Origin of the sequence: Heyndrickxia sp. FSL W8-0423 (assembly GCF_038009395.1) — a bacterium.
GTDB lineage: Bacteria > Bacillota > Bacilli > Bacillales > Bacillaceae_C > Heyndrickxia > Heyndrickxia sporothermodurans.
In genome coordinates this window covers 1,007,843-1,065,513 of sequence record NZ_JBBPBE010000001.1, presented here as the reverse complement: position 1 = coordinate 1,065,513, position 57,671 = coordinate 1,007,843, and the positions used below count along the sequence as shown (strand labels likewise).

The 57,671-nt window shown below is 36.7% G+C and carries 55 protein-coding genes (2 of these 55 running past the window's edge); 26 read left to right on the top strand and 29 right to left on the bottom strand.

Going from position 1 to position 57,671, the window contains the following annotated elements; genetic code table 11:
- A protein-coding gene (locus MKY81_RS05380) for a shikimate kinase (RefSeq protein WP_066230597.1) crosses the window boundary here: on the top strand, positions 1-387 show its 3' portion. The gene continues 150 nt to the left of window position 1, outside the view; only the last 387 of its 537 coding nucleotides appear in the window; its start codon lies off the left edge, out of view; its stop codon occupies positions 385-387.
- A gap of 253 nt (positions 388-640) precedes the next feature.
- Here MKY81_RS05380 and MKY81_RS05375 read toward each other — a convergent pair whose 3' ends face one another.
- The 7 genes from MKY81_RS05375 to MKY81_RS05345 all read right to left on the bottom strand — a co-directional run bounded on the left by MKY81_RS05375 (position 641) and on the right by MKY81_RS05345 (position 8,084).
- Positions 641-970 carry a potassium channel family protein gene (locus tag MKY81_RS05375; RefSeq protein WP_066230601.1) on the bottom strand — a complete coding sequence of 110 codons (330 nt, stop codon included), beginning with the start codon at positions 968-970 and terminating at the stop codon, positions 641-643.
- Between the two features lie 467 nt (positions 971-1,437).
- Positions 1,438-2,160 carry an amino acid ABC transporter ATP-binding protein gene (locus tag MKY81_RS05370; RefSeq protein ID WP_066230604.1) on the bottom strand — a complete coding sequence of 241 codons (723 nt, stop codon included), beginning with the start codon at positions 2,158-2,160 and terminating at the stop codon, positions 1,438-1,440.
- The gene (locus MKY81_RS05365) at positions 2,157-2,810 is read right to left on the bottom strand and encodes an amino acid ABC transporter permease (RefSeq protein WP_108072068.1); all 654 of its coding nucleotides are present in this window, start codon (positions 2,808-2,810) and stop codon (positions 2,157-2,159) included. Before MKY81_RS05365 ends, MKY81_RS05370 begins: the two co-directional genes overlap by 4 nt.
- Before the next feature lie 240 nt (positions 2,811-3,050).
- Positions 3,051-3,860, bottom strand: coding sequence for a basic amino acid ABC transporter substrate-binding protein (locus tag MKY81_RS05360; protein WP_341117023.1), 810 nt, complete (start codon positions 3,858-3,860; stop codon positions 3,051-3,053).
- Between the two features lie 242 nt (positions 3,861-4,102).
- Positions 4,103-4,456, bottom strand: coding sequence for a hypothetical protein (locus MKY81_RS05355; RefSeq protein ID WP_341117021.1), 354 nt, complete (start codon positions 4,454-4,456; stop codon positions 4,103-4,105).
- A 38-nt stretch (positions 4,457-4,494) separates the two neighbouring features.
- A complete protein-coding gene (abc-f, locus tag MKY81_RS05350) occupies positions 4,495-6,291 on the bottom strand; it encodes a ribosomal protection-like ABC-F family protein (protein ID WP_066230615.1) in 1,797 nt (598 codons plus the stop codon).
- A gap of 359 nt (positions 6,292-6,650) precedes the next feature.
- Entirely contained in the window at positions 6,651-8,084 is a 1,434-nt protein-coding gene (locus MKY81_RS05345; RefSeq protein WP_107919848.1) for an amino acid permease, read from the bottom strand.
- A gap of 178 nt (positions 8,085-8,262) precedes the next feature.
- Between MKY81_RS05345 and MKY81_RS05340 the strand changes: the two genes are divergently transcribed.
- On the top strand, positions 8,263-9,096 hold the full coding sequence (locus MKY81_RS05340) for an HAD family hydrolase (protein WP_108072062.1): 834 nt from the start codon (positions 8,263-8,265) through the stop codon (positions 9,094-9,096).
- Positions 9,097-9,125: 29 nt separating this feature from the next.
- Here the strand turns inward: MKY81_RS05340 and MKY81_RS05335 are convergent, their stop codons facing one another.
- On the bottom strand, positions 9,126-10,016 hold the full coding sequence (locus MKY81_RS05335; RefSeq protein WP_066230624.1) for an NAD(P)/FAD-dependent oxidoreductase: 891 nt from the start codon (positions 10,014-10,016) through the stop codon (positions 9,126-9,128).
- 148 nt (positions 10,017-10,164) lie between these two features.
- Between MKY81_RS05335 and MKY81_RS05330 the strand changes: the two genes are divergently transcribed.
- Positions 10,165-11,070: a nuclease-related domain-containing protein gene (locus MKY81_RS05330; protein WP_328018704.1), complete on the top strand. Its 906-nt coding sequence runs from the start codon at positions 10,165-10,167 to the stop codon at positions 11,068-11,070.
- A 484-nt stretch (positions 11,071-11,554) separates the two neighbouring features.
- On the opposite strand, the gene MKY81_RS05325 is transcribed toward MKY81_RS05330, so the two are convergent.
- On the bottom strand, positions 11,555-11,701 hold the full coding sequence (locus MKY81_RS05325; protein WP_181294654.1) for a hypothetical protein: 147 nt from the start codon (positions 11,699-11,701) through the stop codon (positions 11,555-11,557).
- Positions 11,702-11,926: 225 nt separating this feature from the next.
- Here MKY81_RS05325 and MKY81_RS05320 point away from each other — a divergent pair, with 225 nt between their 5' ends.
- From MKY81_RS05320 to MKY81_RS05310, 3 genes are all read left to right on the top strand, one after another.
- Entirely contained in the window at positions 11,927-13,195 is a 1,269-nt protein-coding gene (locus MKY81_RS05320; RefSeq protein WP_376063737.1) for a dicarboxylate/amino acid:cation symporter, read from the top strand.
- Positions 13,196-13,282: 87 nt separating this feature from the next.
- Complete coding sequence (locus tag MKY81_RS05315) at positions 13,283-13,753, top strand: hypothetical protein (RefSeq protein ID WP_341117011.1); 471 nt, start codon at positions 13,283-13,285, stop codon at positions 13,751-13,753.
- A gap of 173 nt (positions 13,754-13,926) precedes the next feature.
- Positions 13,927-14,427, top strand: a complete 501-nt coding sequence (locus MKY81_RS05310) for a hypothetical protein (protein WP_341117009.1) — start codon at positions 13,927-13,929, stop codon at positions 14,425-14,427.
- Positions 14,428-14,679: 252 nt separating this feature from the next.
- Here the strand turns inward: MKY81_RS05310 and MKY81_RS05305 are convergent, their stop codons facing one another.
- Positions 14,680-17,763, bottom strand: a complete 3,084-nt coding sequence (locus tag MKY81_RS05305) for an efflux RND transporter permease subunit (RefSeq protein ID WP_108072052.1) — start codon at positions 17,761-17,763, stop codon at positions 14,680-14,682.
- Positions 17,764-17,861: 98 nt separating this feature from the next.
- Between MKY81_RS05305 and MKY81_RS05300 the strand changes: the two genes are divergently transcribed.
- Positions 17,862-18,695: a TetR/AcrR family transcriptional regulator gene (locus MKY81_RS05300; RefSeq protein ID WP_108072050.1), complete on the top strand. Its 834-nt coding sequence runs from the start codon at positions 17,862-17,864 to the stop codon at positions 18,693-18,695.
- A gap of 40 nt (positions 18,696-18,735) precedes the next feature.
- On the opposite strand, the gene MKY81_RS05295 is transcribed toward MKY81_RS05300, so the two are convergent.
- From MKY81_RS05295 to MKY81_RS05265, 7 genes are all read right to left on the bottom strand, one after another.
- A complete protein-coding gene (locus MKY81_RS05295; protein WP_108072048.1) occupies positions 18,736-20,460 on the bottom strand; it encodes an ABC transporter ATP-binding protein in 1,725 nt (574 codons plus the stop codon).
- Between the two features lie 189 nt (positions 20,461-20,649).
- Positions 20,650-21,120 carry a (2Fe-2S)-binding protein gene (locus tag MKY81_RS05290; protein ID WP_341117007.1) on the bottom strand — a complete coding sequence of 157 codons (471 nt, stop codon included), beginning with the start codon at positions 21,118-21,120 and terminating at the stop codon, positions 20,650-20,652.
- A gap of 9 nt (positions 21,121-21,129) precedes the next feature.
- Entirely contained in the window at positions 21,130-21,963 is an 834-nt protein-coding gene (locus MKY81_RS05285; RefSeq protein ID WP_341117006.1) for an FAD binding domain-containing protein, read from the bottom strand.
- Positions 21,950-24,280: a xanthine dehydrogenase family protein molybdopterin-binding subunit gene (locus MKY81_RS05280; RefSeq protein WP_108072046.1), complete on the bottom strand. Its 2,331-nt coding sequence runs from the start codon at positions 24,278-24,280 to the stop codon at positions 21,950-21,952. Before MKY81_RS05280 ends, MKY81_RS05285 begins: the two co-directional genes overlap by 14 nt.
- Positions 24,277-24,909 (bottom strand): nucleotidyltransferase family protein, encoded by a 633-nt coding sequence (locus tag MKY81_RS05275; protein WP_107919856.1) that lies wholly within the window; start codon positions 24,907-24,909, stop codon positions 24,277-24,279. The genes MKY81_RS05280 and MKY81_RS05275 overlap by 4 nt, the downstream gene beginning before the upstream one ends.
- The gene (locus tag MKY81_RS05270; RefSeq protein ID WP_066230662.1) at positions 24,906-25,916 is read right to left on the bottom strand and encodes an XdhC family protein; all 1,011 of its coding nucleotides are present in this window, start codon (positions 25,914-25,916) and stop codon (positions 24,906-24,908) included. The genes MKY81_RS05275 and MKY81_RS05270 overlap by 4 nt, the downstream gene beginning before the upstream one ends.
- Before the next feature lie 79 nt (positions 25,917-25,995).
- On the bottom strand, positions 25,996-26,985 hold the full coding sequence (locus MKY81_RS05265; protein WP_107919858.1) for an FUSC family protein: 990 nt from the start codon (positions 26,983-26,985) through the stop codon (positions 25,996-25,998).
- Between the two features lie 328 nt (positions 26,986-27,313).
- On the opposite strand from MKY81_RS05265, the gene MKY81_RS05260 reads away from it, so the two are divergent.
- The 4 genes from MKY81_RS05260 to pepT all read left to right on the top strand — a co-directional run bounded on the left by MKY81_RS05260 (position 27,314) and on the right by pepT (position 31,649).
- Positions 27,314-27,712 (top strand): DoxX family protein, encoded by a 399-nt coding sequence (locus MKY81_RS05260; protein WP_107919859.1) that lies wholly within the window; start codon positions 27,314-27,316, stop codon positions 27,710-27,712.
- Positions 27,713-27,877: 165 nt separating this feature from the next.
- The gene (locus MKY81_RS05255) at positions 27,878-28,810 is read left to right on the top strand and encodes an aldo/keto reductase (protein WP_066230670.1); all 933 of its coding nucleotides are present in this window, start codon (positions 27,878-27,880) and stop codon (positions 28,808-28,810) included.
- Positions 28,811-28,944: 134 nt separating this feature from the next.
- Complete coding sequence (locus tag MKY81_RS05250) at positions 28,945-30,318, top strand: MATE family efflux transporter (RefSeq protein WP_108072036.1); 1,374 nt, start codon at positions 28,945-28,947, stop codon at positions 30,316-30,318.
- 98 nt (positions 30,319-30,416) lie between these two features.
- Positions 30,417-31,649 (top strand): peptidase T, encoded by a 1,233-nt coding sequence (gene pepT, locus MKY81_RS05245; protein ID WP_108072034.1) that lies wholly within the window; start codon positions 30,417-30,419, stop codon positions 31,647-31,649.
- A gap of 72 nt (positions 31,650-31,721) precedes the next feature.
- Here pepT and MKY81_RS05240 read toward each other — a convergent pair whose 3' ends face one another.
- Positions 31,722-32,315, bottom strand: a complete 594-nt coding sequence (locus tag MKY81_RS05240; protein WP_108072032.1) for a hypothetical protein — start codon at positions 32,313-32,315, stop codon at positions 31,722-31,724.
- A gap of 9 nt (positions 32,316-32,324) precedes the next feature.
- Positions 32,325-33,506 carry a ParM/StbA family protein gene (locus tag MKY81_RS05235; RefSeq protein WP_108072030.1) on the bottom strand — a complete coding sequence of 394 codons (1,182 nt, stop codon included), beginning with the start codon at positions 33,504-33,506 and terminating at the stop codon, positions 32,325-32,327.
- 391 nt (positions 33,507-33,897) lie between these two features.
- Here MKY81_RS05235 and MKY81_RS05230 point away from each other — a divergent pair, with 391 nt between their 5' ends.
- From MKY81_RS05230 to MKY81_RS05210, 5 genes are all read left to right on the top strand, one after another.
- Entirely contained in the window at positions 33,898-34,023 is a 126-nt protein-coding gene (locus tag MKY81_RS05230; RefSeq protein ID WP_108072028.1) for a DUF4023 family protein, read from the top strand.
- Between the two features lie 148 nt (positions 34,024-34,171).
- Positions 34,172-34,558, top strand: coding sequence for a GntR family transcriptional regulator (locus tag MKY81_RS05225; protein ID WP_108072026.1), 387 nt, complete (start codon positions 34,172-34,174; stop codon positions 34,556-34,558).
- Positions 34,555-35,451 (top strand): ABC transporter ATP-binding protein, encoded by an 897-nt coding sequence (locus MKY81_RS05220; protein WP_341116999.1) that lies wholly within the window; start codon positions 34,555-34,557, stop codon positions 35,449-35,451. The genes MKY81_RS05225 and MKY81_RS05220 overlap by 4 nt, the downstream gene beginning before the upstream one ends.
- Complete coding sequence (locus MKY81_RS05215) at positions 35,438-36,181, top strand: hypothetical protein (protein ID WP_341116996.1); 744 nt, start codon at positions 35,438-35,440, stop codon at positions 36,179-36,181. Before MKY81_RS05220 ends, MKY81_RS05215 begins: the two co-directional genes overlap by 14 nt.
- Complete coding sequence (locus tag MKY81_RS05210) at positions 36,178-36,927, top strand: hypothetical protein (protein ID WP_341116994.1); 750 nt, start codon at positions 36,178-36,180, stop codon at positions 36,925-36,927. The genes MKY81_RS05215 and MKY81_RS05210 overlap by 4 nt, the downstream gene beginning before the upstream one ends.
- Positions 36,928-36,979: 52 nt before the next feature.
- On the opposite strand, the gene kynU is transcribed toward MKY81_RS05210, so the two are convergent.
- Positions 36,980-38,266 (bottom strand): kynureninase, encoded by a 1,287-nt coding sequence (gene kynU / locus MKY81_RS05205; RefSeq protein WP_108072018.1) that lies wholly within the window; start codon positions 38,264-38,266, stop codon positions 36,980-36,982.
- Positions 38,267-38,292: 26 nt separating this feature from the next.
- The gene (locus tag MKY81_RS05200) at positions 38,293-38,778 is read right to left on the bottom strand and encodes a PaaI family thioesterase (protein ID WP_108072230.1); all 486 of its coding nucleotides are present in this window, start codon (positions 38,776-38,778) and stop codon (positions 38,293-38,295) included.
- A 177-nt stretch (positions 38,779-38,955) separates the two neighbouring features.
- On the opposite strand from MKY81_RS05200, the gene MKY81_RS05195 reads away from it, so the two are divergent.
- Positions 38,956-40,206 (top strand): GGDEF domain-containing protein, encoded by a 1,251-nt coding sequence (locus tag MKY81_RS05195; RefSeq protein ID WP_341116991.1) that lies wholly within the window; start codon positions 38,956-38,958, stop codon positions 40,204-40,206.
- A 166-nt stretch (positions 40,207-40,372) separates the two neighbouring features.
- Positions 40,373-41,866, top strand: coding sequence for a peptide MFS transporter (locus tag MKY81_RS05190; RefSeq protein WP_108072601.1), 1,494 nt, complete (start codon positions 40,373-40,375; stop codon positions 41,864-41,866).
- Between the two features lie 150 nt (positions 41,867-42,016).
- On the opposite strand, the gene MKY81_RS05185 is transcribed toward MKY81_RS05190, so the two are convergent.
- From MKY81_RS05185 to tatC, 4 genes are all read right to left on the bottom strand, one after another.
- Complete coding sequence (locus tag MKY81_RS05185) at positions 42,017-43,732, bottom strand: GMC family oxidoreductase (protein ID WP_108072599.1); 1,716 nt, start codon at positions 43,730-43,732, stop codon at positions 42,017-42,019.
- 28 nt (positions 43,733-43,760) lie between these two features.
- Positions 43,761-44,531 (bottom strand): gluconate 2-dehydrogenase subunit 3 family protein, encoded by a 771-nt coding sequence (locus MKY81_RS05180; protein ID WP_108072597.1) that lies wholly within the window; start codon positions 44,529-44,531, stop codon positions 43,761-43,763.
- Positions 44,532-44,684: 153 nt separating this feature from the next.
- Positions 44,685-44,882 (bottom strand): twin-arginine translocase TatA/TatE family subunit, encoded by a 198-nt coding sequence (tatA, locus tag MKY81_RS05175; protein WP_108072596.1) that lies wholly within the window; start codon positions 44,880-44,882, stop codon positions 44,685-44,687.
- A 45-nt stretch (positions 44,883-44,927) separates the two neighbouring features.
- Complete coding sequence (tatC, locus tag MKY81_RS05170) at positions 44,928-45,662, bottom strand: twin-arginine translocase subunit TatC (protein ID WP_108072594.1); 735 nt, start codon at positions 45,660-45,662, stop codon at positions 44,928-44,930.
- A gap of 176 nt (positions 45,663-45,838) precedes the next feature.
- On the opposite strand from tatC, the gene MKY81_RS05165 reads away from it, so the two are divergent.
- Positions 45,839-46,099, top strand: a complete 261-nt coding sequence (locus tag MKY81_RS05165; RefSeq protein ID WP_108072593.1) for a hypothetical protein — start codon at positions 45,839-45,841, stop codon at positions 46,097-46,099.
- Positions 46,100-46,190: 91 nt separating this feature from the next.
- Here MKY81_RS05165 and MKY81_RS05160 read toward each other — a convergent pair whose 3' ends face one another.
- Positions 46,191-46,544 (bottom strand): c-type cytochrome, encoded by a 354-nt coding sequence (locus MKY81_RS05160; protein WP_108072591.1) that lies wholly within the window; start codon positions 46,542-46,544, stop codon positions 46,191-46,193.
- A gap of 231 nt (positions 46,545-46,775) precedes the next feature.
- Here MKY81_RS05160 and MKY81_RS05155 point away from each other — a divergent pair, with 231 nt between their 5' ends.
- A complete protein-coding gene (locus MKY81_RS05155; protein ID WP_108072590.1) occupies positions 46,776-47,708 on the top strand; it encodes a S66 peptidase family protein in 933 nt (310 codons plus the stop codon).
- Between the two features lie 44 nt (positions 47,709-47,752).
- Here MKY81_RS05155 and MKY81_RS05150 read toward each other — a convergent pair whose 3' ends face one another.
- Entirely contained in the window at positions 47,753-48,718 is a 966-nt protein-coding gene (locus MKY81_RS05150; RefSeq protein WP_108072588.1) for a TRM11 family SAM-dependent methyltransferase, read from the bottom strand.
- A 188-nt stretch (positions 48,719-48,906) separates the two neighbouring features.
- Here MKY81_RS05150 and MKY81_RS05145 point away from each other — a divergent pair, with 188 nt between their 5' ends.
- Positions 48,907-51,273 carry a penicillin acylase family protein gene (locus MKY81_RS05145; RefSeq protein ID WP_341116988.1) on the top strand — a complete coding sequence of 789 codons (2,367 nt, stop codon included), beginning with the start codon at positions 48,907-48,909 and terminating at the stop codon, positions 51,271-51,273.
- Positions 51,274-51,314: 41 nt separating this feature from the next.
- Here the strand turns inward: MKY81_RS05145 and MKY81_RS05140 are convergent, their stop codons facing one another.
- On the bottom strand, positions 51,315-52,352 hold the full coding sequence (locus MKY81_RS05140) for an LLM class flavin-dependent oxidoreductase (RefSeq protein WP_107957853.1): 1,038 nt from the start codon (positions 52,350-52,352) through the stop codon (positions 51,315-51,317).
- Between the two features lie 241 nt (positions 52,353-52,593).
- Here MKY81_RS05140 and MKY81_RS05135 point away from each other — a divergent pair, with 241 nt between their 5' ends.
- From MKY81_RS05135 to MKY81_RS05115, 5 genes are all read left to right on the top strand, one after another.
- Complete coding sequence (locus MKY81_RS05135) at positions 52,594-53,280, top strand: response regulator transcription factor (RefSeq protein WP_108072585.1); 687 nt, start codon at positions 52,594-52,596, stop codon at positions 53,278-53,280.
- A gap of 1 nt (position 53,281) precedes the next feature.
- Complete coding sequence (locus MKY81_RS05130) at positions 53,282-54,286, top strand: sensor histidine kinase (protein WP_107958222.1); 1,005 nt, start codon at positions 53,282-53,284, stop codon at positions 54,284-54,286.
- Positions 54,287-54,386: 100 nt separating this feature from the next.
- Entirely contained in the window at positions 54,387-55,148 is a 762-nt protein-coding gene (locus tag MKY81_RS05125; protein WP_107958220.1) for an ABC transporter ATP-binding protein, read from the top strand.
- Positions 55,138-57,084 carry an ABC transporter permease gene (locus MKY81_RS05120; protein WP_341116984.1) on the top strand — a complete coding sequence of 649 codons (1,947 nt, stop codon included), beginning with the start codon at positions 55,138-55,140 and terminating at the stop codon, positions 57,082-57,084. Before MKY81_RS05125 ends, MKY81_RS05120 begins: the two co-directional genes overlap by 11 nt.
- Positions 57,085-57,193: 109 nt before the next feature.
- Entirely contained in the window at positions 57,194-57,574 is a 381-nt protein-coding gene (locus MKY81_RS05115; protein ID WP_341116982.1) for a VOC family protein, read from the top strand.
- Positions 57,575-57,642: 68 nt separating this feature from the next.
- On the opposite strand, the gene MKY81_RS05110 is transcribed toward MKY81_RS05115, so the two are convergent.
- A protein-coding gene (locus tag MKY81_RS05110; RefSeq protein WP_107958216.1) for a YcnI family copper-binding membrane protein crosses the window boundary here: on the bottom strand, positions 57,643-57,671 show its final stretch. The gene runs 628 nt beyond the window's last position; only the last 29 of its 657 coding nucleotides appear in the window; the start codon falls outside the window, past its right edge; the stop codon is at positions 57,643-57,645.

Genomic DNA, 57,671 nt, shown 5'->3' with positions numbered 1-57,671 from the left:
ATATCTACTACTGAAATTTTCAACATATATGGAGAAAAGGTATTTCGGGAAAAGGAAAAGGCATTGATCTCTGAATATTGTAAGTGTCCAGAAAAAATTATTTCCGTTGGAGGTGGGGCGTTCCTCCAGGATGAGATTAAAAACTTATGTTTATCCGAATGTATTGTCATCTATCTTCATTTATCTTGGGAAGCTTGGAAGGAAAGGCTCGATTTAATTATAGATAGCAGACCCGTTTTAAAAGGTCGAACATTGGAAGAAACAGAACAACTTTTCTATACTAGGCAGAACATCTATGCCTCACACCATCTAAAAGTGGAAACAGATCAACTGACTGTTGATGAAATTACTGATCGTATTGTCGATCTCATTCAAAAGACTCAATAAGACGGAACTTACTTGAGTCTTTATCTTTTACTATGGCTCTTTTCTGAAAAAATGTTGTTTTTTCACATATTAAGCACGCAGAGTGGATTGGAGCGGAAGGCACTTGACTCCTTCGGGATCAGCTGGACAGAGATGAGACCCCGCAGGAGCGGAGCGACGAGGAGGTTCATCGCAGAACCGCAAAAAAGCAAGTGCCTGTAGCGGAAAGAAACGGTTCATTCCCCAAAAACAACAAACATTACGAAAACAGCTTTTACTTTTTATTTTTGCTGCTAAGAATTCCACGACCAATTCGAACAATCAATCCGAAGAAAAGACCAATTCCTGCTAATATATAAACCATAGTAAAAATCTTTCCAAAATCCGTTTGCGGTACAAAGTCCGGGTGCCCAATCGTACTCAATGTAACAAAGCAAAAATACAATGCATCAAGTACCGATAGCCCTTCTACCTTTGTATAAAATATCGTACCTGATAAAAGCATCACAACAATTAATACAAAGATAACTTGGAATTCTTTCTCTTTAAAGGAATGGAATAATCCATGAAAAAGTCGTTTTAACGTAAGGATAAATGATACCAAGAAACTGCCTCCTAGTTAGTTTAGTTTGATTACTAATTATTTTAGAGAATTGTGGTTAGGGAGTTAAATGATAGTATCTACTTTTATGGCTAAATTATTGGATGATGTACCTAATTGAGTAACTAGTAATATTCAAAATAAACGGAGGTTTTCCGGTTATACTGCGGAATAGAGCTCGGTTTTGGGGATTTAGGCGGAGATTTTCCGATTAAGCAAAGCAAAATTACTAATTTTTGCGTTTTTCGAGTCATTAGTCGGAAACCTTCCGGCTATTTTAGCTAAATTTCAGTGCTATTTCCTCAATAAGGGAAATTTCTCCGCTTATCAAACTCGTTTCAGCATCTATTACACTTGTGGTTCCTGAGAAAAGAAGGCATAGAGAAATTACATCTCTATGTCTTTTTGACTGTGAAGTATGCTTTGAAGTTTATGTGGATTGATCCGTCATTTGATTGCAGAACCCTTTCTTACAAAACCTTCCCCAAAAACGCCTTCGTCCGTTCATTTTGTGGATGTTCAAAAAGTTCTTGAGGGGTGTTTTCTTCGACGATGTATCCCCCGTCCATAAAGATGACACGGTCGCCAACTTCTTTGGCAAATCCCATTTCATGGGTGACGACTACCATCGTCATCCCTTCTTGCGCGAGCTGCTTCATGACCTCTAGCACTTCACCGACCATTTCAGGATCAAGGGCGGATGTCGGTTCATCAAATAGCATGATTTTTGGTTCCATTGCTAATGCTCTTGAAATCGCCACACGCTGCTTCTGACCTCCTGATAGTGAATCAGGATAAACATTGGCTTTATCAGCTAATCCAACCTTCTTCAAAAGCTCCATCGCTTTTGTTTTCGCTTTTTCTTTTCCCCATTTTCTCACCATCATTGGTGCCAACATAATATTTTCTAAAACTGTTTTATGCGGGAATAGATTAAATTGCTGGAATACCATACCGACTTCTGTTCGGATATCATTAATATTTACCTTTTTATCCGTAATATCCGTTCCTTCTATATAGACATGTCCATCTGTAATTGACTCCAATAAATTTAAACAACGGAGAAAAGTTGATTTCCCAGATCCCGATGGACCAATCACAACGACTACCTCTTGAGGTTTGATTTCTATATTTATATCTTTCAATACTTCCGTTTGACCGAAGGATTTTTTTAAGCCTTTCACAGAGATCATTCTTTTGCAAACCTTCTCTCTAAATATTGGATTAAATAGGTTAATGATAGAGTGAGAATAAGATAAATGATAGCAATTGTAATATATGGCTCCCAAACCCTCATATAGGCACCTTGTGCTGATCTTCCCCAGTACAGCAGCTCCGGAGCAGCAATGATAGCAGCTAAAGATGATTCCTTTAATAGTACGATAAATTCATTGCCAAGCGGGGGAATCATTCGTTTAAATGCCTGTGGCAGAATGACCTTTTTCATTGCTTGAGCATGACTCATTCCTAGCGAACGCGCCGCTTCCATTTGACCTTTATCAATTGATTGGATACCAGCACGGAAGATTTCCGCAATATAAGCTGCGGAGTTGAGCGATAAGGCAACAATTGCTGAAAGAATTGGGTTTACCGGCTTCATAAACATCGGCATGACACCAAAATGAATAATTAAGATTTGTACAAATAAAGGTGTACCGCGAAAAATATTAATATACCATATAAACGGAAAACGTATTAGCTTCTTTGACATTTTTCCCATACCGATAAACAACCCAAGAATTAACCCTAAAATTGTTCCAGCAAGTGAGAGACCAATCGTAAGTAGCGTTCCTTGTAAGAAGAAGGGTAAATACTCTTTTACTATACCAAATTGAAAGTCCATCGTCTTTCTCCTTTAGGCTAAAAGAGGCAGACTAAATTAAGTCCAGCCTCTTTTGTTTTTAGTTAAAATACACTGTTGATTTCCGCTCCAGGTACTCGCTTTCCGCGGGCGGTTCGGGAGCCTCCTCGGCGCTTATCGCGCCTGCGGGTTCTCCAGTATACCGTTTTTCCCGCAGGAGTCTCACACCTTCCGCTCCAATCAACATAGCGTCAAAATCAACACTTAATTTTAATAAAGCCTTTATTTTTCAGCTGACTTTAAAGTATCGATATCCGGTTCTACTCCAAACCACTTTTTATAGATTTCCGTGTATGTTCCATTGTCTAGCACTTTATTTAATGCTTTATCGAACTTGGACTTCAATTCGCTTCCTTTTGGAAGGAGAATTCCATAATACTCAGAAGAAAAATTTGTCTTATCGTCAATTGTCTTCACTTTTTTATCGGGATTCTTTTTCACATATTCATTTGCTACAGCATTATCTGTCACAACCGCATCAACATCGCCATTTTCCAATGCCATAAAAGCCATTGCAGAAGTTTCGTATTTTAAAATATTTTTGTTATTTTCACCGAATAATTTTTCACTTGAGATTTGACCGGTCGTTCCATTTTGAACACCAATTTTTTTACCTTTTAAATCCTTGGCATTTGTTACAGTTGAATCTTTTCCTACAACGATCATATTAATAGATTCAAAATATGGAAGAGAGAAATCATATGATTTTTTTCTTTTATCATTGATTGTTACACCGGCCATTCCTACATCAATACTCTCATCTTTAACTCCTGCTAACATCGCATCCCAGCCTGTATTTTTAATATCAACCTTATATCCAGCTTCTTTGGCAACTGCATTTAATAAATCCACATCAAAGCCCTCCACTTTACCTTTCTTCATAAACTCAAACGGAGCAAACGTTGCTTCGGTACCGACACTTAAGGTTTTATCACCAGAGCTTGTACCATTTGAACTCTTTCCACAGGCAGATAGAATTAATATACAACTTACTAGTAAAGCCAATGCTAATTTACCGTTCCACTTTTTCATATTTATTCACTCATTTCTATTTTTATTTATATGTTACTAAAGATATTAAACTGAAAATCTACATTTTTCAATACTATATTTTTATTTTTATTAACTTCTATTTCCGTGCCGTGTATAAATCGCGCATAATTATTAGCACAGCCAATGGACCCTTTGCTCCTCCTAAAGACACAAAAAGAGCCACAGTCAATATGACCATGGCTTGCCTCTAACTATCTTTAAAAGCTTGTTAACCTATTATGTTATTCCTTATATTTCCTATTACTATTGATTTTTACGTATCCATTATCAGTCTTAACTGCTAAAGAATCATGTTGGTCCACTTCTTTAATTGAATATAGTAATGTTCCTTTTTTGAATTTATTAGAAAATGTTTCGTTTTTATTAACATTTGTTTCATTATCTAAGTAAATCTGAATTTCTCCAACCTTCTTATCAATTTCAGCTTCTTTCACTTTTTCATCTGAAACAATATAATTGTACCCTTCCCAAACTACAAATGAATTCTTCCAATCTTTATTTGAGGTTTCTTTATCACCACAGGAGGCAATAATCATTATCAAAAATGGGAAAAATATATAGAATGGTTTTTTCATCAGATAATTCCTCCTCAAAGTGGGAAAGTGTACTAGTCTTACATTTCAAGCTCCGTAATCTTCTGCTTTAGTTCTTTTAATTTCCTTTCATACAATTCCTTTTGCTGTTCATCATCCGGAACTTCTTCAGCAATGAGATTAGCAAGCTGGAGTTCGAGTATGCTTCGCTCATTTTTTATTTTTTGAAGTTCACTCGACATATGTGTATTCTCTATCCACTCATCGTATGTGCCGGGATAATCGAAAACATCCCCATCCTCAAGTGAAATGATTCGGTTCGCCACTTTTCTTAGCAAAAAGGAGTCATGGGAAACCATAATGACAGCTCCCGGATACATCACTAATGCATCTTCGATTCGTTCTCTCGTTTCAATATCTAAATAATTGGTTGGTTCATCAAATACGAGTAAATTTGCGTGGGAAAAATATAATTTCACAAAGGCCACTCGGCATTTCTCACCCATGCTTAAATCTTTCACCTTTTTGAATACGTCCTCACGACGGAAAAGGAAACAGGCTAAAATTGTCCTTGCTTCTGTCTGTGTCATATTCGGTAAGGAAAGAACTTGTTCTAAAATCGTTTCTTCATAATCCAAGCTTTCTAACTCCTGCATGAAATAACCGATACTTAATTGCGGATTCTTTGTAATTTTTCCGTAGCTAGGCTCTAGTTTCCCTGTTAATAGCTTTAGTAAGGTGGTTTTTCCGATACCATTTTTCCCAACGACAGCTATTCGATCTCCCCGATTTATCTCTAATGATAACTGATTAAAAAGAGACTTTTCTGAGGAGTAAGAGAAAGAAACATCTGATAATGCCAGCATCGTTCTACTTGAAAATTCCTCCGTATCGATACGATAATTGATATTTTTCGTTTCAGCTGGTTTTTCAATTCGATTATTTTCCAAACGTTCCAGTGCCTTTTCTTTTGCCTTTAGTCTTGTCATATTTTTATTAGCCTTTTTCTTGGCAAACGGATCGCGTTCACTTGCCGCCGCATGGGCTTTATCAAACCATTGTCTGTACTGGTTCACCGCTTCAGCAAGCTTCTTTCTCTCTGTCTCTTGCTTTTGATATTGCAACTCTAAAGTTTTTTGTTCAAGTTGTTTTTGTTCATGATAGAAAGAATAGCCACCTTGATATTTTCTAGTACCTTTACTTGTCAACTCATAGGTAATCGTTGCTACCTTATCGATAAAATCCCGTTCATGAGAGGTAAAGAGAACGGCACCTTTAAATTGTGATAGCCATTGAACAAGCCAATCAATTGAATCTGAATCCAAGTGATTCGTCGGCTCATCCAATATCAACAGCTTTGGTTCATTTATCATCACTTTCGCAAGTTTCGCCCTCGTCTTTTGTCCACCGCTTAAGTTTTTAAACGGCTGTGACCAAAGTCCTTCTTCTAAGCCCACTTTTGAAAGTTGCCGTTCAATAGCCGCTTCCCAATCATACCCATTCCCATCGATATATTGCTGAAATACTTCCATATAGTCATCGGTATAATTATTTTGGTCTTCTGCCCGCTTTAACTTCTTTTTTAAATCAAGTAGATGTTGATTTTCCATCTCGACAAATTCTCTCGTCGTTCGTTCATCTGTTTCAGTGGATTCTTGGTCCATCCATCCAACTTCATTTTCCTTTACTTTCAATTGAACCGTACCTTTTTTAATTGGTAACTTTCCTAACATACTTTTAATAAAAGTTGTTTTTCCGACTCCGTTATTTCCGATTAATGCAATTCGATCACCGTCACCAATTTCAATTGATGCATTTTCAAATAAAATGTTTCCATTTATTTCAATCGTTATATCTTCAGCTCTTAATAAAAACATACACAGTCACCACCGTTCTATTTTTTTGGATAAAAAAAGCACAGGCATCTGCCTGTGCTAAGTTCGTGACGGTGTGGAAAAATTGGAGAACACAAAAAAAAGCTGATTTCCCCTTTTAAATCCGTACAATATTAAAGCTAGTATCAAAAATAGACATAATTATCCCATCACTCTGACAGCAGGCAGAGCCACTTTTTCGTATAAAATTTATTAGCGAAAAAAGTGTAAGGAAATCATAATGTCTAAATTCGATACCTCCTTTAAGTAGTTACTATTACTATACTCAATTTTGCGGAAAGTTACAACCGTTTCTCTAAGTTTGACCCTTATTTTAGGTTCATTTACTAAAAATAACGGAATCATTGTCCACTTAAGATCGTTTCCGTATCTATCTTTGTTTCTTTTTGATGTGGCTTCCTCATAATCAATGGATATAAGATTAACCCTACTACAAATAATCCAATTCCCAATAAAAATGTCATCATATCGGCTGTTCCTGTTTTGATCACCCAAAGGGAGTAAATAAGAGCCAAGGCAGTGATCATTCCATCCTTTATTCGCGACCCTTTAATCACATCATATGTTTCTCCAGTTAGTACGAGCTTTAATTGATAAATGGCTGAGACTAAATATGGGATAAGATAGGCTAATGTTGCTACAACCATTGCGAAATTATACGCTTGGGTAACTGTCCCCGAAATTGTTGAGAATAAAAAAATTTGGGTCATAACATTTGTTAGTGTTAATGAATTTCTTGGGCTTCCTGCTTTGTTTGTTTTAGCAAAAAAGGCTGGAAATAATCCTACTTTGGCAGCTTGATAAGGCACTTCCGAACTAACGACAATCCAACCGACTGTTGATCCAAATAATGAAACAAGGGCTAAAATGGCAAGAATAAACGGTCCTTTATTACCAACAACTACTCCTAAAGCATCTACTAAAGGTTTGGAAGAATCCTTTAAAACATCCTGTGGCAATGCTCCCATTGTTAATAAGGTAATTCCAATATAGATCACTAATGAAATTAATAATCCAATGATCGTTGCTTTTTTCACATCTCCTTGTGATTTAGCACGATTGGAAAGCATCACGGCAGATTCTATTCCAATAAACGCCCAAAGAGTAGCAATTGCAGCAGAATTCACTTGTCCGCCTAACGAAAAGGACTTACCTGTTGCATCAACAAATTCCTTCGCATTTCCTAAGTTTACTTTATCAAAAATAAAAATTGTAGCAACAATAAATAACCCGAAACCAATAACTTTAGCAACCGTAGCCATTAAATTCATTTTCCCCGCACTATTAAAGCTTTTGGAAAGAATAAGTTGGATTCCCCAAAGCATGATGGAACAAATAATAAATGTGATTGTTTTACCCATCTCTAATTGAAATGAGCCAATTGAAACTAACACTTTCGTACTTTGCATGATCGGAAAAAATGTTGTTAAATACCCCGCGAATGAAATGATTACTGAAGCGGTTGCTGCCCAATTGGCAGCCCAATATCCCCATGCCATGCTATATCCGGCAACTTTCCCGGTCTTCGGAGATGAAAATAAGTTTTGTGCATAGCTTTGTGGGCCGGCCTTTAAATTCGGTTTGCGAATCGCTAAATTTCCGAATACGAGGGCAATCATAAACACTCCTAACCCTGTTGCAACCCATGCCAGCGTTGAACCTAAAGGGCTGGACACTTGTGCTAAATTGGCAGGTAGCATAAAGATCCCGCCGCCAACCATATTTCCGACTACGAAAGTAATTAAAATCAAAAGCCCCCATTTATTATTCATGATGCCTCACCTTTCTATCTGAAAGTCTATTAAACTCGTTCTTTTTAATATGATTTTATTCTATACCAATCCTTTATTTTAGTAAAGTGGTAAATAGATGAAGTAATAAAGTCTAGAAAATAAAAAGATTAAAATTTTTCAATAGGTAAGATTGTTATAATGAACAGGAGGAGTTGATCGAATGGAAAAGATTAAGGTAATTGTATTCGATTTGGATGGAACACTTTACGAGGATACCCATCATTTTGATTATTATGCGAATAAATTATGTGAAAAGCTAGATATAGAGAAACAGGAGCTATTTAGAAAAGATTACGAAGCAATATTAGCAGGAGAACATTCATTAAAAATGGGCGCTGTATTCGATGTTGAACATGATTTGATTTTAACTCATGTAAATGGTCACGTTATCCAGGCACACACATGGGATGGTGAACCTCTTTCGGAGCATGAAGTAGGTGAGCTTTATCCCAAAGAGCTACAATTCAATTTCCACTCCATGTTAAACATCGGAGATTTATGGTGGGTTCCCGCAGCTATTGCTAGGCATTACGGCATTGATAATGAGTCTGCCGGTAAAGCTTTTCTGGAAACCAGACAATATATGATGACTCCTGAGTTTCAAATGAAAGTAGTTCCTGGTTTCAAGGAAGTACTCCAGCAATTATCAGACAATAGAAAACTTGTTCTTCTTACAAACTCGCCAAAACAAGATAGTGAGGTACTTTTGAACAAACTAGGATTCAATCATCTTTTTGATACACTCATTTTTGATGGAAAAAAACCAATTCAAACGAAGGATCATTTAACGAAGATTAAGGAGAAGTATCAAGTTGAGTATCATCAAATTCTATGTATAGGAGATAACGCAATCAATGAAATTTTTCCAGCGAAACGGCTAGGCTGTCAGACGATTTTGATTGACCCGCACGCGATTAGTAAATCGGAAAATGCTGATTATATTGTTTCTCATTTATCAATGCTAGTAAATATATTAAAAACCTTTGAAAGGTAAGACCCTCTCAATGAGGGGTCTCACCTTTTCTAAAGCAAACTTTTATGTATCCAAATCGCTGCCTGTGCTCCTTCACCCATAGCAATCGTTACTTGTTCAGAATGTGCAACGACATCACCTGCCGCCCAAACATTTTTAATATTGGTCATTTTTGTACGTGGATCTGTCAGGATATGTTGATTTTCATGTAGCTGAATACCAATGCTAGCAGCCAGTCCTGAGCGAACATCATTTCCACCTAGTGCAACAAAAGCATGTTCACTTTCAAAATGAAGGTTATTCTCCAGAACAACTCCTTTAAATTGCGATTCCTTTGTTATGACATTTTTGATCGCCTCATTATAGTAGGTAATATTTTTTAATTGTAATTGATTCTGTAGCTGTGCATCTATTTCAGTTTGTTCATGGTTAATATAAATGATGTTGTCTGTCCAATAGGTTAATGTAAGGGCCATATTAGCACCTACATTTCCAGCTCCAATAACAATTGTCCGTTTGTTTTTCACTTCATACCCATCACAATCAGGACACACATAGACACTTACACCAAGACAAGGGTAAATTTCTGGGAAGTTCGGAAGGCGATCCATAATTCCCGTCGCAAATAGAATACGATTTCCAGTATATTTTTTTTCATCTTTAACTGTACATACGAATGCATGATTTTCTTGCTCAATTGTCACAACCGTTTGATTAATAAATTCAACCCCTAAATCTTCGGCCTGACTTCTACCAGTTGTCCTTAAGTACTCTCCACTTACCCCATTTGCCCAACCAAGAATATTATGATAAGCCCGACACAGATTCGATCGTCCATTATGTGAATCAATGACAAGAATTTTGTGCTGATATCTCCCTAGTTGAATAGCCGCCTGTAACCCAGCGATTCCTCCACCGATGATGATACAATCATAAATCAATAGCGTTCACTCCAGCTTTAATTAGTATCGACATAGTTTTTCCAACTTTGCAGCATTTTATTTTTATCTCTTTTATAAATCACTTGAAAGATTAGTCAGAAACATCTTACTATTAATAAAAGATATCTTTTAAGAAGGAAGTGTTGTGATGAATTTTAAACCTCGCTGCATACCCGCAGAGTTGCAAGTTACCCAGTATTTAAATTGGAGAATGAGTTTATCTCCCAAAGAACATTCATACTATTTAAACCTAGAAAAGGGGTTTATTGGCGAACAAAGAGTCGACGAATGGCTAAAGAATTTGTCAGAGGATTGGCTTATACTTGATGATTTACTATTAGAATGCAATGGTACTGTCTTTCAAATCGATAAGGTATTGATTTCTAATCAGAAGATATACATTTTTGAGGTAAAAAATTACGAAGGGGATTTTTATATCGAAGCAGATAATTGGTATACACTTTCTGGAACTGAAATAAAGAATCCATTACTACAGTTGCAACGCAGTGAATCCTTATTTCGAAAATTACTCCAAGAGTTAGGATATCATTATCAAATCGAATCCTATATTATCTTCATCAACCCCGATTTCCAACTGTATCAAGCTCCACGAGATCTTCCTATTATTTTCCCAACTCAACTTAATCGATTTCTAAACAAACTAGTTACAATATCACCAAAAATAAAAGATAAACATATAAAACTAGCAAAACATTTAGTATCCCTTCATATTCATACATCTCCTTACAAACGGACAATTAATTACAACTTTGATAATTTAAAAAAGGGGATCATTTGTACACAGTGCCACTCATTTATTGCTGAATTCCATAAAAATGTATTAATTTGCGATTCATGTGGTTATAAAGAAAAAGTAACATCTGCAGTTTTACGAAGCATAGAAGAATATCTTTTTCTTTTCCCTGAGAAAAAACTTACAGCAAATGCCATGTATGAATGGTGTGAAATAATACCGAAAAAGACCATTTACAAAATTCTCTCAAAAAATTTCAAAATCATTGGACATGGTAAATATTCGCATTATTTACGCTAAGACTGAGATAAACAATCATATTGAATCACTTATTGGACAAATGGTAAATTTTTGTGATATTAATAGGTACTTTTAATGCATTCTAGAGGATACTGAAAGTTCCTGAAGGTGTCTAGCACTTCCTTTTCTTCATTAGAGATACTTATTTTTGTTTTCTTGATCATGATGTGACTCATGAACCTCTTTGGAGGTACTTCCTTTCGTCCATTTGCTCATGATGTACCTCATACCCTCTTTTGAAGGTACTTTCTTCTGCTTTCTCTAGCATGATGTGACTCATGGCACTCTTTGGAGGTACTTCCTTTTATCCATTTGCTCACGATGTACCTCATACTCTCTTTTTGAGGTACTTACTTCTGCTTTCTCTAGCATGATGTGACTCATGGCACTCTTTGGAGGTACTTCCTTTTATCCATTTGACCAGGATGTGACTCATACTCTCTCTTAGAGGTACTTACTTCCGCTTTCTCTAGCATGATGTGACTCATGGCACTCTTTGGAGGTATTTCTTTTTATTCATTTGCTCATGATGTACCTCATACTCTCTTTTTGAGGTACTTACTTCTGCTTTCTCTAGCATGATGTGACTCATGGCACTCTTTGGAGGTACTTCCTTTATCCATTTGCTCATGATGTACCTCATACTCTCTTTTTGAGGTACTTACTTCTACTTTCTCTAGCATGATGTGACTCATGGCCCTCTTTGGAGATACTTCTTTTCATCCATTTGACCAGGATGTGACTCATATCGCCAAAAAAAGGAATCACATACTTATTAAAATGAACCATTGTCAAATCATGCATTTCCGTTGATAATATTTTAGGATAGTATAGAAAATACAGAAAGGTGTTGAACATCTTGGGAAAGCTTCTGGCAAATTATAAATCGACCATTCTACTGCTCCTTTCTATTATTATAGGCGGAATAGCAGGGGTTATCTTCGGTTCAAAGGCAACAATAGTGAAGCCTTTTGGAGATTTATTTCTTAATTTAATGTTCACTATTATTGTTCCGTTAGTCTTTTTTAGCATTGCTTCGGCGATTGCAAACATGAATGGAATGAAAAGACTTGGAAAGATAATGGGAAGTATTTTTTTAGTTTTTATTATAACTGCCCTTGTTTCAGCTATTTTAGGATATATTGGTGCAATTATCGTTGATCCGTTAAAAAATACAGATATTTCTTCTATTAAAAGCATTATGTCATCTTCAGGGGAACAAAAGGCGGATGATGTAACTTTTCTTGGACAACTTGTAAAAACATTCACAGTAGGAGATTTTTCGGAGTTATTTTCGAAAAGTAATATGCTTCAATTGATTGTGTTTTCGATCTTGTTCGGACTAGCAACAGCGATGGTTGGTGAAAAAGGTAAACCCATTGCGAATCTATTGTCATCAGGTTCAGCCATTATGATGAAATTTGTAAAGTTTATTATGTACTATGCACCAATTGGTCTTGGATGTTATTTTGCCACGGTTATTGGTGAGCTTGGTCCACAAATTTTAGAAGGTTATGTTCGTGCGTTTGTATTATATCTTGTTCTTTCCATTATTTATTATTTTGGTTTTTTTACAATATATGCTTTTTTCGCGGGTGGCAAAGAGGGTGTAAAAGTATTTTGGAAAAACGCTATACCCCCCTCCGTTACAGCAATTGCTACTTGTTCAAGTGCTGCTTGTATACCTGTTAATCTGGAATCTGTTAAAAAAATGGGGGTTCCAAATGATATCGCAGAAACGATTGTTCCTCTTGGAGCAAACACCCATAAGGATGGATCCGTTTTCGGCGGGGTTTTAAAAATTGTCTTTCTTTTTAGTTTGTTCGGCAAAGATATGACAAGTGTAACTGGAATTCTAAGTATTATTGCTGTTTCATTTTTAGTTGGTGCCGTTATGGGCGCGATTCCGGGTGGCGGGATGATCGGGGAAATGCTTATTCTTAGCGTGTTTGGATTTCCACCAGAAGTGCTGCCGATTATTGCAGTAATTAGCACAATTATTGATGTACCGGCTACTTTATTAAATTCTACTGGTAACACAGTTTGCGCCATGATGGTTAGCAGACTTGTCGAAGGAAAGAATTGGCTGAAAAAAGCGTTCAGTAAAGAAAATGCGTTATCTTAATCTAGAGGTGTTTCACCCTCTAGATTTTTTGTTAACAACTAAGTATGATATAATCATGCAATTAAATGATGATTTTATGGAGGCAATATGCTTACTTTTGAAGAAAAATTAGCGATTATTGAATCGTTTCCAGAACTACAAAGAAAAGACGTTTCTTTAGGGCGAATTAATTTCCATTATGAGGAAAGTGCGTCAGATAAAAAGAATGTTGTCTATCATTTGCACCCGAACGGAAATGGTTTTGTCTATGCTGAGCTTTTGAATGGCTATGAAGTGAATGATAAAGGAATGACTAATATCCGTGACTTTACGGAGGAAGAACTGCGTACAATCATTCAAAAATCAATCCTTTCACTTGCTCCAAAAACAACGGTGGAATCGTCCATTGTAGGAGATCAATTTGAAGAAAAATGGATCAACCAAGACAATTTTACATTAGTCCTTGTGAATGAAGATGATATGTGGAATGTGTATGCAGGGCTCAATCTAGATGGAACATTTAACTCTTACGCAGAAGCTACGGAATATTTAGACGAAGAAGGGTTCTCGAGATTATAGGAACATAAGTGTAAATTTAAAGTCCCCATTAGTAGTGCTGGTCTTTTCCAACCTATTGATGGGGAATTTTTATTTTTTCAATCACCATTCTTTTCTCATAGCTTATCTGCACAATATTGTGTGTTACCGGACTTGCAGAACGACATAGTATAGAGATTATGGAGGTGAAATTGTTGAAAAAACTCTTTTTTGTCCCTTTATTTCTTTTTGCTATCTTACTCACAGGCTGTTCTAATGACCCCGTACAAGATGATCTACTAAATTATATTAATAAAGAGATTGAAGTAGTAGCTGATTTGGAAAACAAGGCGGTTTCAAAATATGAAAGTGTAACAGGTGTCAATTATACAAATGATCAAACATTATATGATGCCTTATTGGATGAAATAATTCCTACTTACCAAGACTTCTTAAAGAAGTTGGAGGACATTAGCATTGAAACCGATGAAGTAAAAAAAATACATGAAAAGTATATTGATGCAGCCAATCTTCAATATGATGCATTTGTAAAAATACTAAATGCACTCCAAAAACAGGACATCACAATCATCGAGGAAGCGAACGGAATGCTTGCTGACGCCCGAAAAATGTTCCGCGACTATCAAGACGACATAAAAAAGTTAGCTAAAGAACATGACGTCGAACTGAAAAAGAACAAAAAAAATGCAGCATAAACACATTACTCCCGCCACAACTTCCTAGAAAAACCCAAATTGTCCACCACCTGTGGAAACTGTCCATATTCGGTGCCTGACACCAGTGTAAAGACACTTTGTAAAAACACCTTGTAAAGGTACTTTGTAGAGACACCAATGGTACACAAAGAGAGGCTAACCCCTTGTTCAAGATGGTTAGCCTCTCTTAAAGTTTGTTATTAAAAAACGGTTGATTACTGCTAGGACAATGGATTTGTCTCTTTGTTCTGATTAGTTTTCTTCGATTTCTTTGCGGTTTTTCTTGAATAGTTTGGATAGTACTTCGTAGACGATTGGGACGACTACTAGTGTTAATAGTGTTGAGCTTATTAATCCACCAATAACGGTAATTGCAAGTCCTTTGGAGATTAATCCGCCGCCGCCTTCACCAAGTGCTAATGGAATCAATGCACCAACTGTTGCAATGGCTGTCATCAGGATTGGACGGAGACGTGTTGCTCCTGCCTCTAATACGGCTTTACGCATTGTCATTCCGTCACGTTCCATACGAATAATTCGATCGACAAGAACGATCGCATTCGTGACAACGATACCGATGAGCATTAGTAGTCCCATCATAACCGGAACAGAAATCGTTTCGCCAGCAAGAAATAATCCGACAAACGAACCGATTACAGCAAATGGTAACGAGAATAGAACCGCAAACGGTGCAACTCCTTCACGGAATGTAACAACAAGGATAAAATACACAATGGCAATAGCCGCTGCCATCGCTACACCAAGTTGTGTAAAGGCATCTGCCATATCAGCCTGAACACCACCAACTTCAGAGCTGACACCTTTAGGTAAATCTAATTTATTGATATCTTTATCTACCGCAGCGGTAACTTTTGATACGTCTTTGCTTTTAATTTCGCCCGAAACCGTTGCATAATATTCACCTTTACTTCTTGAAAGTGTATTTAACGTCGTGCCTTTCTTCACTTTTACAAGGTCAGAAAGTGGCATTGCTTTCCCTAATGCCGTCGGTATTTTCTTGTCCAAAATATCATCGATTGATTCAGGTTGGGCTGATTGTTCTTGTTGAACGATTACATCCAATGAATCTCCGTCTTTCTCTACTGTCGTTAAAACATCTTTTGTTTTTTGCGGATTTAACATTCCAACAATCTGACCTGTCGTTAATCCATATTTCATCAAGTTGTCTTGTTCTACACGGAATTTATACTCCACATAGGCTTCTTCAGCACTTGAAGAAACATCTTTAAGATCGTCATTTTTATTTAATAAGTTTTCTACTTTTGTGATCGTTTGGTTTAGTTTATTTAAATCTTCACTGTAGAAAGTATAGCTAACTTCATTCGATGACATTGAAGATGCAGAGAAGTTTTGGCTTTTCCACGTACCTGGTTGATCAATATTCTTGACATAGTCCTCAATTTTTTCTTTCACTTTCGGGAAGTCTTTCATGTCCGGATCGAAAATCAAGTACATTAGACCACCACCTGAGCCACCGCCCATCATCGCTGCTTGTGTGTCGCCAGGCTCTGTAACAGATACTTGAACGATATCAATATCGTCACGTTTTAACATTTTCTCTTCTACTTCTTTAATATGTTTTAATGTTTCGTCATGAAGCTCTCCTGCTTTCGGTGTGTATGTTAAATACATGACTTTTTCTTCTTCACTACCTAGAAAACTAAAGCCGATCAGTGGCGTCAATGCCAAGCTGCCAGCTAATAACACAATGGCAATGATGGAAGAAATCCATTTATGGTTGAGTGTTTTTTCCAAGAAACCTTTATACCAATTAGCAAGCTTGCCGGCTTCTTTATGACTCTTTTCCGTTCGTTCCCCATATAACTTTTTCTTAAATAAGAAATGAGATAGAGCGGGAACAATGGTAATCGCCACAAGTAATGAAGCACCTAGAGCAAAGGCCATTGTTAAGGCAAATGGCATAAACAACTCGCCAACCATGCCGCTAACAAAAACTAATGGGGCAAATACAGCAACCGTTACTAATGTAGATGACATAATTGGTTTAAACATTTCAATCGTCGATTCCCGTACAAGAGCACGGCCAGTTAATTTTTCGTCCTTCAAGTGCAGACGACGATAGATGTTTTCTACCACAACAATCGAGTCATCGATAACCCTACCGATAGCAACCGTAACTGCCCCGAGGGTCATAATATTTAAGGTGATTTCCATCCAGTTCAATAGCAAAAATGCCATAAAGATAGAAACTGGGATCGAAATGATCGAAATAAGCGTCGATTTGAAATCACGTAGGAAAAGAAGAATGATCAATACAGCAATTAAACCGCCAAAAATCGCCTTTTCAACCATCGTTGAGACTGAATCTTCAATCGGTTTACCTTGGTCAAGAGTAATATCGATTGCAAGGCCATCGTATTTTTTCTTCTCATCTTTTATAAGCTCTTTCACCTTGTTGACTACATCGACTGTATTAGCTTGCTGATCTTTTACAATTTGAATCGTAATTGCGTCTTTACCATTTGTGCGGGAAACAGATTCAACTTTTCCAACCTTTTTAATGGTCGCAATATCCTTAAGCTTCACAAATGGGGATGGATTCGTTGCAGATGGTGTAACAGGAATCAACATATTTTGTAATTCCTTCACAGTCATGAACTTACCATCTATCGCAACAGCCTGTTCACCTTCTTTAAATTCATAAAGCCCTAATGAAACAGACATGTTGCTTGCTTGAATAATTTCTTTCACCTTATCAGGCGTTAAACCTAATTTATCCATTTTATCTTTTTTGTAAGTAAGATCGACTTCCTCAATGTGTTGCCCGGTAGTCGTTGCGGATGCTACGCCATCAAGCTTTTGAATCTTTGGAAGAAGGGCATCTTCAACGGTTGACGTTAATTCAACAATATCTTCTTTTGAACTACTTACACTAAGAGCCACGACCGGCATCATATTCATACTAATTGCGGATGTTTTTGGTTTTTCCGCGCCTTCCGGTAATTCAAGTGAATCTAAGACAGATTTTAACTCTCGTTTTGCTTCATCCATATCAATACCATATTCATATTCCACTTGAATGCTTGCCATATTTGAATACGAATTGGAGTAAACGGATTTGACATGGTCAAGTCCCTCAACTGCTTGTTCAATCGGCATGGAAACATCATTCATTACCTTTTCAGGAGTTGCGCCAGGGTAGACATCTGATACCATCAAGTATGGAATTGAAATATCCGGAATTGTTTCCATTTTCATTCTTGTGCCTGAGTAAATTCCCGAAACGGTAATAATGATGGTTAATAACCAAACCGCAAGTTTATTCCCCAAAACAAAATTAACTAATCCTTTCACCTTTACACCTACCTTATTTGACATGTTGAACTCAATTACTTATACTAATGACCGATTAGTCAATTGTCAATAAAAGACCCTAGGAGTGAGCAAATAAAATGCAAAAAAAACAACTAATTATGGAAAAAGCGTTAGAATTATTTGCTGAGCAAGGATTCGAGGCAACTTCTGTACAACAAATCACCGATCATTGCGGGATCTCGAAGGGTGCTTTCTACTTGTCCTTTAAATCAAAGGATGAATTGATTTTGGCCATTATCGACTACTTTATGATGCAAATAACCGCTGAGGTTGACCGAATAGTCAAAAGCTCAATAAATAATGATAAACTTTTATATGAATTTTATTATGCTATTTTTCACGCATTTCATCAGAAATCAGATTTTGCACAAGTCATGATGAAGGAACAGTCCCATTCACTCAATCAGGAGTTATTCTCTAAATTGCAGTACTATAATCAACTGTTCGATCAATCGATTCTATATATGATTGACCGTCTATATGGAAAAAAAGCAGCTGCCATAAAATATGATCTTATGTACTGTATTCGAGGCTTTATGGGGACCTTTTCCCATTTGTTGTTCTTTTATAACTTTCCAATTGACTTAGAAAGCCTGTCCAAGTCTCTAGAGGAGAAAACCAATTTCCTTGCCCAACATACAACCATTCCCTTTATTTCTGAGGAATTGGCAGAGTTATGTAAAATAGCAATTCCAGAAGAATTAACAAAAGAAAAAATGATTAAGAGTATTAACCAAAAGATAATGGAACTAGAGGAATCTATAGAAAAGGAGTCCCTAGTCCTCTTAAAAGAGCATCTAATAAAACCCGTTTATAGCCCTGCCATCGTCAAAGGATTATTAGAAAATATTCGAAATCATCCTCAATGCAAATGGCTTTCCTATTTATTTAGTCAATATTTCGGGACTTAAGACCAGACCCTTTGTCAGATCCACCAAAAACAGCAGGAAGTTACACTCCCTGCTGTTCGTATTGGACTTGGTGTAGTTTCGCGAAGATGCCGCCTTTTTGGATGAGTTCGTTGTGTGTTCCTTCTTCGGCAATGCCATCCTCGGTAACAACGATGATTCTGTCGGCGCTTTGAATAGTTGCTAGACGATGGGCAATGATTAAGGTAGTTCGGTTCATTGCTAATTCATTTAACGCTTGTTGGATGATCCGTTCCGTTTCAGTATCAAGTGCCGATGTTGCTTCATCCAAAATTAAAATGGGCGGGTTTTTCAAAAACATGCGCGCAATCGCAATTCGTTGCTTTTGTCCACCGGAAAGCTTCAGTCCTCGCTCGCCAATTTGCGTTTCATATCCAAATGGCAGAGAATGAATAAACTCCTCTAAATGCGCACGTCTTGCGGCTTCTACGATTTCTTCTTCTGTCGCATCTAATTTTCCATAGGCAATGTTTTCACGCAACGTTCCAGTAAAGAGAAAAACATCTTGTTGAACAATCCCAATTTGTGATCTCAATGATTGTTTTGTCATCTCACGTATATCGATTCCGTCAATTAAAATTCTTCCTTCGTTCACATCATAAAATCTCGGAATTAGCGAGCAAATGGTCGTTTTCCCTGCACCAGATGGGCCAACAAAAGCAATCGTCTCCCCTGCTTGAATTGATAAATCAATACTTTCCAGCACAGGCTTATGTTCATCATAACTAAAGGAAACATTCTCAAACTCAATATCCCCGTGAAGATAAGAAATTTCAGTTGCACCCTTTTGATCCACGACTTCCGGTTCTTGATCAATCATCTCAATAAACCGTTTAAAACCAGCCATTCCTTTCGGATAGAGCTCCATAATTGCACTAATTTTATCCACAGGTTTAAAAAGCACGTTTACATATAGGATAAAAGAAACGAGCTCCCCATATGATAAATGATTATTGAAGCTTAACCATGCGCCATAGATCAATACTGCTAAAATAATGAATCGAGTCATCATATAGATCCCCGAATTACTAAACGACATCACTTTGTAACCGCTAAGCTTTGCCTTTCTAAAACGACGATTATTTTTTGTGAATCTAGTAATTTCATAGTTTTCATTTGTAAAAGATTGAACAACACGTACCCCGGAAACACTATCTTCCACACGGGCATTGACGTCTGCTATATCACTATACATTTGCTTCCATGCTTTATTCATTTTTATATTACAAACCGCAATTAACCAAATTAAAAAAGGAACAATAATAATTGTTACTAAGGCTAATTGAACATTAATCGTTAACATTATCCAAAATGCGCCAACAAAGGTCATAACAGCAATAAACATATCTTCCGGCCCGTGGTGGGCAAGTTCACCTATATCAAACAAATCATTCGTAATCCGGCTCATAATATGCCCTGTTTTCGTATTATCAAAAAAGCGAAACGATTGCTTTTGGACATGCTGAAATAACTGCTGCCTCATATCTGTTTCAATATTGATTCCGAGCTTATGCCCCCAATAATTGACTATATATTGCAAAAACGTACTCATAACATAAAGTGCAAGCAACCCGCAGCCCACTGACACAATCGTAGACCAATTTCCATCCGGTAAAAGGCTATCGATAAACCATTGCACAGCAAGCGGAAATCCTAATTCTAATATCGCAACAACGACCGCACTGAAAAAATCAATCATGAATAATTTCTTATGCGGCTTATAATATGAAAAAAACCTGCGTATCATGATGCATCCCCCATCAATTTCTATTCATCTTTAGCGATTATAAATTTTATCATGAATGGAAGCAATCAATTGTACATAATTATTATAATTTTTATTCTAATCGATGATTCGGATATGTAATACTCCCTATTGAACAACTGAATATTTATTATAAGTACAATAAATACAAATAGCGGGTACGTGCACCCGCTATTCCGAGGATTTCTTCATTCCCAACACCGACTTGACCGCCTGTTCAATTTCCTGATACCCTGTGCATCGGCAAATATTCGATTCAAGCCATTCTTGAATAACTTCATTTGATGCATCTGGGTGTTTCTGAATGAGAGAATGGCAATTCATAATAAATCCCGGTGTACAGTAACCACACTGAAACGCAAACGTTTCGACGAATGCTTGTTGAATAGGCGCTCCTCCTAATCCTTCTATCGTAGTAATCTGTTTATCGACTGCTTCAACCCCTAACATAAGGCAGGATTTCATCGGCCATCCATCGATATTTACAGTACAGGCACCGCAATCCCCATTTAAACACCCAGGCTTTGCCCCAGTTAACCCAAGCGTATTTCGTAGTACATTAAGCAAGGTTTCTGCTGGCCTTATATTTACCGTCCTTTGCTCCCCATTTACATGTAATATAACGGAAACTAAAGTAGACATAACTAAACCTCACTCCTTCTCCAATTCTACTAAAATATCAATCAATGTATTTTTTAAAACGAAGAGTCGATACTCTGAAGAACCCTCTACATCATTTAAGACCGAAGAAGGAAGCTTAACTATTGCTTGATTGACCCTTTCCTCCAAAGAAAGTTGATCGTTATTTAGATCCTCCTCCATTTCAAAAGCACGAAAAGGGAAAGAGCATAGGCCACTTATAGCTACTCTTATCTTATTTTCCACCTTTAATGCCGCAACAGTAATAAGAGGGTAACCGGTATTCCATTGTTTCCGTTTTTTCACCGTCATGTATGGTGCACTAATCAACTTTTGATCGGTACTAACTTGGAGGAGAAATGACCCTTCATTCAAACAGAGACACTCCTTAAAAACTTCATGAATCGGATAAAATTTAATGCCATTATACTCAGCAACTACTATTAGACTATCAGCTAATAAAAAGGGCAGTACCGCTTCTCGATAAAAGATTTGGGCACAAATATTTCCGCCTACTGTAATTTTCGTACGAGCCGTATGATCGGCAATTTCACTTATTGTTTTAGCTAATAGTGGAAAGGGATTCGTTTCTTCGATTTGTACAAGCGAAAGACCTCCACCAATGATTAGGCGATCTTCACTAGCATATACGACGTTATATTCGGGGATTTTTTTCAAATCAATGACGGCATCTGTATACACTTTGTTTAATCTTCCAAGAGTGATGATTTCCGTTCCGCCTGAAAAAAACTTCGGCTTTCTCCCATCGAGCCTCAGTGATTGATACAAAGATGTTGCTTGTTCAATGGTTGACGGTTGATAATAGTCAAAATCATAGGGAATCACGTATGGTGCCCTCCTTTGTCCTCCATATCAGCTCCGGAATAAGGGGGAGGTGATGCAGCGATACTCCTGCCGCCTTCGATAAACTGTTCCCTAATGCAGCAGGCATTCCTAATATTCCGTGTTCCCCAACACCTCGTAAACCGTACGGAGCATCTAACATAGGGGTTTCGATAAAATCTACTAAATACTCGGGATTCTCCCCATAATGAATTGGACGATAGGTTCGTAGTTGAGGATTTAGCATTCTCCCTAACTCGTCAAAAATAAAAGTTTCTCTCCCTCCATAAGCAAGCCCCATACTCATCGCCCCCATCACTTGCCCTCTTGCTGTCTTTTCATTTAAAACCCTTCCAATATCCACAACTGTGCTTGCCCGAATAATTTTATAAGTATAATCCCTTCGATCAAATTCTACCTCCACGACCGAAGCACATACCGTCCATTCAGGACCGGGCTTCCCGGCACCTGTCTCGCGGTCAATATTTGTTAATCTTCGCAAAATATAATTTCCCCTACCGATAATTTGCCCCCCAATTGAGTTGCCATTTGGGTACATGTAGCCATAAACGATTTCAGGAAAATCAAGTCCAACGTTCGGATCATCTCTTAAAAATACACGCGAATTTGCCACTACTAAATCCTCTTGCGATACGCGTAAAACACATGAGGCAACCTCTTTTAACTGTCGTTCCACATCATCTGCAGCTTCCAGCAGTGCTCTTCCTGCCAGAAAAGTTCCTCGGCTTGCTACCGTTTTCCAATGTTCAGGCGTTGTTTGTGTATTCACTTCCATTCGAACATGAATCTTATTCACATCCATTTGTAAACGCTCGGCAAGCATTTGTGCAAGAACGGTTTTTGTTCCTGTACCAATTTCAATGACTCCCGACATTAAATTAATGCTTCCATCAGTATTAAACGTCAATATCACACCCGAGCTTGAATTAAGGTCAATGGTTGACGTTTTCCACCCACAGCTAGCCCCTTTTACACGGACAATTCGATCATTTACTTCTGTTATTTGACCTTCATCCCAATTCGCCAATTCCTTTACTCGATCAATGCATTTTCGTAAATCACCGACCATACTTTGATTAAGTACGACTTGCGTTGGAGTTGTTTGTCCGGGGAGAATTGCATTTTGGTAACGTAGATCGAATGGATCCATTTGCAATTTTTCTGCTAAAAGATCCATCGTTCGTTCGAATGCAAATAAAAGCTCAGAGTGACTGAACCCGCGAAACGGTGCTGCATAAGGATGATTCGTATACATACAGTACGAATTACACCATATATTTTCAATGTAATAAGGCCCTGTGCAGTCAACAGCTGCTGCTCTACTAAGATCAATAGATTTATCTGAGTAGGCACCTCCATCAAATAAAAAAGTGATTTCGGCTGCCTTTAATATTCCCTCCTTTGTACATCCTAATTTAATCGTTGCATCAAGTCCGATATGACATGGTGCGGAAAGCATATCCTCTTCTCTTGAATAGGCGAGTTTAACAGGACGCCCGCCAACGGCTTTTGAGGCAAGATAAGCAAGAATCTCCGTTTGTACAGACGCCTTGCCACCATATGCCCCACCTACAAGTGGTGTGTTAACAATAATCTTCCCGACATCTTCCCCAAAATAGTGGCTAATTAGCCTCTTTACCATAAAAGGTGCTTGGGAGGTCGTTGAAATGAGGATGGTTCCATCAGGTTTTATTTCTGCAGTCGAGCATCGCGTTTCCATTGCAGCATGATCCGAAGGTTTAAAGGAAAAACTTGCCTCGACTGTTACATCGCTCTCATTCCATCCTTGTTCGATTCTGCCTTTGCGAATTTTTTGTAAACTGGCTATATTCGTTCCTGGAACCGGATAAACTGAAGGGATCTTTTCGTATTTACCTAGGTTTTCGTGTATGATTGGAGCGTTTTCACTGAATGCTTCAGATGGTGAATTGACAACTGGTAGGGGTTCATATTGAATTTTAATTAGGTTCGCGGCCTTTTTAGCGAGGAATAGAGTATCTGCGACAACTAATGCGACAACTTCTCCATGGTAGCGAACCTTATCAACTGCTATCGGTGGACGGTCGCGCATTTCCTCTCCGGTTAAAGGAAATCTTTCACCAGCAATGACGGCCCTCACACCAGTCATCTTCTGAGCTTCTTCCGTATCTATTGATTTAATGATCGCATGACCTAATGGACTAATTACAGTAGCCGCATGTAACATGCCCTGTGTTGTGAAATCATTTATATATTTTGCATTACCTGTCACTTTATCAAATGCATCCTTACGTATGATACTTTTTCCTATTATATTCAATGTCTTCCCCTCCCCGACTTGTTTTTGTTTACTAGATTTCTAATCAATAGGTACTCTTTTTCTCGATCAACATCTACAAATTGCAACCGATCGGTACATTCCAAAGTCTTCCGTTTGCCAATTTCTTTTCCTCTTACTAGTTCTCTTGCACCTTGGTCTCCTTGTAACCGCATAATTTCCGAAAAAACGTTTTTTGCAAAAAGAACGGGAGGTCTTTGGATATGATTAAAAGATGCTGAAACAATGTCTAATTCCATATTTGATTTAAATATAGAAATCAATTGATTCACTATTTTTCTAGAAATGAAAGGTTGATCAGCAAGAAAAACCATTGCCGCATCTGCCCCTAGTTCTTTTGCTTTTTTCACTCCACATTTTAAAGAATACGATTGCCCATTATTCGCCTCAAGACATGGATACGAACGCCACATAGTTGTGTTCACTAAAGTGGAGGGAATCCACGTAAGTTTGTCTGCAGGATTAGTGATAACTATTGTATAATCAAGATCTGTCTGTAAAATTGTTTTCAATGCAATTGTTCCTAGGCTTTCACCACCTAAAGGTAGCTCAAGCTTATTCCTGCCCATTCTTTTACTCTGTCCAGCTGCAAGATAAATACCAACAATCATGGCGACCCCACTGTTGTTCGTTTTCTTAATACCTTTATCATCTCGGCAACAATGCTAATAGCAATTTCTTCTGCCCCTTTCGAACCAATATCCATACCTACCGGAGAGGAAATCCACTGGGGAATATCGCCACCACCAAGTAACCGTACTGTTCTTTTCTTAGGTCCTAATATACCGAGAAATGATAGTTTGTCATTTTTAATTAAGGATAGGAACTCTTTATCTCTTTGAAAATGATGACTCATAATCACGACGAAATCATGTTGTGTTAATTTTATTTTTTCATAAATCTCCTGTGGAAATCCTTGAATAATCGTATGTGCATTAGGAAAGTTGGCTTTATTGCAATGTGAGGGACGCCAATCACAGAGTATGACATGAAACCCAATATAGTCTGCAATATGTACTAAAGGTTTTGCGTCCTCACCAGCTCCAAATAAAATTAATCGCGGCTTCGGTTTAAATAGATGTATAAATGCTGGGGATAAGTTTTCAATAGTCATTAAACCACTTTGGATAAAATCATTCACTTCTATACTGTGAGGACATTTATCACCAAAGGCTTTGCCCTTTTCTGAAAAAAAACTTGTTGATACGAGATTAAAATCATTATCAAATTGCTTTATTTGTAATACTGAATCACCCTCATCCAAGCAGGTCTTCAACATGAATAAATTCTCCATTAATAGTTGATTTATCGGTTCTAACAATATATGCAAAATGCCGTTACAGCCCGCTCCCTGACCCCAAGCAAGATCTGTTTCATCTTTCATATCATAGGTAAAAATCCTCGCTGTTCCATCAAGAAAGACTTGTTCTGCTTTCCACCTCAAATCTTCCTCTAGACATCCTGCACTTAACAAACCGATTTGACTTCCATCATCTGCTATTAGCATGCAGGACCCTTCCTTTTTGTAGGCAGATCCTTCAACATGAATAATGGTTGCCAATACACTTTTTCCTTTTATCAAAGAAAGCTTTGATAAAATTTGAAAAATATCGTCCATATCTCACACCACTTTCAGGCTTACTATGTATAAATATATTCAGTTAGTGTGAAGAAATAGAATAGTTTCTTAAAATCCCTTAGGCGTTCTCTTGATTAATAAACTGTTTGGTCACTTGAACTAATGATATATGATACTGCTGCGCAAGTTGTTCTGCCGGCAAAAGGGATGGAAAATTACTGCCTTTTGAGAAAGATTGCTCTTTTTTCAGATTACCAATATCCCGATTAAATCGTTTCATCTGATTTGACCATACCCCTTTATCAGCTTCAGTCATCGTTTCTGACGATCCCCATTCTTTAAATGTTTCTGTTACATTGAGCAAATAACTATAACCATCGCTTATTTGTTTTGTTTTTTGATAAATCTCTTTTAAAATTGTTTTTTTCTTCATACAGAATGGGAAGTATCCAAACGTTTTGGCCGTCTTTTTTACATCCTTTTTCATTTGTTGAAGTTCCTGTACAGTCTTCTTTAATTGTTCTTTATATTCGTTCCCTTTGACAGGATCACAGCCACCCAAAATCCATAATGAATATTCTGAAAACATGGTTGACAATTCGGAACTATACTCGTTAAATGCCGTAGCAGCCCTTTTTACAAAAGTTGATGGGAAGATATATACATTTACTATTATCGCTACCGCTGCACCGATTAACATATCTTTGATCCGATCAAAAGCATAGTGTTCAGACTTTTGCTCGAATACAAATACAAGCAAAATCGTTAATGCCACTTGCTCGATAGCGTTCATATCTAACTTAAACCATTTCGCAATAAAACCCCCACTTAAAATTAATATTCCTAAAGTTAATCCATTTAATTGAAGGGATTTGGCAACCATAATAACGAGGATAATTCCAAACACTGTTCCAATAAAACGATAAAAAGCAAAAAGGATCGTTTGATTAAGTAATGGTTTCATACATAAAATAACTGTCAAAGGTGCCAAATAGGGATGATGCGATCCCGTAAACTTTGCTAGTTCCCAGGATAATGCTGTGGCAATTGCCATTTTCCAAATGACAAGTGATTTATTTTCAAAAACTGGACTATTCTTCTTTTTCATTCCTTAACCATCCTTCATTAATTTCCTAAGTCCTATTTTTCATTCTTTCCAGGTTTTTATACGGCAGGTTTCCTATATGGGGAAATACTGTTCACCCAGCTATTCAAAAATAGGCACGACCGTACATACCTTTAAAGATGAATAAAAAATACTCCTCCGTTCATACTGTAATTAGAAAATATTTTGGGAATAAGCGGGGAAATAGTCCTAATTAATTCCTAGTCAAAAGGTTGCTTTTTTTAAAATAGGTTGCACTTATTTTGACTAATAACCATAAAAAACTTAGACTTATTATCGCATAAATAAGGAATATGAAAGAGGGACTTTTATGGCTGATATCGGATTACTTATTATTCGTCTTGTTATTGGATTAACTTTTGTTGGTCATGGAGCGCAAAAATTATTTGGCTGGTTCGGCGGAACAGGCATTAGTAAAACCGGTGAATGGCTTGAATCAATTGGAATCAAACCGGGAGGCACTATTTGGGCTATTTTAGCGGGGCTGTTTGAGTTAGTCGGAGGATTACTTTTTGCTGCGGGTGTATTTACACCGATCGGCGCCGGACTAATTGTTATTATTATGATCGACGCAATTCTGTCCGTTCACGGACGTAATGGGTATTGGTTAACAAATAACGGTTTTGAATATAATTTCGTATTGATTGCGGTTGTTGTTGGCGTAGCAATGATTGGACCGGGTGACTATGTACTTTTCCACAATCTATAGTTAGGAATTGCAAAGGCGTCTATCTAGACGCCTTTTCCATTGCACAATATGTTACTTTATATAAATCCCCACTACTTCAGTTGGAAATATTTGAGCAAATTAATACTTTTGAATAGGGCTGTTTTGATATGATGGCTATAAGTCAAATAAAGGAGATGAAGGGTAATGGACAAACGAGTTAGGCTTGGAAAAACAGACCTTTATGTCAATCCAATTGGTCTTGGTACAAATGCTGTAGGTGGTCATAACATTTATCCGGATTTAAAGGAGGAAACAGGTAAGGATGTTGTTCGAGAAGCACTTGAAAGTGGTATCAACTTTTTGGACACAGCCTTCATTTACGGCCCTGAACGTTCGGAAATATTAATTGGAGAAGTATTAAAGGAAAAAGGATTGCGCCAAGATACAATTATTGCTACAAAAGGGGCGCATAAATTTGTCGATGGCAAGATTGTAATGGACAATTCCCCCGCATTCTTAAAAGCAGCTGTGGACGATAGCTTAAAAAGATTACAAACCGACTATATTGATTTATTTTATATTCACTTCCCCGATACTGACACACCTAAGGATGAAGCAGTAGGTGCATTAAAGGAATTGAAAGACCAAGGTAAAATAAGAGCAATCGGTGTTTCTAATTTTTCTATTGAGCAATTAAAGGAAGCAAATAAAGATGGCTATGTAGATGTATTGCAGTCGGAATACAATTTATTTAAACGTGAGGCTGAGAAAGAGCTTCTTCCTTATACAGCAAAATCGAATATTTCTTTCGTTCCTTATTTTCCGCTCGCTTCAGGCTTATTAGGGGGTAAATATACAAAGGATACAACCTTTAATGACGGTCGCGCAAAAAGCCCTTTATTTACCGGTGAAACCTTTATTAAAAATCTCGAAAAGGTTGAACAAGTACGCGAAATTGCCCAAGCAAAAGGAGCAGAGGTCGCACATGTTGTACTTGCATGGTATTTATCACGTGAATCGATTGACGCACTCATCCCTGGTGCGAAACAGCCTGATCAAGTAAGAAGGAATTTAAAAACATTAGACATTCAATTATCGAATGAGGAAATTGATAAAATTGATCGGATTTTCCAATAAAACGTTTAGCAATTAGGATGGACGACAACACATCGTTCATCCTTTTTTATGAATTATCATATTTTTCTATTTCCGAAATATATGTATAGAGTTACAATGGATTTTGTATATTATTTTAGAGTAGGAGAATACAATTGAATACTGATACAAGTAAATTTCAAGATCAGACCCTTTTCAATATAACTTGGCCGCTTTTAATCGAATTAACATTGCACATGGGAATGGGGATTATGGCTACACTGATGCTCAGTCACTATTCCGATGACGCAGCATCCGGTGTAGGGGTAGCAAACCAATTACTAAATATATTTATTTTAGTGTTTACCGTTACCTCAATTGGGGCAACTGTTTTAATTAGCCAAAATATTGGTGCAAAGCAATATAAAAAAGCAAGACAGCTTTCACGCTCCGTTTTTGGCTTAAATTTCTGGTTCGGATTAATCATTGCTGTTATCGTATTTTTGTTTGGTGAACATTTACTTCGTTTATTTGATATTCACGGTAAAGTATTTGATTATGGATTTATTTTTGTCCGTATCGTCGGGGCATCACTTTTTCTTGAATCACTGTCACTTGCTTTAAGTGCTGTCCTTCGAAGCCATGGATATACGAAGGAATCAATGATTGTTACTGTTATTATGGATTTAATTAGTATTGGTGGGAATATCCTTGCGACTACAGGCATAATGGGCCTCCCGATTACAGGTGTAATCGGCGTTTCCTGGGCAATGTTCGCCGCACGAATTTTTGCGGTTGCAGCACTTATTTATTTTGTTTATAAAAGACTTTCTTTAAAATTAACGATTAAGGATATATTTCATGCGAAAAAAGAAGACGTTAAAAGCCTTCTTGCTATCGGGATACCATCTGCGGGTGAAAATCTGTCTTATCAATTGTCACAGTTAGTTATTACTGGGTTTGTTGTCGCTATTGGTACTTCGGCCCTAGCTTCGCGAATTTATTTATTAAATCTCTCTATGATTTGCTACTTATTTACATTAGCCATCGCACAAGGGACTCAATTATTGGTTGCCCGCTATATTGGTGGCAAGCAATATGAACGCGCACTTCGAAGGGGAATTAAGACTTTAAAAATTGCGATGTGTGCATCTTTTATTGCTTCTCTCCTGTTAGCCCTAGTTGGTTCGCCTGTATTAAAGCTTTTTACCGACAATCAAGAAATAATCGCAATCGGGCTTCCTGTATTATGGGCGATTGTCGTTGTTGAGCCGGGAAGAGCAATGAACATCGTTCTAATGAGTTCATTGAAATCTGCTGGAGATGTTCGTTTTCCTGTCATTATAGGGATCATTTCAATGTGGGGAGTGGCCGTTGTACTAAGCTACTTACTCGGAGTGCGCTTTGAACTTGGATTATTAGGCATTTGGATTGCACAAGGAGCAGACGAATGGTTTAGGGGAAGCTTCGCCTTAAGAAGATGGATGACTAAGCCTTGGGAACGGAAAACAATAAAGATTCGTACGGAAGTGGCAAAAGCTTCGTCGTAATAACGAGTTTAATACCCTATACAGAAAAACTTGAATTGTACCTTGTATTAAGGTTCATGATAAAATAAAAATATTATGATAACAGGGAGATGAATGTAATGAAAGACGAAATTATTAAAAGATTTACTTCCTATGTAAAAGTGGATACTCAATCAAACGAGGAGAGTGAAACATGTCCTTCTACACCGGGACAATGGACACTTCTTCATATGCTCGTAGAGGAATTAAAGGAAATTGGCATGGAAGAAGTCACAATTGATGAAAATGGCTATGTGATGGCCACCCTTCCTTCCAATACAGAAAAAGAGGTTCCTACAATTGGATTTTTAGCACATGTTGACACAGCGACAGACTTTACAGGAAAAAATGTAAAACCCCAATTAGTTGAAAATTATGATGGGCAAGATATTGTTTTAAACGACTCATTACATATTGTCTTATCTCCAAGTGATTTTCCTAATCTAGCCAATTACAAAGGACATACGCTAATCACAACAGACGGCACTACCCTTCTTGGTGCGGATAATAAAGCAGGAATTGCCGAAATTATGACGGCAATGGCTTATTTAATTCAGCATCCGGAAATTAAGCACGGAAAAGTGAGAGTAGCCTTTACACCTGATGAAGAGATTGGAAGAGGGCCACATAAATTTGATGTACCTGCATTCAATGCAAGTTATGCATATACAGTAGATGGTGGACCATTAGGAGAACTAGAATATGAAAGCTTTAATGCTGCTGGGGCAAAAGTTACTATAAACGGAAACAATATTCACCCTGGTTCAGCTAAAGACAAAATGGTTAACTCCCTCAAAATTGCCATGGAACTGCAAAATATGCTTCCACAAGATGAGGCGCCTGAATTTACTGAAGGCTATGATGGCTTTTACCATTTACTTTCCATGAGCGGCGATGTAGAACTAACAAAAATGAACTATATTATTAGGGATCATGATAAAGAAAAATTCAATGCGAAAAAGGCTAATTTAGAGCGGATCGTAAATGATTTGAAAGCTAAATATGGAGAAAAGAACATCACTTTAGAAATGAATGATCAATATTACAATATGAAAGACAAAATTGAACCAGTTAAACATATTGTCGATATCGCCTACGATGCAATGAAGCGTCTAGAAATCGAGCCTGTTGTTTCACCGATTCGCGGTGGTACTGATGGTTCCCAATTATCCTACATGGGACTCCCAACACCAAATATATTTACCGGCGGTGAAAACTTCCACGGCAAATTCGAATACATTTCAGTCGATAATATGATCAAAGCAACAAAAGTAATCGTTGAAATCACAAAAATGTTTGAAGAAAAAGCATAAAAGGTGTCAGGCACCGTCTGTGGACATTTGTCCACGAGAGGTGCCTGACACCTTTTTTTAAAATTGAAGTTTTTATTTATTCATTTGTGCTAGGAAGTCTCCAAGGAGGTCTTGTATGTCTTCGGATGGTTCTGGTTCTTCGTTTTCCTTTGTGTATGCCGATTCCTGTCTGGCTATTTGCCAATCAAAGTTTTCTAAATCGTCTTCTTGATTAGGCGTTTCTGGATCAGATTGCTGATTGTCATGCTTGATTTCATCGACATTAATTTCCATATCATCCGGATCTGTAGGTGATTCTTCAGTATAAAACGGGCTGTTGATTTCCTCAACGGAACCTTGGTTTATTGATGCTATAAGGGAAGCTGTCTTTACCGGATCAGTTAATAATTGATAAACGATACTTCCTAACAAGGCCTGTGACTGCTCATGCTTTAACCAGCTTCGTTGGGCTTTATTAAGCCTCTTTGGTAATGGAATCGTTAATGTCTCTCGATGTTTCGATAAAGATTGTCCTACCCCAGCCAAGACCATTTCCGCAATTTTACTTGAAAAGTTTCTTCTTTCTGTTTCTTTCATCCGTTCCAAATGTCTCAAAATGTGATCAGGGGTATCAGAGGGGAGACGGAATGTGATGGGTTGTCCCCTCTTCATCTCAATATCTTTCATCTAATCACCTTATTGGGTTTTAGCTAACTTCTTTTCTTCTTTTGGTTCAACTGGTTTATTTTTGCGAGAAAAATCCATGATTAATTTATAGTAAGCATTAGCCATCATCCAAATGCTTTCTCTTTCATCTTCAAAAAAGTCGATATTATATCCATCAAGATTGTTATTCATCGTTTTCAGATAATCTTTTAAAATAATTGAGCCTCCACCGATAAAATAGCAAATTTCAGTTTGCGAATTCTTTTGCCAAGTATTTCTTAAAATACGATATTGTTTTTTAGCTAAATCAAATAAAGTTCTATCTACAATATCATGTACGCTTGTCCGACTACCTTTAACCATAATATGGTTTCGATCGTTTTTCTTTGTAATGATTTCTACAACATCTCGTCTACTATCCAATTCAACACCATGTTTTGAGCGTATTTCTTCCCTTATGGATTCAAGAGACTCTGAAACACCTAAGTTATACCCTTGCGCCTTATCATCGTCTACTTTACGATTTTTAATTACAGCAATATCTGTAGATAGACCACCGATATCTTGAATAAGAATTCGTTTATCAATCAACTCTTTATTAATGATATTTAAATTGTTATCCATTACTAAATTAATATAAGCAGCAAAACCTTCCGGATACACTTTCACTTCATCAAATCGAATATTTACCTTCTTCCCTTGATATTTAGGAGTAACTAAAAATTCAACTTGATGCACAGATCCGAGTAGACGTGAACGAAAGCCTACATCTTTTCCTTCCTTCACTTCCCTAAGAGGTAATCCAGTACCTAGGGTATAATTTGCCTCGATAACATTATTGGATCGCTTAAACTTCTGACTATTTTCTTCACTTACAGCGTCTAGAGCTAGGCTTGCGAATAACATAACAAGTGTTTGGTCTTCTTCTGATTTACTGCTTCCAGGATCAAGCTCAGTAGAATTGTCACTTTTTGTCGCGAGGTGACCAACCCGATAAATGGCATTGTTATCTTTAAGAATGGGGGAGTGGACACGAATATGTATTCCTTCTATGGGGTTTTGTTGATCTAACTCCTCTAAACCTATGATAGGACGATCTTCTATATCTCTTGCAATGACATTTGGAATATTTATTTCGGTTTCCAGCTCTCCAAATATTCCTTTTAATGAGTCATTACCTACATCAATTGCTGCGATTCGAGAGTTTGTCAAAATCATCATCCCTTTCAATTTATATTAAGTTTAGCTATTTTTGAAAGTACTTATTTCAAAAAACAACCTAGTATAAAGGTTATAGAAACAGGTATGAACCGTCAATATGTCATAAAAAAGTAACATGAAGATTTATTAATAGAAACAATTTTGTAATCTTGTATACAGTTTCGTAAACATCACTCAAACAACAAGAATCCTTCTTATTTATGAATGTGTACACATTTGTTTACATGTACACTATAATGTATACTTCTGTACACGTTTAAGTGTACATGTTTACCTAAATGTATACATAACCTAATCACCTTCTTAACTTCTATTCCTTACGAATTGTTTATCCTCTTTAGGGTTATAGTAAAAATGACATTCTTGTTAGGAGGATTCATTTATGGATACACATGATTTTGTAAAAAAATTACATGAAGATCAGGAAAAGCAAGAAAAGAACAAAAACCGCGGACATGGCAGTCCAAATAAAGTTTTGCCTACAAAACAACATGGAACAAATAAATAACCCCTTATCACTAAAGCCATGAAAATAATCATGGCTCTTTTTCTTGCCAAAAAATTAAATTATTCAATAAGCCTATTGTATTTTTTATTAAAACCATATATACTACATTACAACACTAACGCACTAATCCTCGAGAGGAGGACATATTTTGAAATTAAACACAGATGGTTTAAAGCCTATTTATGTGCAAATTTCAGAGTGGCTGGAAAATGAAATTATTAACGGGAATTTAAGTACTGATCAAAAGGTCTATTCGCAATACCAACTTGCTGAAATGTTTACAATTAATCCAGCAACTGCCGCAAAGGGATTAAATATATTGGCTGATGAAAACATCCTTTATAAAAAGCGTGGTCTTGGCATGTTTGTCACAGACAATGCACAAGAAATCATCCTTTCCAAAAGAAAAAGCCAAACATTAAAAAGACTTGTTTTCGAGACAGTCCATGAAGCTAATACTCTAAATGTTTCGGAAGTTGAATTGGTACAAATGATTAAAAATGCAATTAAGGAAATTAAGGGGGTTGGAAAATGAATGCCGTTTATTGTAACAATTTGGCAAAATCATATACAAATGCTCAAGTATTGAAAAATATCTCTTTTACGATCGAGCCAAACACAATTACTGGGATTATTGGAAGAAATGGTGCCGGAAAAACAACGCTTTTGAAAATTATTGCAGGATTTTTCCGTGAAACCTCAGGTGAAATTAAAGTATTTTCAAAAAATCCTTTTAATAATCTTTTCGTGTCTGCAAACACCATTTATATCGATGATCAAATGAATCTACCCGCTACCTTACAGCTAATTGAAATTTTAGAAGAGGGCCGTCGCTTCTATAAAAATTGGGATCATCAACTTGCACTTCGTCTATTTGACTATTTTTCTCTTCATCCTAATCAATACTATAGCAATTTATCTAGAGGGATGAGAAATACGTTTAATATGATTATAGGATTGTCATCTCACTGTCCATTAACTATTTTTGATGAACCGACAACTGGAATGGACGCTGCAGTTCGAAAGGATTTTTACCGAGCTTTATTAAAGGATTATATTGCACACCCTAGAACAATTCTTTTGTCCAGTCATCATTTAGATGAAATTGAAGATCTATTGGAAGATGTACTACTTATTAAAGATGGAAAAGTTTTATTACATCGTCCAATATCCGAATTTAAAGAATGGGCAATCGGACTCAAAGGACCAAAATCACTTATTGAACAATGGATTGAAAATAATGATGTCCTCCATGTGCAAGAAGTCGGAAATAACTCCCTATATGCCGTCATTAAGAATGATTTTACTTCTTTTGATATAGATAATATTCGGCTGGCTGGAATAGAAATTACTCCTGTTACAGCAAGTGATGTATGTGTCTATTTAACAAGTACGTTTAAAGGAGGGATTGATGATGTCTTTAATTGAAGTGAATCTTCCTGAGATTGTAAAAAAGCAGTATTTATTTAAGCTTAAATCATATAATCGAATCTTCAGTTCAATGGTTGTCCTGCAAATTATAGGTATTCTTTTTTCGCTAGGTGGAACCGGCGGCGGTGGTGGCGGTAGCAATAATATTGAGTATAAAGTTTCATATTATTCTTCTACTACTGTAATGTTTTTTACTTTTTTGTGGGCCTTTATTTCGGCGATTTTACTGACAACAAAAGCCAATAGATTTGATGATTTTTCACTCATAACAACTAGAGTTTGCAGTCATTTATCTAATTTCTTAATTCTGTTAACGGCTAGTATTTTAGGAGGACTCTCATTCTTTTTATCAGGATTTCTATTAAAACTAATCATTTATTTCTTCGTAAATCGCCAAGTATATACCGGGGAAGGATATGTACCGTTGGACTTTTTAATTGGCATCACTTCTTCAGTCCTTTATGTATTACTATTTTGTGCGCTTGGGTATGTAACAGGAACACTCGTTCAGCTTCACAAAGGATTTATTTTATTACTGCCCGGACTTTATATCGGGTTAATTATTTGGGGAGATAATAATCGATTTGTACGTATTTTAAAGAATATTACGGAGTTTTTTACAACTGAACAATCTATTATATTATTTGGTATCAAAGTAATAATAACCGCCGGAATGCTTTTTGCCTTCGCCATCGCAATATCCAATCGAATGGAGGTTAAACAATGAATGCTGTAGGAGCCTTCATTCCCATAATATTTATTTTCTTAATTATTTGGGGAATCTTTTACATTATACAAAGTAAAAATAAAAATCAGTTGACTCAAAAGCATAAAAAACAACGCTTCTATTTATCTAACAAAAGGATTCTCTGGATGGTCAGTGGTTATATGATTATACTCATCCTTTCTGCTGGCATTTATGCTTTTATCCCTCAAAAGCATACACCTGCTAAGGTTTATATTGATGACGCGGAATACGATAAGATTAGCAACCATCTATACGATGCGATAAATACTGGTAATATTGAACAAATTGACCCCTCCTTTATTAGCAGTAAGTGGGAAAAGAAATATACGGGGAAGCAATTGAAGATTGTCGCTCCTGAACCTGACGACATAACTCCCACTATTATAGTCGAGAGAAAAACGACAGACGATAAGCTAATAGAAGGAATTTTTTATAAAACTAAATCGTATGTTGATAGCATCGATGTTACCGAAAAAGTTCCATCCGACCAATTAAAATGGTCAAACAATACACTTACCTTGATTCCGCCTAAACCAGTAAAACTTAATTTTGCATTATTTCATAAAGATATGACACTCAAACAATTTACAGAGGAACCATCCTTAAGGGATGATGATTTCAACAGTAGCTTCGGTTTCCAAATTCTCTATTTACGCATCCCGAAAGACCTAAAAATAATCGAAAGTGAAGAAATAGGAATTCAATATGTTGGAGATTCAAACTAAAGATTTAGTGGGGATGAAGTATCTATTCATCCCCACTAAATTTGTTCAAAACCTACGCCACTACGCCACGCTTATTTTCAAATTGCTTATACTGTTCATCCTCCATAATCTTTTTCAATAGCTGAACAGAATTCCAAACCTCTTCATACGTAGTATAAAGTGCAACTGGTGCAAGCCTTATCCCATTTGGTGCGCGGAAATCAGGGATAACACCGTTCGCTTTCAATGCCCTACAAATTCTTGCTGCTTCTTTATGCTCCAAATAAATATGTCCACCACGGCGATGATCATCCAACGGATTCCCTATAGTAAACCCCATATCATTTAACTCATATGTGATAAGATTCATCATATATCGAGTGATTTGCAAAGATTTATTGCGCAGATGATCCATCCCCGCTTCTTCAAACATTTCAAGGGAACCGATTAACGGTGCCATACTCAATATATGTGGAGTCCCAATTTGATAAGCTCCGGCATGTTCCGCGGCGGATAAGATATGCTCCATATCGAATTGTTTATCCTTTTGTGAACTAAACCACCCTGCAAGACCGGGTAAACGTCCGAAGTGTCGCTTATTAACATACAATCCACCCACCGCACCAGGTCCACTATTTAAATATTTGTAATTACACCAAACAGCAAAGTCCACATCCCATTCATCGAGCCAATGCTTTATTGCACCGATGGAATGGCATAGATCAAAGCCGATGATAATTCCACGTTTGTGTGCTTCATTTGTCAATCGTTTCATATCTAAAATTTGCCCGCTCCGATATAACACGCTTGGCAAAAGTATTATGGCCACTTCCTCTGTCATTGCAGCAATAATATCATCTTCCTCTATCACTCGGCCATCTCGACTTTTCACTCGTAATAAATGTGTCCCAGGATCAAAACCTCTAAGCTTAAGCTGGCTTTGAAGGGTATAAATATCCGAAGGGAAATTTAATTCATCTGCAAGAATTTTGTTTCTTCTCCCATTTGGTTCAAAAAAGGTCGCAACTAATTGGTGAAGATTAGTCGTTGTGGAACCGCTTACGATTACCTCATCGTCCAAAGCACCAATTAGTGGAGCAATCATTTTTCCAAGTCGTTCAGATAGGTCAAACCACGGATAATCTCCTTCTGTCCATCCATCAATCCCAAAGTTTCTCCATGAATCTAGCAATTCCAATAATGACTTCTCCGCTCGTTTAGATAATAACCCTAGCGAATTCCCATCAAGATAGATGATCCCCTTTTTTTTATAAAATTCGGCCTGATATTTAGCTAACGAATCTTCGGCATCCAATTGGAGAGCATAATCCAGTGAATACTCAAATGTTTGTTCGTCCATTATGTTACCCTCCTAGACTCCCATCATCATTCCTTTTTCAAAAACGTACTTGGCATTACGACAGCTACTACTTCACCGCGAACACAAAGCTCATCATTTGCAAATACTTCCGTAGCAACTTTCCACTTTTTAGGGTGAATTTCCTCTACTGTCCCAATCGCTTTTAACGGAACACCATGTGGTGTGGGTTTAAGAAAGTCGACCTTTAGAGATGCTGTAACAAAACGAGGTGGTTCCGAACCATCTCCCGGTTCGTGACCGTTTTTTCTATGTAATGCTAATGCGGCTGAACCTGTACCATGACAATCAATTAATGATGCGATTACTCCACCATAAACAAAACCTGGAAGTGCCAAATGATCCTTTGACGGTGTATAAACAGTTACTGTATTTTCCCCTTGCCAGACTGTTCGAAAGTGGTGCCCCTCCTCATTTAATCGTCCACAGCCGTAACACCAAGCAAAACTATCTGGATAATCATCTTGAATCGCCTTTACACTTTGTTCTTCCATTACTACCCCTCCTTTTCAGAATAGTATAACATATTTTGCTAAAACTTTTTAAAGCGCTTTACTAATCTTTAGTCCCTATTTGCTAGCTGTTATGTCTAATAAGTCAGAAAATAGTAATGCATTCTGGGAACTTTTTAGGTAAAATGAATTATAAAGTATTTAGAGGAGAATTCTTCAGTGACGCTAAAAGCACGGTTATTCGATTTTTTACTATTTTTCACTTCATTAGCAGTAGCATTTAGTTTAGGTCATTTTACAATTGACCCCACTACATTTGTAATCGCATTACTTTTGTATTGGGTATTTTCTAGTCTTTATTACCAATTACGAATAATCAGCAAAAAAAACAATACTAGTTTTGATTATGGAATTAGCTATAGCCTTTCATTTGCTATTTTCACCGGAACATTAGGCTTATTGCTTTTTGAAACAATCTATCGTTTTACGGTCTATCTAACGAAAAGGTGGAAAAATACAGCGGATCCCGGTGAACTTTTAGATGTATTTTATAATATCGGTTCATTTGTCCTAAGTAACTCTATTTCCTATTATTTATTCACGCTTTTGCATCCCGGCTTTCAACATATTCCTTTTGGATTTTGGATATTAATGATTTTCCTAGTATGTGTAAGCTCCTTTCTTACAGGAACTTTTTTAGCTATTGTCCTTTATATTTCGGGGGATATAAAATCAAGGTCAGAAACCATCGAATTTATTTTTAAAACAAGAAGCTTTATGGATATTGGGAAAGTCGCCTTTACGAACGGACTATTACTCCTTCTTTTAGAAGAGGGAAAATGGGAGATGATTATCAGCCTGTTTATTCTTAACTATCTTGTTAACCGATCCTTTGTTTTCAAATCCCATAGCATACAAAACAAAATCGAAAGAGATAAATTTGAACAAATGGCATACACGGACTTTCTTACCGGGATTGCAAACAGAGCATACATGGATAAAAAAATGGCTGAACTTAATCAATCAAATGAAACAATTGCCATCGTTGTTGCAGATATCGATAAATTTAAAAGAATTAATGATAACTACAATCATGCCGTCGGAGACCGCGTCATCCAGCATTTTTCAACTATATTAAAAAGCCGCTTAAACTATGATGATTATTTATTTAGAAGTGGCGGCGAGGAATTCACACTGTTTCTAAGAAATCGATCGTTTGAAACGAGTGTCGCCTTAATCGAAACAATTTCACAGGATGTTATGAGTAATATGGTAACAGTTGAATATCATTCAGAGTCCATTCCTATCTCTTACACCGCCTCGTTTGGGCTTTATTTCCTCAAGTTAAATGATGATGTATCAATTGGTAAAGGATATGTATACGCAGACCAACTTCTTCTTCAGTCAAAAGAATTGGGTAGGAATAAAATAACGGTAAAGAACGCCATACTAAAGACAGATAATCAATGAGCATTGTTCATGATTCTCTGTCTTTTTTTTGGAATAAAGTTATTTCCAGAAAATTTATTATTAATAATAACGGAGAATATAAAAACGCAAATACTAATATAACAATTATTCTGACAATAACTAAAATTACAAGTATTATATTATAATAACAAGGGAGGTAAATTTAATGTCAGAAATCAATAGACAGAAAATTGTGTCTAGTGTTCCTCAAAAGGGCTTTTTCGGACACCCGAAAGGATTATTCACCCTGTTCTTTACGGAATTCTGGGAACGTTTCTCATACTATGGAATGAAAGCAATTTTAGTTTACTATATGTATTATGAGGTCTCAAAGGGCGGTTTAGGACTTGATCAATCAACTGCCCTTGCTATTGTATCTATTTATGGATCATTAGTTTATATGTCGGGAATTATCGGTGGTTGGCTAGCTGACCGTATTTTTGGTACATCCAGGGCGGTATTTTTCGGTGGGATACTTATCATGCTCGGGCATATCGCCTTAGCCATACCGGGGAATATTTCATTTTTCTTCGTGTCAATGGTATTAATCGTCCTCGGTACGGGGTTATTAAAGCCAAACGTTTCTAGTGTGGTCGGTGAAATTTATAGCGAAGAGGATAGTCGTCGTGATTCCGGTTTTAGTATCTTTTATATGGGAATCAATCTTGGTGGATTTGTATCTCCTCTAGTTGTTGGGGCTGTACAATCAAATTATGGGTTCCACCTAGGCTTTGCCTGCGCAGCGGTTGGTATGTTTATCGGACTAGTTGTCTTTCTTGCAACGAAGAAGAAAAATCTTGGTCTTGCTGGAACCTTTGTTGCCAATCCATTATCTCCAACTGAAAAGAAAAAGGTATTCACTATAATTGGGTTAGCTATTGTTATTATTGCGATTTTATGTGCGATTGCTATTCCGATGGGAATCCTTAATTTTAAAACTTTTATCGGCTTAATCGGTATATTAGGAATTTTGATTCCGACTATGTACTTTATTGTAATGTATCGCAGCCCTAAAACAACAAAGGTAGAACGGTCACGCATAATTGCCTATATTCCATTGTTTATTGCTTCGGTTATGTTCTGGGCAATACAGGAGCAAGGATCAACCATCCTAGCAACTTACGCCGACAAACGGACACAATTAGATTTTGCTGGAATTCATATTTCACCTGCTTGGTTCCAGTCATTAAACCCATTATTTATTATTGTGTTTGCACCAGTGTTTGCATGGCTTTGGATGAAGTTAGGAAAACGCCAGCCATCTATTCCTAAGAAGTTTTCATTTGGATTATTATTTGCCGGTATTTCATTTTTAGTTATTCTTTTACCAGCATACTTCGGCGGCTCTAATTCATTGGTTAACCCGCTATGGCTTGTTCTTAGTTACTTTATAGTCGTAATTGGCGAATTATGTTTGTCCCCTGTTGGACTATCAGCAACTACAAAACTAGCACCTGCTGCATTCTCAGCACAAACAATGAGCTTATGGTTCTTATCTAATGCAGCTGCACAAGCAATTAACGCACAAATAGTAAAATTCTATACACCTGCAACCGAAATGGTCTACTTTGGAATCATAGGAGGGGCATCAATTGTTCTAAGTATTATTTTATTTATTCTCTCTCCAAAGATTCAAAGCTTTATGAAAGGTGTTCATTAAGAAAAGCGCGGGGCACCTAAACAAATAGTAAATTACATTTTCAAAAGCCTATGAAAACGAAAAGGGCTGCCTGATATTTTTCTGATCAGGCAGCCTTTTCTATTTATATTATCATATTTGGTTTAACCTAATTTTATAGGAAACTAGTGGTTAAGCGAGTGAACCGCCTTTTTTAAGATACTTTTCAATACCTTCTGCAGCGCGATATGCTAATGCTCCTACTGTTCCTGTTGGATTGTAGCCGGAATTATGACCAAAAGCATTTGCACCGGCGGAGAATACATTTTCACAATCCCACATTTGTAAATAATTATTTAGAGCGCTTGTCTCAGGATCTGCTCCCATAATTGAACCACCAGTATTATGTGTAGATTGATAGTTTCGAATATCATAGTCGCCTACTTTTTGGCCACCTTGATTGACTTTTGATGCGCCCATTTCTTTTAAAATTCCCGCAGTTTTTTCACCGAGATATTTACCTAATTGCTTATCTTGGTCTTTCCAGTTAAACGTCATACGAACAAGAGGATCACCAAAGGCATCTTTATAAGTTGGATCTAAATCTAAGTAATTATCTGCCCATGGCATGGATGCCCCTTGTGCACCAACTGAAATTGTGCGATTTGCGTATTTTATTGATGCATCTTTAAATTCTTTACCCCAAGAGGGTGTTCCCGCAGGTACCGCATTGTTTTGAATTGGACGATTTCCTGATTTACCAATTCGAACATTTGCACCGTGGATAAAGTTTAAATCAGAGTGATCAAAGAAGTCTCCGTTAAAATCATCAAGATTAGATCCTAATGCTCCAGCTCCGGCAAATACATTGTATTCTTTATCGAAGAATCCAGTAGATCCACCAAAGTTAACTTGATATGCATAGTTTTTACCAATTACACCTTGTCCTGTTTTTGGATCATATGGCTTACCTAATTTTGAATTTAACATGATCTTTACATTATTCATTTGATAAGCAGAAAGAACAACTACTTCAGCTTCTTGAATATATTCTTCACCCGTACGTGTATCAACATAAAGCACACCTGTTGCTTTTCCACCACTATGTAACACTTTACGAACTACAGAATGTGTACGCAGTTCATATTTACCAGTCTTCTCAGCGACTGGAAGAACAGTCACCACAGGGTCTGCCTTAGCTCCATACTCACAACCGAATCTTTCACAGAAACCACAATATTGACAAGCTCCACGACTAATATTGTCTGGATTTGTGTAGTTCTCTGATAGATTGGCTGATGGCATACTATATGGATGATATCCAAGTTTACTAGCTGCATCTTTGAATAATTTCATTTCTGAGCTTTCAAGCATTGGCTTTGTCGGATATTTGTATTGTGGTGAACCTTTTAATGGGTTCGGCTCTCCGGAAATACCCGACATTTTTAAGAATTTATTGTAGTAAGGTAATAATTCATCATGAGTGATTCCCCAATCTTGAATCGTCATACCTTTAGGAATTTTGTTTTTGCCGTAATGCTCAACGGTTTTAGAATAAATTTCAAAATCGTATGGTAAAAACAAATAAGTTTGTCCGTTCCAATGAACCCCAGAACCACCTAATCCATCACCAAACAGGAATGAACCCCATTCGCGATATGGTAATGCTTTTTGCTTTAGATTATGACGAATTGTTACCGTTTCTCTCGATAAATCTTGCATTAATTCATATCGTTGTGCATAGCGCAATTCATCATGTACTTTTAGATAATCTTGTGTAGAACGGCTTTTTCCTCGTTCTAGACCTACTACTTTATATCCTTTTTTAGTAAGCTCAGAAGCAATAATACCACCAACCCAGCCTACACCAACTGTTACTATATCAGTCTTTGGTAATTTCTTTGCCATAACTAGTCACCTTCTATTAGAGAATTTATCACATTGAACTTAAGCTTTTCGGATCCATTTTCACAAACGAATCTTTTTCGATAATATCTTTATAAGACATTTGATGTCCTGGGAAGTTTTTCATTTTCCATCCAGCCATATCTTTATTTCCACCGTACATTGGATCAGCATAAACTCCCTCAATCGTTGCCTTTCTTAATAATCCAAAAAAGTTACTCGCTGAAGTTGCACCATTTAGTTTTACTTTATCTGCCTCAAAATCTTTTAAAATAGCAACTTGTTGATCGCCTTCAAGCTCATGGAATTTCTTCTTATGTTTCTTTTGTGCAGTACTATTTAAAGCTTGAATTCCCAAATCAAATATTTCATGTCTTTTTAGATGGGTTTGATATCCTAGCTCTGGAACAGAATCAGCAAGAGAAAAAGGACCGGACATGTATTCCTTTGTATTTAATCCCCAATTCCCAGCTAATTGGTGGTCAATATAATACGCTACATCTAAGTCTTTTGCTCCAGGACCTACATCTGTTTTAGGAAAAATTTGTTCTGCCGCAGCTTCAATTGTTGAAAAATCCTCTTGATTCGTGAAATACATCAACGCTCTTGACGGATTGGATGAGTTAGACATTTGATGACCACCGGGTTCCGTTGATGCTGGTTTCGAAGAACCAGGTTTTTTTCCAATCAAACCACCTAATGCACCACCGACAATAAGTCCACCGACAGTCAATCCGGAATTTTTCAAGAAAACACGTCTTGAATTATCTTGTACACCATTTTGATTTTTTTTATCTGACACACAAAAAACCCCCAATTATCATTACTAAATAATGTGATTTAACAAAAGAATAATCTTAACCCTGTTCAATACTAGGTTAAGATATTATTTGTTGGGACTATGAAGTTAGCAATTCATCATCATACAAACGAAATACTAAATACCTGCATAAAATTAATTTTTAGTATCCTTTTTTTCTTCTGACTCAAAAGGTTCTGTTACATCATCAACAACCTCTTTTGTTGATTTTTTGAATTCTCGAAGTGTATCACCAACCGCTTTACCTAGTTGTGGCAATTTAGCGGGCCCGAATAAAATTAAAGCGAGAACTAGAATAATAATTAGACCTGGAATTCCGATTGAACTAAACATAAATATTCACTCCTAAAAAATAATTTTGATGAAACTATGAATCTCTTACCCTTTTTTCTTATAAATAGAACTTGAGCAAATAATACTAATCTCAAACAAAAGAAGTAGAGGTATGCTGACTAATATTTCAGATACAAAATCCGGCGGAGTAATAGCTGCAGCTATAACGACTAATACCATATACGCCACTTTTCTAATTTTTCGTAATAACTGCGGATTTACAATACCAACCTTCGTAAGGAATATGACGATTACAGGCAACTCGAACATAATACTAATTGGAAATATGATTCCAAACATCAGTTTAAAATACTGATTAATTCCGTATGTTTCCGTTGCTCCGATTGTTTGATTGATTTTAGTTAAAAATTGAAGCATCATCGGGAACAAAACAAAATAACTAAAGAATACGCCTAAAATGAATAAGAAAAATGAAATAGGAATAAAAATAAATGTACCTTTTTTCTCCTGTTCAGTTAATCCTGGCTTCACAAACTTCCACGTTTGATATAAAGCAACAGGTAAGGTGATTAATACCGAAACAATAAGGGCACATTTTAAATAGATGGTTATTCCATCTCCGAATCCAAAAACATTCCACTCTATATCCACAGCTGAAGGTTGATTTTTAATAAAGTTTAAAATCGTAGAAGATACGAAAAATCCTAAAATTAAAGAAAGTATAAAAAATACAATAACGATAATCATCCGTTTTCTTAATTCGGTTAGATGCGAAACAAGTACATGTTCTTGATCGTTTTGATGATTTGCCTGTTCCATATTAAATTAGAGCTCACCCCTTTTTAAACGGATAAAATAATAGTATACTTATATTTAGGAAAACGAAATAACAAAAACCATTATACGCCCAAAAAATTGAAAAATCACTAAAACTTTAAAAATTTTTTTGAAAAATGATTAGGAATTAAAAAAATTTTTTCATAAGGAGAAAAACAATGACTACTCACAATAAAGCGGAACTATCTCTTTTCAGTGAGGTTCTTTTATCAGTACTATTAACCGCGTGCCTAGCAATCTTTCTTTTTAAATTCAATGACACTTTTCCTTGGTTATCCTTTATTGGTATTCCAATTGGACTTGCAGTGATCATTGCATGTTGGGAGCAGAAAAAGAATAGTTGGTCTCTTTTAATTACCGGATTGGTACTAAATACGATTGTATGGTCAGTTGTATTTAATTGGACATCCTTTTTCTAAGTTTGTAAGAAAAGTGAAAGCGCCTTGCTCAGTTTTTCAAAAAGAGAACCTGAACCCCATTTTTTTGGGTCAGGTTCTCTTTTTATTACCCTTATTTTTTCTTTGATAACCATTCAGCGACACTTTTCGCCTCGTCTTTTGAGATAAGACCGGCAGGCATTTTTCCGTTTTTTCCGTTATTAATAATATTTTCTATCTTACCTTGATCATATTTGGAACCAATTTTATTCAAGGCCGGACCCGCACCACCTTGTAATGTATCTCCATGGCAAGTAATACAATTTTTCTTCACTATTGCCTCTGCATTAGCAGTCGTATTAGCTGATGCATGTTCACTAGTACTTGCTGTTTGCGAAGATTGAGGTCCCTTGTATATAAACAATACAAATACTAAACACACCAAAAGAACAATATTGATTCCAAAGGAAACCCATGTCTTTTTCATATAAAAAACCTCCTAGAATAAAGTATTTAGTAATACGAACTTTCTTATTATAACTCAATAAAAGATGGTGAAAAGTAAAAAACACTTTTTTGAAAATTCATTATACTGGAATACAAAACGAAAATTGTCATTCATTTACTTTTATAAAGCTATATTGAAATAACATTTACTAATTTCTTTCTCATTTACTTCTGTCATATTGAATAGTAATAAAAAAGAGGAGGGAGTCATGTGCAAAAAGGCAAAACACTAAAGTTTGGAGACACGATTGGCTTAATTGCCCCTGCTAGTCCCACAAAAAGGGACCGGACTCTCAAGGCAATTGAAACAATTGAACGTCTTGGATTTCATGTAATAGCAGGCAATAGCTGTTTTCAAGAATTAGGCGGTTATTTAGCGGGTACTCCAAAGAGCCGCGCTACGGATTTGAATTCAATGTTTATGAATGACAGAGTAGATGCTATTTTATGTATACGAGGAGGATACGGTACTCCCCAACTATTGACATACGTAGACTATGAGATGATTGCTGAAAATCCTAAACTATTTATTGGTTATAGTGATATTACAGCACTTCATATTGCATTGATGCAAAAAAGCCATTTGGCAACTATACATGGTCCGATGGCCGCCTCTGATTTAATCGATGCGGATGATTTTACAAAACAAGCCTTATTAAGGACAGTGATGGACCATCATCCTCTTGGAAAACTTATGAATCCGAATAAGGAAAATATGTGCAGTATGGTAGATGGTGAAGCAACCGGCGAAATTGTTGGTGGAAATCTCTCGCTAATTTGTGCATTATTAGGAACACCCTATGAACTAGATACGAAAGGAAAACTATTGTTTTTAGAGGATATTGATGAAGAGCCATATAAGGTTGACCGAATGTTAACCCAATTAAAGTTAGCGGGAAAATTAACGGATGCTGCCGGTATTATCCTTGGGTCATGGACAAATTGCGAAAGTAAAACGGATCCAAATGGTTATACATTGATGGATGTGTTTAAAAATATACTAATTCCAACCAATAAACCCATTATTTATAACGTATTTGCTGGACATTGTAAAACGAAATTGGCCTTGCCACTTGGTGTAAAAGCACGTGTAGACGCAACAAATAGACACTTGATAATAGAAGAATCCATTACTTGCAATTAGTTTTAAAGAATAGAGAGTCTCATAGACTTACGAGACTCCCCTACTTACTCACAAACAATGACATGTCGGGAAAATGTGCCCTTTTTTGCAATAGCACGGTCAGTAATGATAAATCCCGCTTCTAGTAGAATGTCATCAATTTCTTCAATTGTTATTACGACCAATTTACTAGAAAATCTCCGCGCACTTTGTAACATGTTCAATTTATCAGCATCCGGTAAAACAGAACATAAATTATACGGCATATCGATGATTGCTACATCATACTTTTCTGTTATCTTATTCATATCCCTAACAGTTACTTCACCTTCAAGTCCAAAATAAGCAAGGTTTTCTCTTACCCCTGGAACAATAAGATAATTTCTGTCGCTTCCAACGATATCTATCCCCATCGACAAAGCCTCCACTAATACTGTTCCAATTCCACAACAGGGGTCTATGGCTTTAGTTCCAACTGGATTAGGAACGGCAATATTTACCACTGACCTTGCCACACGTGTACTGAGTGCCGTTGAATAACTATTTGGCTTTTTTTGATGCCGCAACCAACTTGCGTCATTCTTAACGTACTCACCAAATACCCACCTTTCATCTATACGTAAAATACCAAATAGTCGATCTGGATTGATTAAATTCGGTTCTCCGTCGATATGCAATCCAATTTCCCGCTCTATCTCTCGTCGCTTAGTAAAGCTTATCTTTTTTGTCTGATTGAAGTCACCGCTTTTTACATAAATAACTTTATACGTATACGCCCCTACCTTTAACTGTTTTACTTTCTGCACGATATCTTGAAGTTCATTTCCTTCAAAAATGACATCAATTCGTTCTTTTAAAAACGGGCTCCTACTAGGATTAATTTTTACAGGACTTTCAATTATGCGAAAATCATTATTTATATTGTTTATATCAAACAGTGTGCGTAGCTCTAATTCACAAAGCGATTGTTCCTCATCGCGATAGGAATATGTATAAACATAAGATATTGGCTTATAATTTTTACCTTCCAACAATTCTCATCCTTTATCGCAGAAATTTTAAAAACTAGTAAGCTGGCTAGATTTATCTAGTATTGTATCTGCTTCATTCATTATATCAACAACCCGGCATATCCCACAAAAAGAAGTTCTTTAAGAACTTTTTTAAAAGGATTCTATCTATTGTGCGCGAATAATAATTACAAAAGGGGGAATGTAATTTGGAGTCTGTTTTACAAAATCAAAAGAAAAGGAAAATAAACTGGAAAAAGATATCAATCTGGACGATATCAATCATCATTGTGCTAGTACTTGTTGCGTATTTTGCAGCGAATATGTACATCTCTCGCTCTTTACCAAAAACAGAAGGGGAAATAAAATTGTCCGGATTAAATGCTAAAGTAAATGTAATAAAGGACAAAGATGGGGTGCCACATATAGATGCGGAAAATGAGCATGATTTATATATGGCACAGGGGTATATTCAAGCACAGGATCGTTTATTTCAAATGGATCTAAGCAGGCGCCAAGCTTCAGGTGAATTAAGTGAAGTTGTCGGCGAAGCGGCTATCGATAAAGACAAATACTTCCGTACACTTGGTTTAAGAAGAGCTGCCACTGCATCCTATAATGAATATTCATCACAAGCGAAAGAAACATTACAGTGGTTTGCCGACGGAGTAAATGCCTATATAAAGGAATTAAAAGACAACGGAAAATGGCCGATTGAATTTACAATCCTTGGCTATAAGCCGAAGGAATGGACACCAATTGATTCACTAACAATTGGAAAATACATGGCATTTGACCTTGGGGGACATTGGGAAGATCAAGCATTCCGCTATTACTTACTGCAAAACTTTCCTAAGGAAAAGGCCTATGATTTATTCCCATCCTATCCAAAAGACGCACCATACATTATAAGCAAAGATACGTTAAATCTTGAAAAAAGCTTTGCCTCTGCAGTTATACCTCCTGAATTCAATGGTAGTAATGATTGGGTCGTAAGCGGCAAGAAAACAAAATCAGGAAAACCAATATTAGCCGATGATCCACATTTAGGACTTAATTCACCATCCATTTGGTATCAAATGCAGCTTAAAGCGCCAACTGTAAATGTAAGCGGTGTTATTTTCGCCGGAGTACCAGGAATTATCTTAGGTCATAATGAAGAAATTGCATGGGGTGTAACGAATACAGGACCAGACGTTCAAGATTTATATATTGAAAAAAGAAATCCAAAAGAGAAAAACCAATTTCTTTATAATAAAAAATGGGAGAATGCGGAGGTTGTTAAAGAACCAATAAAGGTTAAAGATCAAAAAACGATTGATTATGAAGTGACTATCACCAGACATGGTCCGGTAATTTCCGAATTTGCTGCAGATAGCGGCAAGGACACGGTTCTTTCATTACAATGGACGGCTCTACAGCCTTCAAATGAATTGGAGGCCGTCTTACAAATGAATAAAGCGGGAAATTGGGATGAATTTGAAAAGGCACTAGAAAACTTTGAAACTCCAACCCAAAACTTTGTCTTCGCTTCGAAGGACGGAACAATCGCTTATAAAGCAAATGGCAAAATACCGATTCGAAAAAAAGGAGATGGCCTGCTCCCAGTCCCTGGTTGGACGGATGAATACGAATGGACGGGTTACATCCCTTTTAACGAACTGCCGAAAACCATAAATCCGAAGGAAGGATTTATTTCAACAGCTAATAATAAAGTCATTTCTGACGATTATCCATACCATATTAGTCATAATTGGGCACAGCCGTATCGTCAAATGCGAATCCAAGAAGTTTTAAAATCAAAAGATCAAATAACAGCAAAAGATATGCAAGATTTGCAAATGGATAAAGTAAATTTACAGGCAAAGGAATTTGTTCCTATTTTTCTAGATCAATTAAAAGAAATAAAGGATAAGTCGGCAAAAGAAGCTTTAACATCTTTACAAAAATGGAACTATATTGATGATAAAGATGCAGCTGCACCCCTCATTTTCAATATGTGGATCAGGAAAATCCCTGAAGTTCTTTTCGCTAAGGAAATCTCAAAAGAAATGCTTGATAAATTCGGTGGCCAAAAGCAAGCAGTCGACGAACTTATAAGGCACGCAGCAGAAGGTCAGCCGGGTCCATGGATAACTGAACATGGAGGATTACAAAAGGTGCTGCAATCATCCCTTACCTTAGCTATAAAAGAAATAGAAAAAAAACAAGGTGATAATGTGAAGAAATGGGAATGGGGCAAATACCATCAACTCTATTTCGCCCACCCACTTTCTAGCGTGAAACCATTAAACTATTTATTTAATAGTGATGGTAAAATTCCTGTAGGCGGTTCAAGTGTCACCGTTCAAGCAGCTGCTAATAAAGAAGATGGAACAGTTGATCACGGAGCCTCATGGCGGTTTGTTATTGATACCAATGATATGAATACCGGTTATCATATAGTCGGTCCCGGCCAATCAGGACATATAAAAAGTGAGTGGTACCACGATCAACTCAAAGCATGGACAGAAGGAACTTATCATGCAACAAAACTTAACACCAAAAAGGGAAACAAGCTCGTACTATCCCCTTAATCCGAAAAAAGTCGGGACGGTGGACCCAAACCACTGTCCCATTATTTTTTTGTTTCCTTTCTAACAACAGGAGCTACCTTTGTTGCCAATTTTTCTATGTTTTTGGCCACTTCTTTAAAAGGCATGCCACCTATATCCATTTGTGCAAGGAAGCGCTGATGGCCAAACAGCTCGTGTTGCCGTAGAATTTTTTCGATGATTTCCTGGGGACTTCCAACAAATAAAGCAGATTCTGGACCGGTCATCTTTTCAAAGTCTTCCCTAGATAAACGTGTATTCCCTTTTGGAGGTTGATTCGGATTCCCCCAATAATTTGAATGATAGGGGTAAAATTCATCCCTTGCCTGTTGCGATGTGTCTGAAATATAAACATGTCCGGTTACAGCAACCTTTAAATCTTGAGGAGAAAATCCAGTATTATAAGCCGTTTCACGATACTTCTCGACAATTGGTTTAAATCGTGCTGGATCACCTTCAAGAATCACTATTGCTAAACCTGTGCCTAACCTTCCTGCTCGTGCTGCACTATTTGGATTTCCCCCGACACCAATCCAAAGGGGAATATTTTTTTTGTATGGACGTGGTGAAATTTCCGCATTGTGTAGTGCCGAACGATATTGTCCTGACCAGGTAATCTTCTCACACGCATTCAATTTCAGAAACAACTCAATGTTCTCTTCAAATAACTCATCATATTTTCCTAAATCACATCCAAATAAGAGAAAAGGTTCAATAAAGGCGCCACGCCCTGCAATTATTTCAGCACGCCCATTGGACAAAAGATCAAGTGTAGCAAAATCCTCGAAAAGCCGTACAGGATCTACCGTGTTTAATACTGTAGTAGCACTCGTTAATTTAATTCTATTTGTGACCTGTGAGATCGCAGATAAAATGATTGCGGGTGCTGACACAGCGTAATCTAAACGATGATGTTCACCAACACCAAAAACGTCTAGTCCCGCTTCATCAGCAATCTTTGCCGCCTCTATAATTTCCTCTAAACGTTGCTTTGAACTAATTATTTGTCCCGAATGTGGATTAGGAGCGATTTCTCCGAATGAATATACCCCTATTTCCATCCCGGAATGCTCAGATGTGGGATCAGTTTTCACCTAATTCTCCTCCCAAGTGCTGTATATCGCCTACCTTTTATTGTTAATAACATAAATGTCACTCATATACTATTCTCATATCAAAAATGAGTAACCTTTGAAGGTATCTTTCTTGGAAATAATAAGTTCCCAGAGCTTAATATCTCTGTATAGCAAGGAAACTGAATTTACTATACAATATTTTTAAGAAAAGAATTGGGTGATTACAATGTTTAAACTTCTACTAATTGAAGATGATACTACTCTTTACCATGAAATCAAAGATCGATTATCGAGTTGGTCTTATGATGTATATGGTGTTACAGATTTTAATCATGTGATGCAAGATTTTACGTCTATAAAACCAGATTTAGTCATTATTGATATCCAATTGCCGAAATTCGATGGATTTCACTGGTGCCGAATGATTCGCGCGCATTCAAACGTTCCCATCATCTTTCTATCGTCACGCGATCATCCTACTGACATGGTGATGTCCATGCAGCTAGGTGCAGATGATTTTGTACAAAAGCCATTTCACTTTGATGTGCTCATAGCAAAAATCCAGGCAATCCTCCGCCGTGTATATAACTACAATACGGAAGAAACGGTACTCAAAACTTGGTGTGGGGCAACGATTGATTACGAAAGAAACATCGTCTCCAATGAAACAGGCTCTATTGAACTGACAAAAAATGAAATTTTTATTTTAAAACAACTAATTGAACAAAAAAATAAAATCGTTAGCCGGGAAGCGTTAATTAAGAGCTTATGGGAAGATGAGCGCTTCGTGAGCGATAATACATTAACCGTCAATGTAAACAGACTACGAAAAAAGTTAGACGAGATCGGTTTGGGGCAATTTATCGAAACAAAAGTAGGACAAGGGTATATCGCAGTAGAAGAGGCATTTTAATATGATTAAAAAATTTTTACGCGAAAGATTTAGTTGGATCTTCCTATTTATATTTCTACAGCTATTGTTTGTCTTTATAGCATTTATTGATACAACCATCCCGCTTTCATCTATACTTTATATTGTCTTTTTATCCTTTATCATCTTTATCTTTTTTGTCATCATTCGCTATCAAAAGGAAACGAAATTCTACCGAAGCTTAGAAGAGTGGGAAAACAGTCTCGATTTAACGAGAATCCCCAATGCAGAAAGTCCTTTTGAACATATTATTGAAGACTCGATAACTGGACAAACAGAGATGCTAAAAAAGAATTCTTCACATAATTTGATGTCATTAGAAAAGGAGAAAGATGAACTATTATCTTGGATTCATGAAGTGAAAACACCGTTAACAGCAATGAGTTTAATGATTGATCGTTTAGAAGATGAAAAGATTAAAGAGCAATTAACCCATGAATGGCTGCGAATCCACCTGCTGCTCGACACCCAGCTTCATCAAAAGCGGATTCCATTTATGGAAAATGATTTATACATGGAAAAAGTAAACCTTCAATCGTTAATTGTAAAAGAAATTAAAACTTTACAATCATGGTGTATGCAAAAAGGCATTGGATTTGATATGGAATTAGAAGTGACAGAAGTGGTTAGTGATGGGAAATGGGTCGCCTTCATCATCAGACAGCTTTTAACAAATGCCGTTAAATATAGTGAAGCATCCGATATTTTCATTAGAACCTATGAGCAAAATAGACATACAGTCCTTGAAGTCAAAGATTTCGGACGAGGGATTGACCCAAAGGATTTGCCGCGGATATTTGATAAAGGGTTCACTTCCACGGCCGAACATCAAGATCATGCAGCAACAGGCATGGGACTTTACTTAGCTAAAAAGTGTGCCAAATCCCTGTTAATAACAATTGATGTCCAATCCACTCTTGGAAAAGGAACAACTGTTACATTAACTTTTCCAAAGAGAAATGAGTTTCATCAAATTATGGGCGTGTGACAAAAATGTCACATGCTTTTATTTTTTGTTCGCTTAATCGAAGGATAATGAAAATTTGGCTCGTTATAATAAAACTATAAAATAAAGGAGCGATACAAAAATGAAAATATTAGATGCAAATAATATTTATAAAGTATATGGGAATAAGTTCAATAAACAAGAAGTATTAAAAGGCATTGATATAAGCGTAGAGAAAGGGGAATTTGTCGGCATCATGGGTCCTTCTGGTTCCGGGAAAACTACCTTGCTTAATGTCCTTTCCTCTATCGATCGGGTGAGCAACGGAACCATTCAAATTGATGGAAAAGATATGACTCGTATGAAGGAAAAACAGTTAGCAGAATTTCGCAAAAGTCATCTAGGCTTTATCTTTCAAGATTATAATCTACTGGATACATTGACTGTTAAAGAAAATATTCTATTGCCGCTATCGATTACAAAAGTGCCAAAAAAAGAAGCAGAACTAAAATTTAAAGAAGTGGCAACTGAACTAGGGATTTACGAACTAAAAGATAAATATCCAAATGAAATTTCTGGTGGACAAAAACAACGTACTTCTGCAGCCAGATCATTTATCCATCATCCAAGTATTATATTTGCTGACGAACCAACCGGTGCGCTTGACTCAAAATCAACTTCCGATTTATTAAATAAGCTTAATGATTTAAATGCAAAGCTTCAAGCAACCATTGTAATGGTCACTCATGATCCAGTCGCAGCAAGCTATTGTAACAGAGTCGTTTTTATTAAAGATGGAAAAATCTATACGCAGTTAAACAAAGGAGAAGAAACAAGACAAGCTTTTTTTAACGACATTATGAAAACACAAGCAGTACTAGGTGGTGTGCAAAATGAGCATTAATCATCTCATTCTTCGCAACTTAAAAAAGAATATTAAGAATTACTATCTTTATGTATTTGCCTTAATCTTTAGTGTCGCTCTTTATTTCGCGTTTGTTACGCTGCAATACGACCCATCCATGAATGAAGCAAAAGGATCCATTAAAGGGGCCGCTGCGTTGAAAGCAGCATCCATTCTGCTCATTGCAATCGTCGCAGTCTTCCTTTTATATGCAAATAAGCTCTTTATGAAGCGCCGCAGTAAAGAAATTGGCTTATTTCAATTGATTGGAATGACAAAGAACGGGATCTTCCGTCTTATGAGTGTTGAGAACTTGATCCTTTATTATGGTTCTTTACTAATTGGTATCTTTATCGGATTTTCCTGTTCTAAATTGATTATGATGTTATTATTTAAAATTACGGATGTAGAAACAAACGCAACCCTTCAGTTTTCTGTAGAAGCTTTAATACAAACATTTATTGTTTTTACACTCATCTATCTTGTAATCATGTTAATGAACTATGTTTTTATTAAAAGACAAACGATATTATCCTTATTTAGGGTGATATCTTCCGCAGAAGGAAAAGTGAAAAAAATAAGTGTTTTTGAAGTATTGATTGGAGTTATTGGCATTGTATTAATTATTTCAGGTTATTATGTTTCATCAAAATTATTTGATGGAGACTTTTCAACTACGAACGAACTTTTCATGGCCATGATCTTTATTCTCGGTTCAGTCATCATTGGAACGTATCTTTTTTATAAAGGATCTGTCACATTTATTACGAATGTTATTAGGAAAAAGAAAGGCGGATACTTGAATATTAATGAAGTATTATCCCTTTCCTCGATCATGTTTCGGATGAAATCAAACGCCTTGTTACTGACGATTATTACAACCGTTTCTGCACTTGCTATCGGCTTATTGTCGTTATCTTATATCTCTTATTACTCAGCAGAGAAAACCGCGGAGCAAAATGTACCTACTCACTTTTCTCTGACAAATGATAAAGATGCAAAGGAATTTGAAAAGGCATTAGCTGCTAAGAAGATTGCCTATAATGAAAAAAGAATGAAAGTCATTCAAGTAGATATTGATATACGTAAAATAATGGATTCTAATTTTAAAGAATTGAAATCCGATCCGTCGGCCATGACCTTTCCAGTTATAAGTGACAAATCCCTAAGCGATGTCGACCTATCAAAGGATGAGATCCTCTTTAGCGGATTAGATGGGATGCTTTCAAAAGTGATGTCCTTCAAAGATTCAGGAACCATTGTCTTAAAGGGAAAAAAGGAACGGATTCCACAGAAATATATTGGTTTAAAGGATGAGTTCATACTTCCTTATACTTTCACATTCGGTGGCTTGCCTGTTGCTGTTGTTGACGATACTGTTTTTCAACAATTAAAAAATGATCTTGATCCTGAAATTCAATTTGATCAATCTTATTATGTTGGCATCGATATTAAGGACGACGCCAATCTTGAAAAGGCAAATAACATTTTCGAAAAGTTGCATCTTGATGACCACCCTGGAAACTTATCACGTCTTTTGATGAGCAGCAGCCAGAAACAAGCGATGGGACTCATTATGTTTATCGTCGGGTTCCTAGGATTAACTTTCTTGATTACTTCTGGTTGTATTCTTTACTTTAAACAAATGGATGAAAGTGAAGATGAAAAACCAAACTACACGATCTTGAGAAAACTCGGTTTTACCCAAATGGATTTATTAAAGGGCATTCAAGCTAAACAACTATTTAATTTCGGTATTCCTTTAGCCGTTGGATTACTTCATAGTTACTTCGCCGTTAAATCAGGCTGGTTCATGTTTGGTACTGAATTATGGACACCGATGATCGCCGTTATGGTTCTATACACGGTCCTATATTCAATCTTCGGTATATTATCTGTTCTTTATTACAAAAAGGTTATTAAAGATGCACTATAACGAGCAATTCATACGAAAGAGCCTTTACACAAGGCTCTTTCTTTCATGTATAATGTACTTATCAGAAAATTCTTTTACCTATTGCCGGATATGGAAGGGGAAAAATTCAATGAATACTGATTTTATTCAAAAGATAGGACAAATTGGGGTACCTGTTAAGGATTTAGAAAGGGCTATTCACTTTTATAAAGAGCAACTGAATCTTCCTTTATTATTTAATACGGAGACTATGGCATTTTTTGAATGTAATGGTCTGCGTCTTCTACTAAGCCTACCAGAAAAAGACGAGTTTGCATCTGCTAGCTCCGTCATATACTTTCAAGTTGAACACATAAAAAATACTTATGAGGAATTCATTCGGAATGGGGTAACTTTTATCGACGAGCCACATATCGTAGCAAAAATGGGACAAACCGAGACGTGGATGACCTTTTTTACAGATACAGAAGGGAATACTCATGCTTTAATAAGTGAGGTTCATGCTCAATAACATCATAACTTCCTTTATAAACAAAAAATGACCTATTCAACTAATGAATAAGTCATTTTTTGTTTATATTACTTTTTACGAAAGGCCATGATAAGCG

Bases quoted from the DNA above. Each gene is read 5' to 3' on its own strand.
- MKY81_RS05255 (WP_066230670.1), top strand. From the start codon at position 27,878: ATGGACAAACGAGTTAGGCTTGGAAAAACAGACCTTTATGTCAATCCA.
- MKY81_RS05215 (WP_341116996.1), top strand. From the start codon at position 35,438: ATGTCTTTAATTGAAGTGAATCTTCCTGAGATTGTAAAAAAGCAGTAT.
- MKY81_RS05300 (WP_108072050.1), top strand. From the start codon at position 17,862: ATGCAAAAAAAACAACTAATTATGGAAAAAGCGTTAGAATTATTTGCT.
- MKY81_RS05275 (WP_107919856.1), bottom strand. From the start codon at position 24,909: ATGATTGTTGGTATTTATCTTGCAGCTGGACAGAGTAAAAGAATGGGC.
- MKY81_RS05230 (WP_108072028.1), top strand. From the start codon at position 33,898: ATGGATACACATGATTTTGTAAAAAAATTACATGAAGATCAGGAAAAG.
- MKY81_RS05295 (WP_108072048.1), bottom strand. From the start codon at position 20,460: ATGATACGCAGGTTTTTTTCATATTATAAGCCGCATAAGAAATTATTC.
- MKY81_RS05240 (WP_108072032.1), bottom strand. From the start codon at position 32,315: ATGAAAGATATTGAGATGAAGAGGGGACAACCCATCACATTCCGTCTC.
- MKY81_RS05355 (WP_341117021.1), bottom strand. From the start codon at position 4,456: ATGAAAAAACCATTCTATATATTTTTCCCATTTTTGATAATGATTATT.
- MKY81_RS05125 (WP_107958220.1), top strand. From the start codon at position 54,387: ATGAAAATATTAGATGCAAATAATATTTATAAAGTATATGGGAATAAG.
- MKY81_RS05340 (WP_108072062.1), top strand. From the start codon at position 8,263: ATGGAAAAGATTAAGGTAATTGTATTCGATTTGGATGGAACACTTTAC.
- MKY81_RS05130 (WP_107958222.1), top strand. From the start codon at position 53,282: ATGATTAAAAAATTTTTACGCGAAAGATTTAGTTGGATCTTCCTATTT.
- MKY81_RS05165 (WP_108072593.1), top strand. From the start codon at position 45,839: ATGACTACTCACAATAAAGCGGAACTATCTCTTTTCAGTGAGGTTCTT.
- MKY81_RS05220 (WP_341116999.1), top strand. From the start codon at position 34,555: ATGAATGCCGTTTATTGTAACAATTTGGCAAAATCATATACAAATGCT.
- MKY81_RS05370 (WP_066230604.1), bottom strand. From the start codon at position 2,160: ATGATCTCTGTGAAAGGCTTAAAAAAATCCTTCGGTCAAACGGAAGTA.
- tatA (WP_108072596.1), bottom strand. From the start codon at position 44,882: ATGTTTAGTTCAATCGGAATTCCAGGTCTAATTATTATTCTAGTTCTC.
- MKY81_RS05265 (WP_107919858.1), bottom strand. From the start codon at position 26,985: ATGAAAAAGAAGAATAGTCCAGTTTTTGAAAATAAATCACTTGTCATT.
- MKY81_RS05270 (WP_066230662.1), bottom strand. From the start codon at position 25,916: ATGGACGATATTTTTCAAATTTTATCAAAGCTTTCTTTGATAAAAGGA.
- MKY81_RS05115 (WP_341116982.1), top strand. From the start codon at position 57,194: ATGAATACTGATTTTATTCAAAAGATAGGACAAATTGGGGTACCTGTT.
- MKY81_RS05330 (WP_328018704.1), top strand. From the start codon at position 10,165: ATGAATTTTAAACCTCGCTGCATACCCGCAGAGTTGCAAGTTACCCAG.
- MKY81_RS05185 (WP_108072599.1), bottom strand. From the start codon at position 43,732: ATGGCAAAGAAATTACCAAAGACTGATATAGTAACAGTTGGTGTAGGC.
- MKY81_RS05325 (WP_181294654.1), bottom strand. From the start codon at position 11,701: ATGAGCAAATGGATAAAGGAAGTACCTCCAAAGAGTGCCATGAGTCAC.
- kynU (WP_108072018.1), bottom strand. From the start codon at position 38,266: ATGGACGAACAAACATTTGAGTATTCACTGGATTATGCTCTCCAATTG.
- tatC (WP_108072594.1), bottom strand. From the start codon at position 45,662: ATGGAACAGGCAAATCATCAAAACGATCAAGAACATGTACTTGTTTCG.
- abc-f (WP_066230615.1), bottom strand. From the start codon at position 6,291: ATGTTTTTATTAAGAGCTGAAGATATAACGATTGAAATAAATGGAAAC.
- MKY81_RS05315 (WP_341117011.1), top strand. From the start codon at position 13,283: ATGCTTACTTTTGAAGAAAAATTAGCGATTATTGAATCGTTTCCAGAA.
- MKY81_RS05160 (WP_108072591.1), bottom strand. From the start codon at position 46,544: ATGAAAAAGACATGGGTTTCCTTTGGAATCAATATTGTTCTTTTGGTG.
- MKY81_RS05190 (WP_108072601.1), top strand. From the start codon at position 40,373: ATGTCAGAAATCAATAGACAGAAAATTGTGTCTAGTGTTCCTCAAAAG.
- MKY81_RS05260 (WP_107919859.1), top strand. From the start codon at position 27,314: ATGGCTGATATCGGATTACTTATTATTCGTCTTGTTATTGGATTAACT.
- MKY81_RS05135 (WP_108072585.1), top strand. From the start codon at position 52,594: ATGTTTAAACTTCTACTAATTGAAGATGATACTACTCTTTACCATGAA.
- MKY81_RS05210 (WP_341116994.1), top strand. From the start codon at position 36,178: ATGAATGCTGTAGGAGCCTTCATTCCCATAATATTTATTTTCTTAATT.
- MKY81_RS05140 (WP_107957853.1), bottom strand. From the start codon at position 52,352: ATGGAAATAGGGGTATATTCATTCGGAGAAATCGCTCCTAATCCACAT.
- MKY81_RS05360 (WP_341117023.1), bottom strand. From the start codon at position 3,860: ATGAAAAAGTGGAACGGTAAATTAGCATTGGCTTTACTAGTAAGTTGT.
- MKY81_RS05200 (WP_108072230.1), bottom strand. From the start codon at position 38,778: ATGGAAGAACAAAGTGTAAAGGCGATTCAAGATGATTATCCAGATAGT.
- MKY81_RS05365 (WP_108072068.1), bottom strand. From the start codon at position 2,810: ATGGACTTTCAATTTGGTATAGTAAAAGAGTATTTACCCTTCTTCTTA.
- pepT (WP_108072034.1), top strand. From the start codon at position 30,417: ATGAAAGACGAAATTATTAAAAGATTTACTTCCTATGTAAAAGTGGAT.
- MKY81_RS05290 (WP_341117007.1), bottom strand. From the start codon at position 21,120: ATGTCTACTTTAGTTTCCGTTATATTACATGTAAATGGGGAGCAAAGG.
- MKY81_RS05120 (WP_341116984.1), top strand. From the start codon at position 55,138: ATGAGCATTAATCATCTCATTCTTCGCAACTTAAAAAAGAATATTAAG.